Raw genomic sequence first — 51,216 nt, forward strand, 5'->3', positions numbered from 1 at the left:
ATCTGCATCACCGCCGATGGATGTGCATTATAGACCATCTCATCCCCTTTGCAAGGGGTATTTCAGCCTTTTTCACTTGAGTGCCGTTTTTTTCTACTATTTTGCGAAAAAAGTGATATATATGGCTTTTTTTTAGGCGTTTTCACTGCCTTTTATTAGTTTTATATTTAAGAATTTGGGACATTTTTAATTTCCTATGTCTTTAATAGAGTTTATAGACATATATAGTCCCTTAAGTCCAAAGATTCCAAAGATTCCAAAGATTCCAAAGATTCCAAAGATTCCAAAGATTCCAAAGACAGACTAGAGCAAATACTCTATTTATTGATTAATACTTTCTATTCTTTACTTATTCTATTTTTCTACTTATTAAGTTAACTACAAACTGTTCCACGTGGAACGCTTAATTGATTTTATGATCAGAAATAAAAAAGCAGGATTACTCCTGCTTTTTACTCTATAACTTTATTCTATTAGTCAGTGAAAATTACACGTGCAATTGCTTTTTTACCTGATTGAATAATAAAGCTTCCGTTTTCTTTTACAGAGAAGCTTGCATCAACAGCATTCCAGTCAACTTTTACCGCACCACGAGCTACCGCATCTTTTGCCGCAGCTGCATTCGGATTTAGGCCTGCTACACGTAAAATCGTAGCAATAAAGATTTCTCCTCCAAACTCACCAAGTGAAATAGTCACTTCTGGTGTGTCTTCAGGTACTTCACCTTCTGTAATACGGTTACCAGCACTCTTATGGGCATTAGCAGCAGCTTCTGCATCATGGAAGCGTTCAACTAGCTCAAGCGCAAGAATACGTTTTACTTCTTGCGGATTACGACCAGCAGCAATTTCATCTAATAGAGCTTTGATCTCATCAAGAGATTTGAAGCTTAATAAATCGAAATAGCGTTCAATTAAAGAGTCTGGCATTGATAAAACTTTTTGGTACATTGCACCTGGTGTATCAAATACACCAATATAGTTACCTAAAGATTTAGACATTTTATTTACGCCATCTAGACCTTCTAGAATCGGCACGGTGATACACACTTGAGATTCTTGGCCATAACGGCTTTGTAAAGTACGACCCATAAGTAAGTTAAAGGTCTGGTCTGTACCGCCTAACTCAACGTCAGCTTCAAGCGCAATTGAGTCATAACCTTGAACTAAAGGATATAAAAACTCATGAATTGCAATCGGCTGATGGTTGCTATAACGCTTAGTAAAGTCATCACGCTCTAACATACGTGATACGGTTTGTTGACTTGCTAATTGGATAAGGTCAGCAGCAGACTTTTGATTAAACCATTCTGAGTTAAAACGTACTTTTGTTTTATTTGGGTCTAATATCTTGAATACTTGTTCTTGATAAGTTTTAGCGTTAGCTTCTACTTGTTCACGTGACAACGGCGGACGAGTTGCACTTTTGCCAGTTGGGTCACCAATCATCGCTGTATAGTCACCAATTAAGAAGGTAACTTCATGGCCCAAGTCTTGGAAAGTTTTTAGTTTATTAATAAGAACCGTATGTCCTAAATGTAAATCTGGTGCTGTAGGGTCAAAACCAGCTTTAATTTTAAGAGGACGATTCTCTTTAAGCTTTTTCAGTAAATCTTCTTCTGAAATAATTTCGTGCGTGCCTCGTTGGATGAGGGCAAGCTGTTCTTCGGCGGGCAAGAAATTTGACATCACAAAACCTAAACACATCAGTTATTCAATTTGTGCGATATACTAACATTTTTTCAGCGTCTTGCAGGGGAAGTTGCATATGAGCGCAATCTATATCGGCGTAATGACTGGCACTAGTATGGATGGTGTGGATATTGTAGCGGCTTCATTTGAGCCACTACAGCTTCATGCCACTCTTACAGTTCCATTCGAACCCGAGTTACGTGATGAGCTTATGGCATTAACTTTACCCGATGACAATGAAATTGACCGCATGGGTAAAGCTGATGTTGCTCTAGCCCAAATGATTGGTCATGGGATTAATACTCTGATTGAAAAGCACCAATTAGACCGTAGCCAAATTAAAGCAATTGGGTCGCATGGACAAACCATTCGTCATCGTCCAGAACATGGCTTTACGTTACAAATTGGTGATCCAAACATCATTACTGAAATCACTCAGATTCCGGTTGTTTCAGATTTCCGTCGTAGAGATATGGCAGCAGGTGGTCAAGGCGCGCCATTGGTTCCGGCTTTCCATCAAGCATTATTTCAACATCCAAGTATTCATCGTGTAATTTTGAATTTGGGTGGTATTGCTAATGTGAGTATGCTGCCTGCCAATAACAGTGACGGCGTATTTGGTTTTGATACAGGTCCTGCAAATATTTTGATGGATGCTTGGTGCCATCGCCATACAGGTCATCCATATGATGAAAATGGTGATTGGGCTGCTTATGGTCATCCTATCCGCTCTTTACTCGACCGTCTCCATGCCCACGAGTATTTTTCTAAAGAACCGCCTAAGAGCACAGGACGTGAAGACTTTAATATTGATTGGTTAGATGATCAGTTAATCGATTGGCGAAATGATTTAACTTATGACGAGTTAGAAGATACACCTGAAAACATCCAAGCTACCCTATTAAAACTTACTGTGCGTGCCATTCAAAAAGCAATTTATCGTTCTGAGATGGAAACAGGTGAAGTATATGTCTGTGGTGGTGGTGCTTATAACTCTTATTTGTTAGAACAATTACGTTGGCGTTTACGTAAACATAATTGGTCTGTTCAACCTACCGATGTGTTAGGACTTTCCCCTACTTGGGTCGAGGCTACAGCATTTGCATGGTTAGCAATGCGCTTTGTAGATGGTTTAAGTGGTAATTTACCAGCAGTAACAGGTGCTTCGGATTTCAGAATCCTAGGCACGATCACGGCGGTATAAAACTATTTGTTGATTGATTGGCTAGATTCGACCTCATAGCACATTTACTGACCCGAAATGCTGTTATTTAAATGAGCATAAAAACTCATGATAAATGCCGATAAAAATAATTTAAGGCATGTTTGTATGGATCTGACCAAACGTATTCATCAATATATACGCGGGGCTTGGACATTCGATGTGATTGATTCAGGCCCTATAGATGGTCCTCTCGTTGTTTTATTGCATGGTTTTCCAGAAACTGCCCATAGTTGGGAGCAGACTTCGGAATTATTGCATGAGTATCAATTTAGAACACTTGCGATTCATCAACGTGGTTATAGTTTAAATGCTAGGCCTCAAAGCCGATTTAAATATTCATTAAGTGAACTTGTAGAAGATGTGGCAAGTTTAATTGAGCAGCTTGGTCAGCCAGTTTATTTAATTGGGCACGACTGGGGCTCGGCAATTGCGTCAGGCGTTGCTATGAAATATCCACAATATATTCAGCATCTCACTTTAGTTTCTGTGCCTCACCAAGCTGCATTTTTAAAAGCTTGTTTAAGCAGTAGACAACTTTTTAAATCTTATTATTTTGCAATTTTTCAGTTACCAATTCTGCCCGAACTTTTATTTAAAAAGATACCTAAATTGGGTCGTAAGTTTCTAAAGTCATCAGGCATGACTGAACAGCAAATTGCGATATTTGAGGCTGAGTTTATAAAGGAAAATAGATTAACTACGGCGTTGAATTGGTATCGTGGCTTTTTTTGGGACAAACCTCAAAATCCGTTTAAAGCCATAGATGTCCCCACTCTTTTTATTTGGGGTAAACATGATATTGCCGTTACAGAAAAAAGCGCCGAGCTAAACTCACATTATTTTAAAAATAGTTATGAAGCAGTTTTTATGGATGCGTCGCATTGGATTCCCTATCAGAATGCGCCTGAACTGGTGCAATACTTTTTAGAATCTGTCCGTAAAAAATAATGATTTGATCAATAAAAAAACCTCTCAAAATAGAGAGGTTTTTTAAATTTTAAAATTCTATTAAATCGAGAATGAAGAACCACAACCACATGTTGTTGTTGCATTCGGGTTTTGTACGATAAAACGCGAACCTTCAAGACCTTCTACATAGTCAACTACTGAACCAATGAGGTATTGGTAGCTAAGTGAGTCAACCAGCATTTTTACATCGCCATTTACAAATTCTGCATCATCTTCATTTACGCTTTCAGCAAAATTAAAGCCATACGAAAACCCTGAACACCCGCCTCCTGTTACATATACACGTAACATGAGATCGTCATTCCCTTCACTATCACGGAGTTGGCGTACCTTATTGGCAGCATTATCTGTCAAAACTAGAGCTTGGGCATTCATGATGATTGTTCCTCGGATTTTGCTGTGCCTTTCAAAATAAAAAAGACCCTATATTGAGTATAGCATAATCAATATAGGGTCTGTCTTCGAAGTTTAAAGCGAATCTTGAGTATTTTTATCAAGATTATTTGTAATTCTCATCCTGTAAGCCACATTCGAAGTTTTTAGCATCTTGCTTGCAACGGAATTGCCATAATAGTTTCATCATGCGTTTATCATACACACCGCGTTGTGTAAGGTTAATTCGTGATTCACGCATGAGCTTTTGGTAACCTGGTTTATCGGCTGCTGGGACATCCATCCAGTATTTTTGTGGAATATCAGCTTTCATTTTACCCAAGATGGTAAAAGCACGTGGTAGCTGACCCGAAACCCACTCCCTAGATTTCTGGCCAAAACCAGCTGGGAACTTATCAGGTCGGATAATAATATTTCCTGTGACCTGTAAGATTGGATAATTCACGATCGCACCTTTTGTGCCTAAACCTTTTTGTAGTTCCAAAGGTTTAAATGCTGCTGCTGGCGCACCAATAATATCAACTTGATGGTTATTAAATTTCGCACCGAAATTTGTTACGTCAGCACTCACAGCCTGTGCCCCGACCTGCTGAACCATAATTTTTTGTGCTTCATCATAGTCAAGAACAGCAATTTTCTTTCCTGCAGCTTTCGCTACTGTATTGATGCTACGGTCATTTACTAAAAGGTAAGCATCACCAACCGGAATAACACCGACGACCTCATAGCGACCATTAACCATATATTTACTAAAAGTCGGACTCGCTAAACCTTGCATCACTTTTACAGCAAGCTTGAGGTCAGGAATCGCTCCAATTGCGTCTAATGAACCAGTAAATGAGTTAAATTGACGCCCGCGCATCCCTGACACGCTAATACCATCACATTTACCTGCTTTAAAATCTTCGGCAATCACGGCTTCATTCTGGTTTACTTTAAGCTCGATATCAGCTCCCCAGTTTTTTGCGGCAAGTTGATAATCCTTCATCAGCGCATAAACGTCTCCATTTTTTCCAACGAAGTCAAAAACACATACTGTTTGTTTAGCCTCGGCTGCAAAAGAAACTGTGGTAAGTCCCATCGCAAGTAATAGCGTTTTGGAAAATTGCATATTCTTTTTCCTTTCCTTGTGGAGTTTTTGTTTTTCGATACCAAAAAATTTCACACCGATTAGGTATGAATCGGATACGCTTCACATAAAAATCATGTTGGAATATTTTTATAGACCGTTTTTGCTTTTATGATTTTATTTCCATGAAAAATAGATAGCGATTAACCTACCTATTAGCAATTATTTTAATCACTCAAGTCCTTGATCCATTTTTATACCTTCATGTTTCCTGATGAAGTTTTTATCTAAATTTAGCTTAACGTCTTTCTATTTATCCACAATGGCAGAACTGACAGCGCATATAAAACAAAAAGCCTAGAACTCAGTCTAGGCTTTCTGAGAGAAATTAGGATTATTCACCAGGCATTGAACATTCAAAGTTAGCCTTGTCTACAGAACAACGTGCTTTTTTGAGTACAGACATCATTCCAGCATCGTAAACACCGCGTTTAGTTAAGTCCATACGGCCATCACGCAACATTTTTTGATACTTAAGTTTGTCTTCTGCACTTAAGTTCATTTTGTATTTACCAGGAATTTGCGCTTCTAAACGGTTGATCATTGCAAAGCTCTTCGGTAACTGTTTAACAAACCAGTCACGAGATTTTTGACCAAAACCAGCTGGGAATTTATCAGAACGTAATACTAGATCTGCTGTAACGTGTAATACAGGGAAGTTCCACATTACACCGTTTGCGCCTAAACCTTTATTTAACTCTAATGGTTTGTAAGCATAAGCAGGTGCACCTACCATATCTACCTGACCATTGTTAAATTTAGCAGCAAAGTTTGAGATATCAGAAAGAACTGCTTGAGCTCCTACACGTTGCACCATAATTTTTTGTGCATCGTCATAGCCAAGTACAGCGAATTTTTTACCCGCAGCTTTTTCAACAGAGTTGATGTTTTTGTCGCGTACGAAAATGAATGCTGAACCTAGCGGAGAAATACCAGCAACTTCGTATTTTTTACCACCCATATTCGTGGTCATTTTTGCTGCATTACGCGCATCTAATACATAAGTAATTGCACGTTGAGCGATTTGGTTATTTGGAACACCACCAAGTGAGTCGATAGATCCTGCGAATTTGTTATATTGGCGTGCACGCATTGCTGTCATTGCTACAGCATCACATTTACCCGCTTTAAAATCATTATCGGCAACAGCCTCGTCCTGACGAGGAACTAAGTTAATTTCAGTACCCCAGCCTTTTGCAGCAAGAGCCCATTCTTCCATCATTTTATATGAGTCGCCTGCTTTTCCTAAGAGGTCGAATACACATACGGTACTCGCTGCTTGCGCTGAAGCAGAAAAACCAACAACAGAAGCGGCAGCCATAGCAAGTACGATTTTTTTCATTTTCTTCATCCTTCCACGGAACAGATTTTTTGTTTGAAGTTTCCTTTCAAACACAGATATTAATCATGTTTTTTAGAAAAAAATAGAGCTTTTACTCAAATATTTTTATCTCATTGAACCATTGTTTGTTGGTTTTAAATTATTTATTAAAAGGAAAAATCGCTAATTTTCCGTAAGTTACTTTTTATATTCACAATTTTCATACCCATATTCAGCTTTGAAATATATGTAGCGTTTTTGTGTTTAAAAAATAAACTACTCTCCATTAAGCGTACATTCAAAATTTGTCCGTTCAACTGTACAGCGGGCGCGCTTTAGCACACTCATCATTGTTGCATCATATACACCTTGTTTTGTTAAGCTGAGGCGACCTTCACGTAAAATTTTTTGATATTTAGTTTTGTCTTCTGCTGAAAAATTAATTTTAATTTTTGAGGGTACGCTCATTTCTAGCCGTTTTATCATGGCAAAATTCTGAGGTAATTTTTGTATAAACCAAGCACGTGACTTTATACCGAAATCTGTGGGGAACTTATCACTTCGGGCAATTAAATCACCCGTAACGTTAACTACGGGGAAAGTAAACATTGCCCCTTTCACGCCGACCCCTTTACCAATCTCTAAAGGTTTATAAGCATAGGCTGGTGCCGCAATTGCATCGACTTGGCCACTATTAAACTTTTTCACAAAATCGGTAATTTCTGAAGGAATGGGCTGAGCGCCAACGCTTTCCACCATAATTTTTTGTGCTGCGTCATATTGCAAAATAGCAAACTTAGTCCCACGTACTTTTTCAATTGAGTTGAGGTTTTTATCTCTTACAAATAAATAAGCCAATCCAATCTGAACAATACCAACGACCTCGTAATTGGTTCCAGTTTGTGTAGTCACCATGCGATGTTTATTACGCTTATCTAAAACATAACTAATAGCTTTTTGGGCGATTGCATTACTGGTTACCCCTCCAATCGCATCAATTGAACCTGCAAATTTATTATAATTTCGCGCCCGCATGGAGGTCATATAAGCGGCGTCACATTTTCCTTCACGCAGTCTACGGTCAACTAAGCCTTCATCTTGAAATGGAATTAAAGTGATATCTGCTTGCCATTCTTTCGCTGCAAGCGCCCACTCTTCCATCATTTTATAGGATTCACCTGACTTTCCTAATAAATCAAACACACAGACACTTTGCCCAGCATGTACTGTCCCCACAGCACAGCAAAATACTGCACCAATTATCCCCAATCTTTTTTTCATTTGACTTTCCTTAGTCTAGTTTTATTAGTAGCTCATTAATCAACCAAATTTCAAACTGTTTTTATTTTAGCCATATTTTTTTAAAAGTATTCTATCTTGTTCAATATTTTGAAAATTTCGGATGAATAGCGAAATTTAGAATGTCTGGATATATCTAATTATTAATACCTGCTCACTAAAATCCGGAAAGTTTTGTTTTCATCGGCAGTTCTCTTTAAAATACAGCATCCCTAACTCACCTCGATACAATAAGATGATTCAATTTGACCAAGTTTCTTTACGCCGCGGTGGACGTGTTCTATTTCAAAAAGCGTCTATGCAATTACACCCAGGTTGGAAGATTGGTCTAACTGGTGTAAATGGCGCAGGTAAATCGACCTTATTTGCTGCATTACTTGGAAGTTTAGGTGCAGATGAAGGTTCACTTACTCGTCCGACAGGCTGGACCGTGGCGCATATGGCGCAAGAAGTAAAAGCCCTAGATATGCCTGCAATTGATTTTGTTCTTTCAGGTGATGAAGAGTTTTGGGATATACAAAATAAGCTTGCTCAACCAGATCAACTGACTGATTTTGAATTGGCTAAATTGCATGGCCGTTTTGATGAAATCCATGGTTATTCAGCGCCCTCTAAAGCTGCGCAGCTCATGGCAGGCCTTGGTTTTCTAGAAAATCAATTACGTTTGAACGTTGAGAGCTTCTCGGGTGGATGGCGTATGCGCTTAAATTTAGCGCGTACCCTCATGAGTCGTTCTGATCTACTCTTACTGGATGAGCCAACAAACCACTTAGATTTGGATGCAATTCTGTGGTTAGAAGATTGGCTTAAAGCCTATGAAGGTACACTCATTCTAATTTCGCATGACCGCGACTTTTTAGATGCGATTACAGATCATATTCTTCACATTGAAAATCAAGAACTCACGCTTTACACCGGAAACTACTCTACATTTGAAACCACACGTAGTGAACGTCTTGCCCAGCAACAACAAGCTTTTGAAAAGCAGCAAGAAACACGTGCTCACTTACAAAAGTTTATTGACCGTTTTAAGGCAAAAGCAACTAAAGCTCGTCAAGCACAAAGTCGTATTAAACAACTTGAGCGCATGCAGCAACTTGCACCAGCCCATGTAGATACGCCGTTTACATTTAGTTTCCGTGAACCGACTAAAATGAGTTCACCGTTGCTGACTTTAGATAATGCCAGTATTGGTTATGGTGATAAGCAAATAGCCGAAAAAATTAGATTACAAATTACACCGAACTCACGTATTGGTTTGCTTGGGATGAACGGCGCAGGTAAGTCAACATTGATTAAGAGCTTGGTTGGTGATTTACCACTCTTGGCAGGTGAACGTAAAGCTTCCGAGCTGCTTAATATTGGTTACTTTGCACAGCACCAGATGGATGCTTTAGATGGTCATGCTAGCCCAATGCTACAGCTTGCTCGTATAGCAGATAAACAAATTAGTGAAGCCATTCTACGTTCGTTCTTAGGTAGTTTTGGCTTTAGTGGTGAACGCATGGATACGCCATGTGAAAGCTTTTCTGGTGGAGAACGCGCTCGTTTAGCCCTAGCACTGATTGTATGGCAGCGTCCAAATGTTTTAATTCTCGATGAACCGACGAACCATTTAGATCTTGATATGCGTCATGCACTGAGCATGGCATTACAAGATTTTGAAGGTGCCGTTGTTCTGGTTTCCCACGAACGTCAACTTATTGCAAGTGTATGTGATGAGCTTCTTTTAGTACACGGCGGTAAATGTACTGAGTTCGAGGGTGATTTACAGGACTATGCTAAATGGCTACGTGAAGCACGTCAGCAGCAAATTAATGCTCAGACTGCCGTCGCACAGAACAACTCTTCCTCTGCCGCTCCAGCGCCTGCTAAAGTTGATAAAGAAGCACAGCGTAAAGAAGCAGCTCGCCGTCGTGAACAGACTCGCCCTATTCGTAAAAATATTGAAAAGGTTGAATCACAAATTGAAAAGCTACAACCACAGCTCGCCAAAATTGAAGAATCCTTAGCAGACACATCTTTATATGAGGCTGCACGTAAGGATGATCTACTCAAACTTATGAATGAGCAGACAGAGGTGAAAGCTAAACTTGAGCAACATGAAGAGCAGCTTTTGGAACTCATGATGGAATTAGAAGAAATGGAAGCTTCTTTTGATTAATCCATTTTCTAAAATAAAAAAGCCGATTTCTTAATCGGCTTTTTTATTGATTAGTAAGGCGTATAAAAAGCCCCTAATTCATTTAAATTGGTATTGATCGGTAAAGGCCAAACACTGCTTGATAAGCTGTCAGCGATATATAAATCATAACCACCTCGACTCCCTGTTTGTCCTGCAAGAGATACCACCATGTAACGCTGATCTAAAGGAGCTGGATCGGAAGTATCATAATTGGTGTTGTTAAATGGCAAACGTGTAGTTTGTTTATTAGCCATATCATAAATATAGATCTGGTCATGAGGATTTGTTGGGCTATACCAGCGCACATATAAGAACCGACTTCCTTGCCACCATACTGGATAATATGAAGCGATATTGGTCAGTTGTGTATCATAAGCACCCGACTGATCAATACTAAAAATTCTAGAATTATTTCCAGCACCTTTTGCATACAAAATTTGAGTGGTATTCACCATCGGATAAGGCATCGATTCTTCTATATCCCAACCATTTTGAGTCACAGAAGTCATCGTACGATCCATCATTTTAATGATTTTTAGATCGCCATTTTGTTTAAAAATAATACGCTGGTTATCTATAAATTTAGGGTCTTCATCGCGCTTATTATTGCCCTGAGTTAGGTTAATGGGTAACTCAGTGCTTCCGACTTTCCAAACATACACATCCCATGCATCGCCATAATGCTGTCCAGAATTCACTCCCATAAACGTTAACCATTTTCCATCTGGAGAGAAATGGCCATTCATCATATGGTCAATTTTCCAATTTGCGCCGAGTAATGTGGTCTGCTGTGTTGTGAAGTTATAAAGATAAAGCTTACTGTCCCATGCCTCATAATCACTATAACGATGAAATACTAATTTTCCATAAAAGGTGGGGGCTATCGCAGCATGCAGTTGAAATAAACAATTAAAAAATATGATTCCAATGCATAAGAGTTTTTGTATTTTTTTCATAATTATATTTCCTATTGTTATTAGTAAGTACCGCATAGAGAATATAACTTCGAATAGTTTACTTGTTAAACAAAATACTTTTTTCGGATACAAAAAAGGGCTAATGATGATTAGCCCTTTACCATAAAAAATCAATTATCTAAATTTTTTATGATTTTCATTTCGTATTTTGACTAAATTAATTGCTTCAGTTTTGGCTAGATCTAATTGTCCTTGCTCAACTAAAACAGTTACTTTATCAATCTCGGCAACAAGCTGATCTAAACCAGCTTGATACTCTTTTACCTTTACATTTTCTGATGGCAAACCTTCGAGTTTATGCGGCAAATATTGCTTAGAAGAAACTGCTGCTTCACGCATTACAACAAGTTGTTGTTTCGCATTAGCAGCATCTTTCGCTTCAGCAAATGCTTTAGTGCTCTTAGCTAAAGTTTTCATATTCGTTTCTAAATCAGCTGCCCAAACAGCAGAGCTTCCTAAAAACGCACATGAGATTAACAAACTAGCTAATACTTTCTGACCCATCATCTTCTCTCCCTAGACTGATTTAGAATCGTGTTAACAATTAAGCATCAATATCCGCATTTAAAGCATTTTCTTCAATGAATGCACGACGTGGTTCCACATCATCACCCATCAAGCAAGAGAACATACGATCTGCTTCAATCGCATCGTCAATAGTTACCTGCAACATATTACGGTTTTCAGGGTCCATTGTTGTTTCCCACAACTGTTCAGCATTCATCTCTCCAAGACCTTTATAGCGTTGGATCATCATACCGCGGCGTGAATCTTGTAAAATATGTTGCCAAACTTGATGGAAGTTAGCCACTTGAATACGGCGATCACCTTTTTGTAAAAAAGCACCGTCTTCAAGTAAAGTGAACCAACTCTTCGAGTTTTTCAATAAACGTGCATATTCAGCAGAATTCAGTAAAGCTGCATCAAGCAAATACGCATGCGGCAGATTATGAACATAGACAGTAATACGCGGCCAATAATGCGCAGATTTTTCACCTTGAGCATTTTCACGCTCAAATGCCTCTAAAGAGATTTCTGGACGTAAACTTGGCTGTAATCTGGTAATGATATCGCGTACCTGATCTGCCCATTGTTGTACATAAGCTTCATCATGGTTTTGATCACTCTTGAATGCTTCTACTTCAAGTAAAGCATCAAGTAAGCTAGCTGGATAACGTAAAGTTAAGCGCTGTAAGCTCTTTTGTGAAACCTGATAGTCCTGAATCACTTTCGCAAGTGCTTCACCTGTAATTGCAGGTGCTTCAGCATTGGTATGCAAAGATAGCTCATCAATCGCATTTGAGATGAGATAAGTTTCTAACGCATCATTATCTTTGATGTATTGTTCTTGCTTACCTTTCTTCAATTTATACAAAGGTGGCTGAGCAATATAAATATGCCCACGCTCAACCAATTCTGGCATTTGACGGAAGAAGAACGTTAACAACAAGGTACGGATGTGCGAACCATCGACGTCGGCATCGGTCATGATAATGATTTTATGATAGCGGAGCTTATCAGGGTTATATTCTTCACGACCAATACCACAGCCAAGTGCAGTGATTAAAGTACCGACTTCCTGACTAGAAATCATTTTGTCAAAGCGTGCACGTTCAACGTTCAGGATTTTACCTTTCAACGGTAAAATAGCCTGCATTTTACGATTACGACCTTGCTTAGCACTACCACCAGCAGAGTCACCCTCGACTAGATATAATTCAGAAAGTGCCGGGTCTTTTTCCTGACAATCTGCCAATTTACCTGGTAAACCTGCAATATCAAGTGCACTCTTACGACGTGTCATTTCACGCGCCTTACGTGCAGCATCACGTGCACGCGCAGCATCAATAATTTTACCAGCAATCGATTTTGCAGCTTGCGGATTTTCAAGTAAGTAAGCAGAGAACTCTTTGTTCATTGCTTGCTCAACCGCTGGTTTTACTTCACTCGATACTAGTTTTTCTTTAGTTTGAGAAGAGAACTTCGGATCAGGTACTTTGACCGAAATAATCGCGGTTAAACCTTCACGGGCATCATCACCTGTCACATTGACTTTTTCTTTCTTGAGAATGTTTTCATTTTCAAGATATTGGTTAAGACCACGTGTTAAAGCCGCACGGAAACCTGCTAAATGAGTACCGCCATCCTTTTGAGGAATATTGTTGGTAAAACAACGCACGTTTTCTTGATAACTTTCATTCCACTGCAATGCAACTTCTACACCAATACCGTTTTCTGTATCCGCAGTGAAATGGAAAATCTCGTTTAGATGAGTTTTACCTTCGTTAATGTATTTTACAAACTCAGATAAACCACCTTCGTAGTCATATACGTGCTCAAGGTTAATACGTTCATCACGTAAAACAATACGCACGCCCGCGTTTAAAAATGAAAGCTCTCTTAAACGACGCGCTAAAATTTCAACGTTAAAAATAGTTTGACTAAAAGTTAGTTCACTTGGCCAAAAACGTACAGTTGTACCACTGCTATCCGTTTCACCAATCACACGTAATGGATATTGCGGATCACCGTGGTGATACTCTTGTTCGTGCACTTGGCCAGCGCGATTAATAATTAAATGCAATTTACTTGAAAGCGCATTTACAACTGAAACGCCTACGCCGTGCAAACCACCTGAAACTTTATAGCTGTTGTCGTCAAACTTACCGCCTGCGTGCAAGATCGTAAGAATTACTTCCGCTGCAGACACCCCTTCTTCAGGGTGGATATCTGTTGGAATACCACGGCCATTATCAGAAACACTTACCGATTCATCTTCGTGAATCGTGACAATAATTTCGTCACAATGCCCAGCTAAAGCTTCATCGATTGCGTTATCGACAACCTCGAATACCATATGGTGTAAACCGGTACCGTCGTCTGTATCCCCAATATACATACCCGGACGTTTACGAACTGCATCTAATCCACGTAATACTTTAATACTAGAGGAATCATAAGCCTTTTCATTGGTTTGTTCTGTTTGAGAGGCTGATTGAGACTCTGAACTCATGGTTTCTCCCTAGCAAATATAGGTTTATTCAAAGATGGGTAACATCAAAAAATTATGGTGAAGCAAGACTAACTTGACCGGATTCAACATTGAATAATTGATATGAAATAGACAGATCATGTAAGTGTTTTTTTACCGATGCATGATCTAAAGTTGTCATAAAAACCTGGCTACCAAGTTGGCTTAATCGTTCAATTAAACGTTGTTGTGCGGTTAAGTCTAATTCTGCTGTCAGATCATCTAATAATACCACAGTTTCCTTATTACTCGCATGTAACATTGCAATTTGTGACAGTTTTAAGGCAATAATCAAGAGTTTTTTCTGACCTCTTGATAAAACTACATCAGCATGTCCAAACGGGGTTTTTAAGCGCAAATCTGCACGATGTGGGCCATATTCGGTATAGCGTCGTTCGATGTCTTTTTGGTGTTGATTCAGCAAGTCTTGCATGAGTCCCTGCTCTGTATGAAAACCGGGACTATATTCCAGTTCAATCTCTAGATCAGGTAGCAATTGACTTAAATCATTTTGAAAAAAGACATTCCATTGTTCCACAATACTTAAACGCTGAGAGTGTAAAATTTCACCATAATCACTCAACATTTTATTCCACGGCTCTAAATCCGCTAGAGAAATATTCCGTCTGGTTTTAAGTAAAGTATTACGCTGCTTTAATGCACGAGAATAATATTGCCAAGCAAAATAAAACTCAGGTTCCACGTGGAACATCAGCCAATCTAAAAGCTGGCGCCGAGGTTTCGCCCCATGGTCAATAATATCTGTACTTTGTGGATCAATATGCTGCAAAGGAAGCAGTTTAGCGAGTTGTCCTTGTGTAGCCACTGTATCGCCATTGACCTTCATCAACTGCTCACCAGAGGCCAACTTTTGCATGCCAATTTTTTCAGTTGCAGATTGCGCGAAAACAATCGCATCTTCAGCAGAGTATTGAATATAATTTTTAGGTATATGGGTACGGAACGACCGCCCTGTTGCAAGCAAATGGATTGCTTCCAGTATTGAAGTTTTTCCTGAACCGTTAGCGCCATAAAATACATTAAACGGTTGCAACCCTTGGAGTGCAACCGTTTTTAAATTACGCACACGTTCAATATTTAAACGCGTAAGATGCATATTAGATAGCCAGATTATACACGCATCGGCATAACGACATAGGTTTGATCAGGATGTGCCGGATCTTGAACCAATACAGATTGATTTGCCTCAGTCATGCTCATATTTACATCATCACCATCAAGCACACCTAAAACATCCAGCAAATATTGCGCATTAAATGACATTTCAAGCGGTATGTTTTGATACTGAATCGCTAAATCTTCAATCGCTTCGTCTTGTTCAGGGTTATTTGCACGTAGCTGTAAAGAATCTTGATTAAAATTCAAGAAAACACCACGTAACTTCTCATTACTCAAAATTGCGACGCGTTGTAATGATTGTTTAAACACATCATGGCTAATTAATACATGTTTATCGCCACCACGTGGAATTACACGACGATAATCAGGGAATTTTCCATCAATCAACTTTGTAGTAAAGCGAACAGTGATATCGCCCTGCTCTTTGTCACGGCTTGGCGTATTAATTGTGACATTTAACAATTCACGACCAATCAGCAACGTTAATTGTTCATCTTCAATGCTAAGTAAACGCTGTAATTCACCAACAGCTTTACGAGGCACAATTGCTTGGACCAATTGAGATGATGTAGAAGAAGCAGTAATTTCACAAAGTGCTAAACGGTGACCATCTGTTGTTACTGCACGTAATTGATTTTCATCAATTTCTAATAAAGTACCCGTTAAATAGAAACGTACATCTTGTACAGCCATAGCAAAAGCCGTTTTTTCAAATAAACGCTTTAACTCACGTTGAGTGACCTGTACTTGTGTACCTTGACTATTTTCAGTGGTCAATAATGGATAATCTTCTGCCGGTAAAGTACCTAATACAAAACGGCTATTACCAGATTTTAAAATACATCTTTGATCTTCAGTAATTTGTAAGTCAATCAATGCAGCTGTAGGCAATGATTTACAAATTTCCATCAACTTACGAGCAGGAACAGTTGTTTCACCTGCTTCAATGCATGCCCCTTCTGTTAAAACAGTACTGGCAACCAGCTCAACTTCTAAATCAGAACCGGTAATGGTGAGTGCCTGAGCATTAGTCTGAATTTTGACGTTTGAAAGAATATTCAATGTATGACGACGTTCTACCGCACCGACAACATGCGATAAAACATTGAGTAAGCTTTCTTTAGCGATTTTCAAACGCACGATTCATTCCTCTAGCAACTTGGAGCAAATATTTCATTTTTTAGCTGTGTACTATGCTGCACTTACGTAGACTTTGCAACAACGTCTTATCATTTCATTAACTCTGGAGTAGACGTAATAGATTTTTATAATCTTCGTCAAAAATCGGATCTTCTTCACGTAGACTTACTACTTTTTCGCAAGCATGCATGACTGTACTGTGGTCACGTCCACCAAAAGCCATTCCAATTTCGGGAAAACTATCACCAGTCAACTCACGAGCAAGTCCCATTGCTAACTGACGTGGTCGCGCATAGATTCGAGTCCGCTTTGGTCCTACCAATTCTTTTAAAGGAATACGGAAATATTCACTCACCACACGTTGGATATTTTCTACACTAATTGTACGTGCACGGATTGCCAACACATCTTTTAAAGACTCGCGGACAACATCAAGATCAATTGGTGCACCTTTAAACCGAGAAATTGCGACGACTTTATTGAGTGCACCTTCAAGTTCACGTACGTTAGCAACTACTTGTTGTGCAATAAATAATGCACAGTTTCGAGGTAAATCAACGCCGCTATTTTCGGCTTTTTTCAATAGAATTTCGATACGAGTTTCAATATCTGGCGGTTCAACGCCTACAGAAAGTCCCCAAGAAAAGCGTGAAACCAAACGTGGATCCAACTCGGTCAATTCTTTTGGATAACGATCTGAAGTTAAAATAATCTGTTTAGATTCATCAAGTAATGCATTGAATGTATAGAAAAATTCAACCAAGCTTGCTTCTTTACCGGCTAAAAGATGAATATCATCGACCAACAATAAATCTAAAGAACGGCAATTTTTCTTAAATTCTTCAACTTTGCCTTTTTGCAAAGAACTTACAAAATCCTGAACGAAGCTCTCAGAGGTCATATACATCACCCGTGCATTAGGCTTGGCTTGCAATAAAGCATTACCAACTGCCTGCATCAAGTGAGTCTTACCCAATCCTGTCGGACCATATAAGAATAAAGGGTTATGCTGTGAAGCACCTAATTGTGTTAATACCTTTCTACATGTTTCAGCAGCCATCTGGTTCGAACGGCCTTCAACAAATAAAGAAAAAGTAAATTGGGGGTTTAATAGTTTCTTTTTCGGTGTTTTTGGGTTCACTACACTATTAGTAGTAGGTGAACTGGAAATAGAATCTGGTTCTTTTTTTACTTTAATACTTTGTTGGGGCGCAGTTTGCAAAGCAGCAGTTGTAGTTGCTGGCTGCTCACCTGATGACAAAATACTACCAGGACGAGAATCAACTAAAATCTCAACCTGACGTACTCGCCCTTCTGATAACTGTTCGGCCAATATAGAAATTAATTCTAAATGGTTCTCTTGAATGTAACGCGTCCAATAAGGATTAGGTGCATAAAGACGCAGTGTCCCTTCTACTTCTTCAGCAACTAATGGGCGAATCCACATCGCAAAGACGTTATCAGAGAGCTCTTGTCGCAAGCGAGTTAAGCAGTCTGTCCAAAGCATGTGTATCCCCTATTTCTGCGTTTTTAAATTCAAATAATCTAAAGATTAACCCTTCCTGATGAGAAGGGGTCGCCATTCTAACCAAGTTATCCACATCTGTCATGACGATTTCAGTTGATTTTGTCTAAAAAGAAATCTCTTGTGAATAAATTTAAATTCAAAATGGCTTGTGTATAACTTTTTGCACAACCTGTGGATAAATTAACACATAAACTTATCCACAATCCATAAATATAGTAAAAACAGAGTTATCAACAACCCAAATATATGTTTTTTAAATTTAAAAGTGCGAAATCCACAGAAAAAGTTATCCCTAATAAGAATAAATTTAAATTTCTAAATTTGAATTTATTTAATAGGATGCAGATCTTTTGTGGATAACTGCAAAATATGAATTTAAATTCAAATACAGCAAATCCAAACCAAGATGGTATCTTGTTTTGTTGATAAATATGTATATAAGGTGTGTATATATTAAAAGTTCTAATAAAAATAGACAATTACTTTGTGTATAACTTTTAAAGCTATATATTGCACTGAATTATGACCGTGATAAAAAGAAGAGAAGAGATTAAAAATTTGGGTTAAATACAAAACTTTCTTGGTTTTTCATTGACAGCGTAAACATTGCACAATAAAATCGCGGACCTTTATAGAAAGATCATTTTTGGGAGTTTCAATATGAAACGTACTTTCCAACCATCTGAATTAAAGCGTAAACGCGTTCATGGTTTCCGTGCTCGTATGGCAACTAAAGCTGGTCGTCAAGTATTAGCTCGTCGTCGTGCAAAAGGTCGTCATAGCTTAACTGTTTAATACTGTTACGCTGACCAGACTTGGGTGTGATGACACTTTACAGTTTTAGCACAGACGTGCGAATACGCTGTGCTGCAGATTATAAAAGTGTATTTGATGGTGCGCTTTTTAAAGTGCATCAACCCCATTTTTTATTTCTTGCAAAATTAACCGAACAGCCTAAAAGCCGTTTGGGTATTGTTGTTGCTAAGAAAAAAGTGCGCCGAGCGCATGAAAGAAATCGAATAAAACGTCTTGCTCGTGAGAGCTTTCGTCTACATCAGCCGAATTTTGGATCAGACATAGATGTTGTAGTGATGCCGAAAGTTGGTATAGAAACGATTACGAATGCTGAGCTATATCAACAATTAGACTTTGCTTGGCAAAAATTACAGCGCTTAGCAAAAAAACATTCTAAAGTTGGCACAACCTCGCAGAATTAAGAGATAGCCAATGGTCCGTTTTCTACGTTGGTTGATTCGACTGTATCAAATTGCGATTAGTCCGCTTCTTGGACCCCGTTGTCGTTATATCCCGACTTGTTCCCAATATGCGATAGAAGCATTGCAAACTCATGGTGCGATAAAAGGCGTTTGGTTATCTTCTAAACGGGTATGTCGTTGTCATCCGTGGGGAGGATCTGGATATGATCCGGTACCGCCAAAAGCAATTCGTTTTATTTCGTTTCATCAAATAGATTCTCAAACGCATCATGTTGCTGTACCCTTTCGTGATCGTTTACTGAAGCAAAATCTCTCTAACCATTTGGGGTAATAGATATGCAACAATGGGCCAGGTTTGCAATTCTCGGGGCCATGTTTGTCACCGCATATTTGCTCATTTTGGCTTGGCAAAAAGATTATGGAAATGCTGCAACTGCTCCGCAACAACAAGCGGCAGCTGTAAGTTCGCATGAAGTATCTGCTGATTTGCCAAATGCTAAAAATGCAACAGTGGCTTCCGATGTGCCACAAGCAAATATTGCGCAGTCACAAACCACAGATGCAACTGCACCTGTGAATCAACAGCTTATTTCAGTACAAACTGACCTTTACCATATTTGGATCAATCCAAAAGGTGGTGATATTGTTCGTATTGAATTACTCTCACACGACAAAAGCAAAGACAGCGATCAACCTTTTGTTATGCTTGAAAATGATGCCAAGCGTACATATGTTGCTCAATCTGGCTTAATTGGTTTGAATGGACCAGATAGTAGTCGTGGTGGTCGTCCATTATATGCTGTTGAAAAGACATCATATACTTTGGCTGATGCTAAAGGTGTACAGGACCAAAAGGGTCAATCTGAAAAAGTTTTAAACGTTCCGATGGTATTTAAAACACCTGAAGGCGTTGAAATTATTAAAACTTTTACCTTTACTCAAGGTCAATATCCAATTGTTGTAAAACATCAAGTCATTAACCGTAGCCAACAAAGCTGGCAAGGTCAGATGTTTGGACAATTAAAGCGCGATAATTCTGAAGATCCAGGTAAATCTTCTCAAGGTATTTTCACTCTAGGAACTTTCTTAGGTGGAGCTTGGGGAACGCCTGATGCACATTACAACAAGCTTAAATTTGCTAATTTCTCAGAAGAAAAAGTAAATACTGAAGCGAAAGGTGGATGGGTTGCGATTGTTCAGCATTATTTTGTAAGTGCTTGGATTCCTGGAAACCTTAAGCTGACTCAAGCGAATGGTCAGCCTTATGTAGCTAAGCTTGAATCTCGTCAATCTGCTGATCACATGAATATCATTGGTTTTACCTCACCAGTGATTAATGTTCCGGCAGGCACTTCAATGGAAGTGGATGCAAAACTTTATTCAGGTCCGAAAGTACAATCTGAATTAAAAGATTTAGCTGTTGGTTTAAATCAGACTGTTGATTATGGTTGGTTATGGCCGATTGCTAAACTCTTGTTCTTAGGTCTTCAATTCTTCCATAGCATTGTGGGCAACTGGGGATGGTCAATCATCTTGCTTACCATTATGGTGAAGATGATCTTGTGGCCTTTATCTTCAAAAAGTTATCGTTCTATGGCGAAAATGCGTGTGATTGCACCAGAAATGCAACGCATGAAAGAAGAGTTCGGTGAAGACCGTATGCGCTTCTCGCAAGAAATGATGGCTTTATACAAGCGTGAACAAGTAAATCCACTTTCAGGTTGTTTACCATTGTTGCTACAAATGCCAATTTTCCTTGCTTTGTACTGGGTACTCATGGAAAGTGTGGAATTACGTCACGCACCATGGTTAGGTTGGATTCAAGACTTGTCAGCAATGGATCCTTGGTTCATCTTGCCGTTAATCATGGGTGCTACCATGTTTGCGCAGCAAATGTTGAACCCGCAACCGGCTGATCCAATGCAGGCAAAAGTGTTCCGCATTATGCCGATTATGTTCACGGTATTTATGTTGTTCTTCCCTGCCGGTCTCGTACTGTACTGGATTGTGAACAACAGTATTACTATTTTACAGCAGTCGTTTATTAATAAGAGCGTTGAGAAAAGTCGTATCAATAAGACTGAATCAGCTTCTTAATCGTTGAACTTTTGCTGAATAAATCCGCTTAAGGTGGTAATCTTAGGCGGATTTTTCTTTGGCTGGATTTTAGGTTTTTAGGTGAATAATATGCAAAGTCAAACCACGATTGCCGCAATTGCAACGCCACCTGGGCGTGGTGGTGTGGGCGTGATTCGCCTATCTGGACCTAAGGCTTATGAAATTGCTCAAAACCTGACACAAAAAAACTTGCCAGAAGCGCGTATGGCGGGCTTCCGTAAATTTTATGATGCTGATGGCAGTATTATGGATGAAGGGATTGTTCTATGCTTTCCCAATCCTCACTCGTTTACAGGTGAAGATGTTGTAGAGCTACAAGGTCACGGCGGTCCAGTCATCCAAAATGCCTTGCTTGGACGTCTATTTGAGCTTGGTGCAATTGCTGCAAAAGCCGGCGAATTTTCCATGCGTGCTTTTGAAAATGGCAAGATGGACTTGGTACAAGCGGAAGCGATTGCCGACTTGATTGATGCGACTTCGCAAGCTGCGGCACGCTCTGCGGTTCGCTCTTTACAAGGCGCATTTTCAACAAAAATTAATACCGTTTTAGAAAAACTGATTCATTTACGCTTGCATGTTGAAGCAGCAATTGATTTTCCTGAAGAAGAAATCGATTTCTTGGCAGATGGCAAAATTTTAGCTTTACTTGAAGATGTTCAGCAGTCGGTACATGCCGTTCAAACCTCTGCACGACAAGGGCAATTACTCCGTGAAGGTTTGCAAGTCGTTATTGCGGGTAAACCAAATGCGGGTAAGTCGAGTTTGTTAAATGCACTTGCTGGTGTTGAGCGTGCAATTGTGACCGATATTGCAGGTACAACTCGAGATGTTTTACATGAAAAAATTAGCTTAAATGGTTTACCAATCACCTTAACAGATACTGCGGGTCTTCGTGAAACAGGTGACATCGTTGAAAAAGAAGGGATTCGTCGTGCAATCAAAGAAATTGAACAAGCTGATTTGTTATTGCTGGTTTATGATTTAAACCAAGGTGATGACCCATTAAAACTCGCTCAAGAGTATTTTGCGGAACATATTGAACCGCGTCGTTTAATGTTAATTGGTAATAAATGCGATTTAACTGGTCAATTAGCTGAAATAAGTGATTTTCAAGGTTTCCGTCATATAACCGTTTCTGCAAAACAAGAAATGGGCGTACAAGGCCTCGTAGACGCGATTACAGCGCATGCAGGCTTCCATCCTGAGGAAGACACCTTTATTGCAAGAACACGTCATTTAGACGCAATGAAGCGCACGCAGCTCTATCTTTCAGAAGCACGTGAGCAACTTGTTGTGTTTAACGCAGGTGAACTGGTTGCTGAGTCACTACGTCTTGCCCAAAATGCTTTAGGTGAAATTACTGGTGACTTTAGTGCCGATGACTTATTAGGCAAGATTTTTGGTTCATTCTGTATTGGAAAATAATTACAAAATTCTGAATGATGCACATGGCTGTGTCATTCAGTCACCTCGTTAACCGTATCTTTTTAGAACCTTTAAAAACTCATCTAGCTCATTCTGATCAACTTGTGCGTCTTTGAGCACGTGGTGATGTAAATGCTGTTCCATTAATTCACTCATCAAACCGTTTATTGCCCCTTTAATTGCAGCAACTTGTTGTAGTATTTCTATACATGAAATATCTGGCTGTTCAACAGCATGCTCAATGCTGTTGATTTGTCCTTTTAGTCGTTTTACACGATTAACTATTTTTTTATCCTGACCAATGTGACTCATCTGTGTTCTCTTGTATAATTCAATATACTGGTAGGGAGTATATTGGGTTTAAATATTATGCAGGATCATAGTGTATCACGTCATCATCAACATCAGTTTGATGAAGGAAATCCACTTGCACAAAAACGTATTTTGATTGCAACGATTTTAACGGCATCCATGATGGTGTTAGAAATATTCGGTGGGTGGTTTTTCAATTCAATGGCACTACTGGCTGATGGTTGGCATATGAGTTCCCATATGTTGGCTCTCGGTTTAGCTTATTTTGCCTATCGCGCGGCTCGTCATTACTCCAAAGATCATCGGTTTAGTTTCGGAACGTGGAAAATCGAGATTTTAGCGGGTTATAGCAGTGCAATTTTGTTGATGGTTGTCGCCATTTTTATGGCGTTTCAGTCGATACAACGTTTATTTAGTCCAGTTGAAATTTTTTATAATGAAGCGATTCCGATTGCAATTTTAGGTTTGGTCATTAACTTGATTTGCGCATGGTTACTTCACGATGATGGGCACCATCACCATCACCATCACCATCACCATCACCATCACCATCACCATCACGAGCATGACCATGGGCATCATCACCACGATTTAAACCAAAAAGCTGCATTTTTACATGTAGTTGCAGATGCAGTAACTTCTGTTTTTGCAATTATTGCGCTTTTCGCAGGTAAGTATTTCGGATGGGATTTTTTAGATGCACTTTTAGGAATTTTAGGTGCTATTTTGGTTGCAAAATGGTCTCTGGGATTAATGAAAGAGACAGGAAAAACCCTTTTAGATGCAGAAATGGATCATCCGGTAGTTGAAGAGATCCGTGAAGTCATTGCTGAGTTTCCTAAATATATTGAAATTACGGATATTCATGTCTGGAAAGTCGCGAAAGGTAAGTTTTCTTGTATTTTGGCACTCGAAACTGATGATATTTCTTTAACCGCAGATCAGATACGTCATGCTTTGTCCATTCATGATGAAATCGTGCATATATCTGTAGAAATTAATACTCTAAAACCTATTTATGTTCCACGTGAAACATTGGCATAAATGAGTGGAAGTTTGGTTATAACTCGGTAATCAGTTCTGTTTTAAAAAGCTGAACTGATTAAAATGATCTCCTCTCCTACCTATGAGTCAGTTTTATGCTTAAAAAATTAGGAATATTGGCGTTATTTAGCCTAACTACAAGTGTGAGTTTCGCTAATGTAGATACTGTTAGGGAAAATATTAAAAAACAATATCCTAATTTGAAAATTAGCAATATTCAGAAAACTGAAATGCCTGGGCTATATAGCGCTAATCTTGATCAGCAAATCATTTATGTTGGTGAAGATGGGCAACATATGTTTGTAGGCTCTATGATTCGGTTAAAAGACCAGAAGAACTTAACCAAAGATCTAGTTTTAGGACAGAACTCAATTGATTGGAAACAACTGCCTTTAAAAGATGCGATTAAAACAGTCAAAGGTAATGGCCAGCATGTTTTAGCAGTATTTTCTGATCCAAATTGTCCTTATTGTAAGCAGCTTGAACCTGAACTCGATAAGCTTAAAGATGTGACTATTTATACGTTCATCTATCCTTTAAAACCTCAGTCTATTGTGGTTTCTAGACAAGTTTGGTGTGCACCAAATCAATCTTACTCATGGAAAAAACTGATTCAGCAAGGTGTTAAACCAATAGTTACGAGCTGTGCAAACCCAATTGACCGTAATTTGGAATTAGGAAAAAAACTCGGCTTTAACGGCACTCCTACTTTAATTTTTGCAAATGGTTTCAAACTGGTTGGCGCACGCTCTGCTGAAGAAATTCAGGCCGTATGGAAAGAGTTAGGTCTTTAAAATAAATTAAAAAAAGCACCATAAGGTGCTTTTTTTATAAATGAATTAAAGTTTAGCTTTTTCGTGCAATCAAGTTGTAGATAAAAAGAATAACGATGGCACCAATCACGGATGCGATAAAGCCTGCAGCTGAGTTTTCGCCGTAAAGTCCAAGTAAACGACCACCATAAGTAGCTAGAAGTGAACCTGCAATACCAATCAAGGTCGTTACGATGAAACCTGCTTTATCATCCCCAGGATGCAAAGCACGAGCGATTAAGCCAGCAAAGAAACCAACTACAATAGCAACAATAAGTGACCACATATTTGTTCTCCAGTTGTTTTTTTGATGAAGTTAATGATTTTGCTTCATATTCTATCGTGCGGTAGAGCTGTCTATTTTGTCTGTAGCAGATTGCGACTTTTTGTGTCTTTTTTGTTCAAAGCTAAGGCTTTATATAAAAAAATAGCACCTTGCGGTGCTATTTCTCTGAAATTTATAAACCAATTTCACCAATAAATGGCAAGTGGCGATATTTCTGGTCGTAGTCTAAGCCGTAACCCACAATGAATCTGTCTTCAACTTCAAAACCTAAAAATTTCACTTCAAGATCAATTTCACGGCGAGATGGTTTACTCACTAATGTGCAGAGTTGAATTGAATTTGGCTCGCGAGTTTGCAACATTTCAACGACTTTGCTTAAGGTATTGCCTGAGTCGATAATGTCTTCAACAACCAATACATCTTTACCGCGAATTTCACCGTCAAGATCTTTTAAGATTTTGACATCTCGACTTGAAGTCGTACCGCCGCCGTAGCTAGACACTGTCATGAAGTCGAGTTCATGCGGTTTAGTAATTGTACGGCACAAGTCTGCCATGAAAATAACAGAACCACGAAGTAGTCCAATAAGAACTAATTCTTTATCACTATTTGCATAGTGAGCGTTAATTTGCTCGCCGAGCTCTTTGACTTTTGCTTGAATTTCTTCGGTTGAAATCATGATGCTCATTGCAACAGTCATGGCAGATTCCTACAAGATATAAAAGAAAAATAAAAAAGGTGTTGACCTGCAACACCTCGAAAATCTGAGTTAATGGTAAAATTTTAAAGCAAAATGACGTTTCATGCACCCTTTGATGGCTGTGAAATTTTATCATTTTGCGGATTATGTCGATCACGCTTTAATGCAAGAGCACATATTCCAAATAATAACAAAAACTTAACAATGCCTTTTTTATTTGGCTGTTTCTTTTTGATAAGCACGGTTTCCATAAATATAAGTCGCCTCAATATTACGGTCATCACCTAAAGTGAATAATGCAAACAGTGAATCTTCAACAGATTTGGATTTAGACTGGCGAAGTTCCTGTAATGCTGTTGGCTTGAGATTCAGTACCACAAAGTCTGCTTCTTTACCGACGTTGAAGTTGCCTAACTGATCTTGCAAATCAAGCGCTTTTGCTCCGCCTAGGGTTGCATGATAAAGCGCTTCATAAGCTGAAAGTTTATCACCTTGTAACTGCTGAACCTTATAAGCCTCGTTAACGGTTTGCAGTAAACTAAATGATGTACCAGCACCGATATCTGTACCCAAGCCCACTTTCACTTGTTTTTCCCATGTTTTTTTCAATGGGAATAAACCACTGCCTAAGAACAGGTTTGATGTTGGACAAAATGCGATAGCCGATTGCGTATCATGCATACATTGCCATTCTTGATCTTCTAAGTGAACGCAATGCGCAAATACAGAACGTTTACCAGTCAAGCCATAATGTTGATAAACATCTAAATAACCAGCTTGTTCTGGAAATAAAGATTTCACCCAAGCGATTTCATCTTTGTTTTCACTTAAATGGGTATGGACATACACATCTGGAAATTCTTGTTTTAACTGCCCTGCTCTTTCTAGCTGTTCAGGTGTAGACGTTGGTGCAAAACGTGGAGTAATCGCATAGAGCGCACGGCCTTTACCATGCCATTTTTCAATGAGTGCTTTGGTGTCGCTGTAAGCCGTTTCTGGCGTGTCACAAAGCGCTTCAGGGGCATTGCGGTCCATGAGTACCTTACCAGCAATTAAACGCATCTGAACGTGTTCTGCGGCTTCAAATAAGGCATCAACAGACTCGGGGTGAACTGTACAGAAAACCAGTGCTGTGGTTGTACCGTGTTTCAGTAGTTCTTGAACAAAGAACTGGGCAATTTCACTTGCATATGCTTTGTCCTGAAATTGGATTTCAGTTGGGAAAGTATAAGTATTGAGCCAGCTTAAAAGTTGTTCGCCGTATGCTCCAACCATTTCGGTTTGCGGGAAATGAATATGGGTATCAATAAAGCCAGGTACAATCAATTGTTCTGGATAATGTTGAATCTCAACCCCAGCAGGTAGATACGCCTGAGCGTCTTCCCATGCACCAAACCATTTGATTTTTCCATGTTCACTAACCAATACACCATCTTCCAAATAACGCACTTGATTTGGAATATCAGTTGGCTCAGAGACGGTTTGCTGGATATCTAAAAAACGACCACGCACAACGGTGGTATTTGCGATCAATGACATGGAAAGCCTTTATATTTTCACTTTTTTCGATTGATTGTACCCCAGTTAGCCAATATTTAAACGGTATAACGTTTACTTAGTCCCCATTCAGCCAAAATCCGTCGATAAGTTGTTGATGAACGGTCTGCTTCAAAATGTGCTTCCATCATTAAATCAAGCGGCAGTTCTTCTGGCTTTTGTGATTCGACCATATCTTGGTCTTCGGCAAAAATTTGGGCATTAAATGCATATACCTTTTCTAAATCACCTGTCTGATCAAAGTTACGGGTGAGTGGAACAAATAAACGGGTTTTATTGCTTGAAATAGGACAGCACGCATTCAAGATTTTTAAGACCCCACCTTCTGGAAAATCGACTGTAAGGACGGCTGAAAAAGGTGGATAGACATCAAAGGTGCGCTTCCACAAAAAGCCTTCTGGCTCGAGATGTTTTAGTTCATGTGGATAATTACTGACATTACTGATATAGACCGTTTTTAAGCCATAGTCGGTACGTTCAGTGTGATATTTAGGGACGATGGGATTATCGCGATTCGCAAAGGCATTGTGATGTACCCACGCAAAATGAGCGACATCAATAAACCCTTCAAGTTGACGTCCACTAGAACCACCAATATCGACGAAAGGCGGTAAAATCGCTTGATGCTCTGCGTGGTCCCAAGTATCTAATATAGGAATATTGGCTTTAGCAATATCACGACCATGAATACTGGTCCAAATGAGACCATATCTTTGTACAACTGGAAATTTGGTTAGAGAAAAACGATCAGAAATTTTAGTTAGTTCGGGCTGAGCTGGTATTTGGGTACATTTCCCTTCGGTGTTATAGCGTAGACCATGATAAGGACAGACAATCTCCTCACCATCCACCCAACCTTTGGTTAATGGCACCCCACGATGTGGGCAAATATCTCGAACCAGATGAATTTCCCCACTTTCTGTTTTATATAACGCCATATTGACGTCTAGTAGCGTGACTCGTTGAGGTGCAGTAGAGACATCTTGAGTACGTGCGACGGGATACCAGTGAGTAGATAAAATTTCCCAATCTTTTGCTTCAAAACTGCTGTTACACGGCATGGCAAGGGGCGTTAAAGTTGGAATCGCATTCATGGCATCACTCCTTAAAAAAATCAGGGCTCTCACGAGCCCTTAAAATCTAGGCTTTTTTCTTTTTAGGAGATGCAAAGAGCTTGCCAATATTGATTTTTAATTGAAGAAATAAGAATAAAATTATTAAATTACATAATATTAAGTAATTATATTTTTGAATTTTTGTTCTAATTTGGCTTTAAAAATAAATATTCATTATCGCTATATACGTAAAATGCACTGATTGACCGCGTGGAAGGCACAATAAAAAGGCACCTAAACAGTGCTTTTTAAAATACCTCTAGGCATTTATTACTCGACAAAATAATGTGCTGCAAAGTGAGCATCATTACCAATAATGTCATAGCAATCTTCACGAATAGACATGCCTGAACATTGATGTCCAACCATCCATAAACCGAGTGTAGGTAGTTGCCCTGAAAATAATGGGGTATCTACCCATTTCTGTACGACATAACCATATTTGTCATAGTCATCAAAATAAAAGCTACCAGAAGCTGCACCTTGGTCATGGCCGTCTTGTAAAACTCGAATATTGGCCCCTTCTCTTGCCAAAATCGGCTTTTTCACCCATTTGCCAGACAAAGCTTGTTGCGGGTCATAGGTATGGGTTTCGACCAATAATGGATGATTGGGATAACACTTCCAAAGCTCAACCAGAATCGCTTTATTTGAAAGTAACATTTTCCAGCAGGGTTCAATCCACTGTGTTTGTGGGTGGATATATTGAGAAAATGCTTCTTCCCAGATCCATTCCCAAGGGTAGAGCTTAAATATGTTTTGAATAGGCTGATTATGGAGATCAACAAAATCTTGCCCGTTCCAGCCTATGTTCTCCATAGAAAGCTCGGAAACTTGTAGATGAGCTTGATAAGCGGTATCCATTAAGTACTCTAAATTACCCCAGTCTTCCCTTCCAGCCTCCTGACAAGCAGCAAAATGCACATGGCTACCACGCGGTAAAATTGTTTTCCAGCGTTTAATCAGGTCTTCATGAATACTATTGAATTGATCTCGGTTTGCAATGCCTGAGACTTGTTCTATCCACAGCCACTGCGCGACAGAGGCTTCGAGTAAGCCAGTCGGCGTGTCGGCGTTATATTCCAGCATTTTGATATTTCGCCCATCGTAAGCGAAATCAAAGCGGCCATACAGCATAGGGGCATTTTGTTTCCATGAATGTTCAATATGGTTTATGGCAACTTCAGGAATTTGAAAACAAGCAGGATAGTTTCCCCGTTGAATGAGGTCTCCTACTGCTGCTAAACACATCTGATGCAGTTCATTTGCCGCATCTTCAAGTTGTTCAATCTGTTTAAGGGTAAACTCATAAGCAACTCCTTCAGACCAGTAAATTGAGCCATCAAGAGAAGGTAAATTAAAATAATCAAAACCAATATTTTGATGCTCCACTTGCCAGTCTGGTCGTGGAGTAAATATTTTTCTTTTCATATTAAGTGAATGCCTAAAGACTTAGCCGCCGAAAGAAAAACCGCTACGGCCAAAACCACCACGAATTGGGGATGAAAAAGACGAACTTTTTGCTGTGCTTGAAATAATTGGTCGGCCTACACTCAAATTGCTGTAAGGATGTAAGGTATTGCCGTGGTAAGAAACTTCCCGATTATTTCGATAATACGCAGGACCTAAATAGCGACTACCAACATAACTAGACCCATGTCCACTTGAACTATTTTCTTCTTCACAGGTTTGGGTATTCCAGTCGCGAGCACAGTCATATTGGTTGTTATATACGTCTTGTACTAAAGGACTATCATTATGGCTACATGCCGTGAGTAATAGAGGGACCACGACAAGATTAATTTTTTTAGAACGCATGAGACTCCACACATTTTAATAAGTATGTTCGGCATAAAATACCGAATAGCTATTATCTATTATGTTTCTGATTAGGAAAGATAAATTTTAAGTTGGCATATAATATTAATCTGTTTTTTTAAAGTACAGTCTATTTTGAAAATTTAGATAACAAGGCATCTCACGTGTAGATGCCTTGTTGTGATGAATTAAGACTGCAATTGCTTTTTGTTGTGTCGTAGAGAAAGGTAAGCAGTGATTGCTAACACTATTACGATAAAGCTTAACGAGATCCAGATTGGCATGTGGAATACATCAAGCAACAACATTTTCGCACCAATGAACAATAAGATGATGCCTAAGCCGTATGGTAAGTAATGCAATTTAGTCGCAGCGCCAGCAAGCAAAAAGAACATTGCGCGTAAACCTAAAATTGCCATTAAGTTCGCTGTTAAAACAATAAACGGGTCGCTAGTTACCGCGAAAATAGCAGGAATAGAATCTACTGCGAAAATCACGTCTGAAGCTTCAACCAAAATCAAAACTAGAAATAACGGCGTTGCCCACAATAAACCGTTTTGACGTACAAAGAATTTGTCACCTTCAAGCTGTGGTGTAATACGCATATGGTTACGTAACCACTTTAAGAGCTTGATATCTTCAATATTGGTTTCTTCATCTTGGCCTTTTAAGAACTTAAAGCCTGTATATACCAAGAACGCACCGAAGATATAAAGTACCCAAGAAAACTCTTGAACGAACCATGCACCAATAAAAATAAAGAGGGTACGCAGTACGATGGCACCTAATACGCCGTAGAGCAAAATTTTACGTTGTAGTGCAGCTGGAATAGCAAACGCTGCGAAAATCATTAACCAGACGAAAACGTTGTCAATTGCGAGGGATTTTTCGAGTAAGTAACCTGCAAAGTATTCCATTGTTTTTTGGTTGGCTAAGGTCACCCCAACTGTTTGTTGTAGGTAAAGCCATAAACCACCACCAAATAAAGCTGCGACGCTTACCCACGCTACACTCCAGTAAGCAGCTTGCTTGATTGAGACATCCTGACCTTGCTTTTGTTTAAAGCCTAAAAAGTCAATCAGGAGCATCACAATGACTATGCCAAAGAATGCTATGTACAGCCATAAATTGCCGATCGATTCCATAAATCCTCCATACATCCGGCAATTGGGCATAAAAAAACCTCGACCAGTTGCCAGATGAATTAAACATCTGTATCAACATGATCAAGGTCTTGCCTACACCATGAATTTCACGATGCTCAGATACCGACTTTTTAATAAAAGCGTATTGACGATATCTGACACATAACATTGCTGTTATGTTTGGAGGAGGCTACTCCCCTTGTCAAACTAAATTCTTTTTTGGATAAAACATATCCAAGTCCACATAGAATGGCAGATTTTTTTGTATTACGCAACTGAACTTAATGTCGTGGTTTGAATGCAAAAAAGATCTATAGGTTATTTAATCAAACCGCGGTCTAAAAGTGGTTTGCATATAATTTGATAAAGGTGAATACAGAATGCCGTCAAACTTGTACCGTAAGCATTCCAGAAGTAATAACCTGCTGTATTGACTAGTAGTGCGACAATAAAAGCCCCTAACATGTCTAAAGGGAAATGCACACCTAAATAAATACGTGACCACGCCACTACAAATGATAAAAATAAAAGGATAACTCCAATTATTTTGCGCTGAGCAAACAAATAAGATAAAGCAATGGTGCTAAAAATCAGCATATGATTACTTGGAAAAGATGCTGTTGGCGCATGTTCAATAAACGTAGTACCCACACCCATGACAAACGGTCTTGAGTGATGGTAAAACAGAGAAATAACGTAACCGACTAAAAGTGATACGCAGGTTAAAAAGACAGATTTAATGACCCTATTTTTTAAATCTTGATCGCCATAAAACCATAAAAATGTAAGGATGAATAAGAGAATATAGAGGAGATCATTAGCAAAAAAGATAGCAAGACGAATGATAAATTGACTCGCATCCTGAGCCCCATTAATCATATGGAATAAGCTAAGGTTGAGTGTTTCTAAAGACATTCATATTCCAAACAAGAACAAAAACGTGAGCTATGATAAAGAATTAAGCTTAAGGTCTTGATAAAGAATTGTCACAAAAATGAAATATAGTTTGTTTGTGAGTAAAGATTAAACAGCAGGTCTAGATAATTTTTAATGCGTGTTCTGGACGTTAATATTAAAGTGTTAACGTGTTGGCACTTTATTCGAGAACGTTATTTTATGACTACTCAAGAAAAACAGAAAAAATTAAGCTTGAGGCCCCTATCCCCAAGAGATCCTGATCAGCAGCATAGAGCAGCGACTCCACTCGAATTATTGTTCGATTTAATTTTTGTGGTGGCGATTGCAACAGCGGGTCAGCAGTTACATCATGCAATTATTGAAAATCACCTCTGGCATGCATTACCAAGCTACTTGATGGTATTTTTTGCGCTGTGGTGGGCATGGATGAATTTTTCATGGTTTGCTTCTGCTTACGATAACGATGATGCATTGTATCGATGCCTTACCTTTGTACAGATTGTAGGGTCATTGGTGATGGCGGCGGGGATCCCTGATGTATTTCGTAGTCAGGATTTTGATGTAATCATTATCGGTTATGTGATCATGCGCATGGCCTTGGTGACTCAGTGGCTCAGAGCAGCAAAACATGATCCTGAAAGGCGTGTTACGGCTTATCGCTATGCAATAGGTATAGTCTTAGTACAAATTGGCTGGCTTGTGGCTAACTTTGCTCATGTACTTTCAATACCTCTATTTTTATTTCTGGTTGTCGTGGAATTATTTGTTCCAATTTATGCAGAAAAATATTCTCCAACGCCGTGGCATCCTCATCATATTGTAGAACGTTATGCCCTACTCACAATTATTGTGTTGGGTGAGTCGATTGTCGGTAGTTTTAATGCCATACGTGATGCTTTAGCCGCTCAGTCAATGAATATCCCTGCTATTTTCTTAATGGTCGGTGGATTGATGTTAATGTTTGCGATGTGGTGGGCTTATTTTGACCGTAGCGAACAACACCATCATGTAAAAGGTGTACGCCCATTTGTTTGGGGATATGGTCATTATTTTGTTTTTGTCAGTATTGCTGCGGTAGGTGCTGCGCTTGCTGCTGCCGTGGATGTTACAACCCATCATGCGCATATTTCTGATTTATATATGGGAATAGTTGTTGCGGTGAGTGTAGTGCTTTATACCACCTGTATTTGGGTACTTTATGAGTTCCAATGCTTATCTGGAATCACGAAATGGTTTTACCCAATCACAGCGCTCATTATTTTATGTATTCCCTTTATTTGTAATAACGTGGGATATAGCGTTTTTGCGATGGGCATTGTCTATAGTTTACGTTTAATGGTTTCTAATAAATTTATGGCCAATATAGAGCCAGAAAAGCTTTAAAAGTCACTGATAAAAAAAATGGGTTTCAATTTGAAACCCATTTTTTATTGAATCATCTAAAGCGAAATTTAAGCAGCTTTTGCTTTTAATGCGCTCATTAATTTTTGATGTAAGCCACCGAAGCCACCATTAGACATAATCACAACGGCATCGCCCTCACCTGCTTCATTGACAATACGCTCAATAATTTCATCAAGTGAACGGCTCACTTGAGCATGGTTAGAAGCAGCTTCAATCACAGGTTGTAAATCCCAATCTAAGCCTTCTGGCTGATACCAGATCACTTCGTCTGCTAAGCGTGCTGAATGTGCCAAGCCATCTTTGTGACTGCCCATACGCATCGTGTTTGAACGTGGTTCAATAATGGCCCATAAACGGCGTTCACCTAAGCGTTTGCGTGCGCCATCTAAAGTTGTGTCAATTGCTGTTGGATGGTGCGCGAAGTCGTCATAAACCTCAATGCCATTGACTGTGCCGAGTAACTCCATACGACGTTTCACACCGCCAAAGTTAGATAAAGCTTCACAAGCCGTTTCAAGCGTAACACCCACATGCTGAGCGGCTGCAATGGTTGCCAAAGCATTCGCCACACTATGTTGCCCTGTCATGCTCCATTTCACTTCGCCAACGACATTGCCATTTTCGAGTACTTTAAAATGGCTGCCATCAATTGAAATGAGTTCGGCAGAGAGAGCAGCTTTTTCATTCGCTTCTAGACTTGTACGAATCACTGGTGTCCAGCAACCCATTTCAAGCACTTCATCAATATGCGTTTCAGTAATTGGCGCAATAATACGGCCTTCACTTGGAATGGTACGCACAAGATGATGGAACTGTTTTTGAATTGCTGCTAGGTCATCAAAAATATCGGCATGGTCAAATTCAAGGTTATTTAAAATCGCCGTTTTTGGGTGATAGTGAACAAACTTAGAACGTTTATCAAAGAAAGCAGAGTCATATTCATCGGCTTCAACACAGAAGTATTTACCACCGCCTAAACGAGCACTTTCACTAAAACCAAGTGGAACACCACCAATTAAAAAGCCCGGATTTAAACCAGCTTGATCAAGTACCCAAGCCAACATGGTCGTAGTTGTTGTTTTCCCGTGAGTACCTGCTACACCAAGTACATGTTTACCTTGTAAAACATGATCGGCAAGGAATTGTGGACCAGAAATATATGGTAGGCCTTCGTTCAGCATATATTCGACTGCATCAATACCACGTTTCATGGCATTGCCGACAATAACCAAGTCCGGATGAGGCTGTAAATGACTACGGTCATAGCCTTGCATGAGTGTAATGCCTGCATTTTCTAACTGGGTAGACATTGGTGGGTAAACGTTTAAATCGGAACCAGTTACCTTATGTCCTAAATCACGAGCCAAAAGTGCTAAAGAGCCCATAAAAGTGCCACAAATACCCAAGATATGCAGATGCATTGCTCGCCTTCTCCACTGCTTTTGTACACAACATTAAAATGAATTGCTGTGTGTGCATTATTGATAAATTTGCCAGCAACGATAGCAAGGCTAAACTCGAAAAGATAGTCAAAAATCGTTGTTGTTCTATGTGTTTGAGACCCTAATAAAACTACAGCTTTATTTTTTAGATTTAAGCTGAATTACAGTTTTATCTTTTATAATGTTTTGTATCGTTAAAATACTTAAATCATCGTGATGATGAAGGATGTGCCTTTGAGCCCAACGGTTTTAGCTTTTACGCTATTAATTATTTCTAATTGCTTTATGACACTTGCATGGTATGGGCATCTTAAATTTTTGCACCACGCTCCACTTTGGCAAGCGATTCTATTCGGTTGGATTATTGCCTTACTTGAATACAGTTTTATGATTCCAGCCACTCGTATGTTAAGCGCGCAAGGCTGGTTACTCGGTGAAATGAAGATCACTCAGGAAGTGGTTACATTGGTCGTGTTTGTACCTTTTATGATTTTCTTGTTTAAGCAACCCTTTAAACTCGATTACTTATGGGCGATGTTATGCCTATTTGGTTGTGTTTATTTCGTATTTAGAAGCCAGTAAGCTCCTATGGCTTGTGAATTAAATGATTTATTCTATTTAATAACAAGCCATAGTTAGTAGACATAACTATTTATTTAGCTGAATACTTACATGCTTTTTTTAGAATTTTAGAAAATTGCTGATCTCTTGGCGTTGGGTCTTCATAGTCAAAAGCATAATTACTGTCTGTTGTAGTTAAACTTAAGGCGCCATCAGGCTCAAAATTAGACATGGCAAAACCATAGGTCTGATCGTCACAGTAAATGCGATATTCAGTAATTGAATATAAATTTCCTACCTCAGTTGCTCCAAGATAATAACCAGTCATCAGAACTGGTTCTCTCTCATCAGTAGCAGATGTTCCAGTAACAATAAATTTCTCTTGGACTTTACCAGTTAATGCTCCACTTTTGATTTCTCCGTTATAACCTTTTTCTTTATTTAAAGTTTTAATGGTTTTTTGAAATTCATCGATGTTTAAATTTACTAAAGCCGCGTAACCCGTTTTTGTGCAAAGTGTGAGTGTTAGGACTCCAAGAAATTTTTTCATTATTAAGCTCTTATTGATTTGATTAAGCGCGTTATATTAATAAAAATTGAGAATGTATCACTGTTAAACCATGACATTTTTCTATCAAATTAAAAATATTCACAGAGCTGGTCAGTTAAATTTTCGTGAGATGAAAAATCAGTCTATAATAATCGGCTTCCGAACCATTTAAAACTTGGCTCTCGTCGAGATTTATCTTCTTTTACTTTTGTCTCTGGAACATTAGCAATGAATGCGGCCGCAGCACAAGACGCTCAACCTCTCGTTGGAATTATTATGGGTTCTCAATCTGATTGGGCAACTCTCGAAAACACAGCCAATATGCTTAAACAGCTTGGTGTCCCATTTGAAGCGGAAGTGGTATCTGCTCATCGTACTCCAGATCGTTTATTTGAATATGCAGAAACTGCACGTGATCGCGGTATTCAAGTGATTATTGCTGGTGCAGGCGGTGCAGCGCATTTACCTGGAATGTGTGCCGCAAAAACTGATTTACCTGTTTTAGGTGTGCCAGTTAAATCATCAATTTTAAATGGCGTAGACTCTTTGCTTTCAATTGTACAAATGCCAGCAGGTATTGCAGTTGGTACTTTAGCGATTGGTCCAGCTGGTGCAACGAATGCGGCAATTATGGCTGCACAAATCTTAGGTTTAACTCGTCCTGAAATCGCAAAAAATGTTGCTGATTTCCGTGCTGCGCAAACTGATAAAGTTGCAAGCAAAAATATTCCGGGTCAGGTGTAAGAGGCTGAGATGGATAAAACTATCGGTATTTTTGGTGGTGGGCAACTGGGCCGTATGATGGCTCAAGCAGCGTTACCATTAAATATTCAATGTACTTTTTTTGAAGCAAATACAGATTGTCCAGCAGGTGTTTTAGGCCAGGTTTTTTCTAGCCAAGATAAGCAAGGTTTAAAGCAGTTTATTGAAAGTGCTGATGTTTTCAGTCTTGAATTTGAAAATACGCCAGTTGAAGATGTTGATGTTTTGACACAAACCAAAGCATTGCACCCTCCCCGTGTTGCTTTAGCAACTGCGCAAAATCGTTTGTCAGAAAAAGCATTGTTTGATGAGCTTACTATTCCTGTTGCGCCGTATCGTGCTGTAGATAGCTTAGAAAGTTTGAAAAAGGCTGTGGCTGAGCTTGGTTTACCGATCGTGCTTAAGACTGCAACTGGTGGATATGACGGCAAAGGTCAGTTCGTACTTCGTTCAGAAGACCAGATTGATACTGCTTGGGCTGAACTTGGTCCTGCAAAAAGTCTAGTTGCCGAAAGCTTTGTTAAATTCTCTCGCGAAGTTTCAATTATTGCGGTGCGTGGCCAAAATGGTGAAGTAAGAACTTGGCCATTGGCTGAAAACCATCATCATAATGGTATTTTATCGCATTCAATTGTTCCTGCACCGAATAGTGAAGCTTTGCAACCCGTTGCTCAAGACTACATTACTCGTTTGTTGAATCACCTTAACTATGTTGGTGTGCTGACTCTCGAGCTATTTGTAACAGAACAAGGTTTGTGTGCAAATGAGATGGCACCGCGTGTGCATAACTCAGGCCACTGGTCAATTGAAGGCGCGGTTTGTTCTCAGTTTGAAAACCATATTCGAGCCGTTGCAGGATTACCATTAGGCTCAACAGAAGTTATTCGCCCAACAGTTATGATCAATATTATTGGTCAACATCCTAAAACTGAGGACGTACTTGCCTTAAATGGTGCTCATCTGCATCTTTATAACAAGTCAGAACGTGCTGGCCGCAAATTAGGCCATATCACTTTAATGCCTGTGGATAGTAATGAATTGACGAATTTATGCCGTCAATTGGCAGAAATTTTGCCAGAACCACTTGCTTTAACAGCAGATATGACCCTCTAAAAGTATTTTTAATTCTCTAAAAAGCGATCTTCGGATCGCTTTTTTTATCTTTTAAATTTAAAAAATAATAGAACATACATATTTTAGGGTTGTGGATAACTTTAATTGGAACTTTTGAATTTAAAAAAGCTACTGTAATTTGAATTTAAAACCGCAAAAGGCAGCCTTGGTTGTTTTTGAATTTAAAATTAGTTATCCACAAAAGTATTTTTAAATTTAAATGAGAGAGTTGGATGTACTTTTTAAATTCAAAAATAGAAGTCTATTGGTATGGGGTTTGAATTTAAAAATTTTGGCTGATCTTTAAATTTAAAAAAATACGGATTTCTGTGGTAGTAGACTCTAGCCTGTAATAAATAATAAGGAGATATAGAATAGGGTTAAGAAATAGAAGTGTTTTTTGCTGTGCTGTGGATAAAGTTATCCACAACAAAGAGAGGTTTATAGTTTAAATTTAAAGAAGTACTTTTGAATTTAAACTTGGGTATTGGTTTTGAATTCAAAAACAATAATTTTGATCTAGAGAATTTTAAATTCAAAAATAAAGTAGAAAATTTGAATTTAAAACATGGGAAATGAATTTAAAGTAGAGATTATGAATTCAAATTTACGTTTTCTCTCTGAAATTTTGGACTCATAATGGTATGGTACTTACAAATTTAAATTTAAAAATCGAACTAGGATAATATGCGACGTTTTTCTTGTATTGTTGGCTCTGTATTTTTAGCGATGACTCAGGCTCAAGCAGAGCTCGTAATTAATGGTTCTACAATATCTAGCAGTGCTACTGTTCCAGTAGTGACGAGTGAAGATTATACGCCTAATAATAATTTCCAAAGCTGTTTGGCAAATTTACGTTCTCAAGCAATTGCTGCTGGAGTATCTGGTACAACTTATGATCGTTATACCCAAAACTTGACCCCAGATTATTCAGTTATTGATAAATTAAACTATCAACCAGAATTTTCGACACCAATTTGGGATTATCTTTCTGGTCTAGTTGATGAAGAGCGCGTTGAGCTTGGTAAACAAAAACTGGCGCAACATCGAGATGTTTTAAACCGTGCTTCTCAAACCTACGGTGTGCCGCCGGAAACAATTGTAGCAGTGTGGGGTGTTGAAAGTAATTTTGGTGATATTTCTGGAAAATATCCTTTATTACAAGCACTCGGGACTTTAAGTTGTGAAGGGCGTCGACAAAGTTATTTCCGCACTGAGTTTTTTGCCACTATGCGTATTTTACAACGTGGTGATTTAACCGAAGGCCAACTGAAAGGTTCATGGGCTGGGGCATTTGGTCATACTCAATTTATGCCATCTACTTATGAACGTTTAGCTGTTGATTTTGATGGTGATGGCCGTCGAGATTTAGTGTCGAGTACAGCTGATGCACTGGCTTCAACGGCTAATTTCTTAAATAAAGCAGGTTGGCAAACCGGAATGCCATGGGGTTTTGAAGTAAAAGTGCCTCAAGGTATGTCAATTGAGGGAGAAGGGCGACGTTCAAAGAAATCTTTAAATAGTTGGAGTGCACGAGGCGTTACTCGAATTGATGGTTCTCCACTTGTTCGAGGAGCTTTATCTGGTAATACTTCAGCGGGTTTAATGGCACCTGCAGGTGTAAATGGTCCAGTATTTTTAGTATTTAAGAATTTTGATGCTATCTATAGTTATAACGCTGCGGAAAGCTATGGACTTGCGATTGCACATTTATCTGATCGTTTAAAAGGTGCTGGCCCATTTGTTGCGTCTTGGCCAACTGATGATCCGGGAACTTCACGTGCAGAACGTCGTGAAATCCAACAGTTTTTGATTAATCGTGGCTATGATATTGGTGCAGTTGACGGTCTTATTGGAGATAAAACCCGCGTAGCTATTCGTCAGGAGCAGACTCGTTTAGGTTTAAATCCAACAGGACGGGCAGGGCAGCAAATTTTACGTGCATTCCGTCAAGAACAAGCTCAGAAAATGATGCAATAAACTAGAAATAATAAAAAGGTCTGCTCATGCAGACCTTTTTTATAGGTACTTATATAAGATGATTACTCTAATTTAACTGCTTCCAAAATATCAAAAATAACTGACGTAACATCTTGGCTTAAATCACGATCATTAAAGATTTCATACGCAGTGATCGTGACATCAGTATCACTTGGTAATTGCTTTTGCTCTTCTTCAATTAAATGTTCAATCGGTAACAGAGTCTGTTTTACTTCAAGATGGAGAATATCTTTATATTCGATATTTTCATCCTCAAGCTCGATTTCATGCTCATTGAAAAAGGGGATTAAAATAGAATGGAGGTATGGTTTAATTTCAATAATATCAAACAGTTCAATATCTCGTGTCTGTTCAATTGTGCTGATATGATCATTTACTTCAATCAGGATATGATAATAACTCATCTTGATCTCCATTCTATTTTCGTTAGCTCTTATGACCACAATAACATGACTTTGATATCAATTTCGATGTATCTACATAGAAATAGATACATCATTTTATATCAAGCTTTTAATTATTGAGGTAAAGCACTCAATAGATCGCGGTCAGCATCCGTAAGTCCAGTGATTTTTTTGTCACCATCTTTACGTACTGAGTACATCAATGCATTTGGTTGATCACTATGTTTTAAACCAAGTGCATGTCCTAACTCATGAGCAATTGTTAAGCGTAAATCATCAATAGACTTAAACTCATAAATCACAATTTGTTTGCCGTTGTAGATACCTTTTTTAAAGACATCCGCTTGAGCATTTTGCTTAAATTGGTTCAATGAATTATTAAACTCATTGTTAATCTGATTAAAATGAGTCACTTTGACATTTAAATCTTTAGCTTGCTCATTATATGCAGCAATTTCTTTCTTTAAAGCAACAGTTTGTTTTTGCAAATCTTTCTGAGTTTTAGCCAAAGATTTAGCGCTGTATTCAGGTGCTAATTTGCCTTGGTTAAGTTGCATCATTAGTTGGTCAAGATTTTTCAATTTGCCATTCAAAATCTGCTTCTTATTTTCAAGCTCAGACTGAGTTTGACCAAGGGTTTGCTTCAATTGCTTAATTTGTTGCTGTTCATCAATTACACGTTGCTGTTCTTGTTGGAACTGAGCTGCAATTTTTTGACGCTGTTCAGAACGGCTTTGACTATTATCGTAAACTAAACGAATTTCTAACTTTGCATTTGGATCATAAGTAAAATAATCCTGTCCAGTACCTTGCTTCCAAATGTCCGCAGCTTGTTGACTAATTTGAATTAATTGGTCTTGGCTTAAACCAAAACGTGGATCAATATCAGCAATTTTGTAAGTCAAATGTTGACCTGCTTTTTGCTGAATTTGAGTATGAGTTGGAGTGGCAAGATTAGCATTAGCCTGAAAATTAGAAAAAGCAAATGCTACGCCTAATAACAAAGATGTTAAACGCATAATCGAAGGGGGGAGATTTTAAAAAAAACGTATTATAAGAATATAAAATGAAAAATCAATCAAAAAACGTACAAAATAGGAAAATAAATGAGACTTTAGTCTCATTATTTTTTACCAAATGCCAAATTATTTTTTAGGAAAAATTTAATATATTGGGTTTTATTTAGTTTTTTTTAATCAGTTAACTTTAACGATTTTTCCTTAATTTGGTCTATAAATTGAACCTAATAAATCTAAATCTGAATCTGTCAATTTAAAGTTATGAATATCTTGCTCTTTTAAATAGGGATACATTAAAGATTTAGGATCAGTCGTATGTTTTAGCCCTAAAGCATGCCCAAGTTCATGAGCAAGGGTCAAGCGTAAGTCATTTAAAGAAGCATAACCGTAAATCTGAATTTGGTTTTGACTGAATAAACCTTTATGGAAGGGTTGAATACTCGTTTTCTGCTTTAGTTTGAATTGTGTTTTTAAAGCGCTTAAATCACTTTGCTCTCGATTTAGCTCTTTAATTTTTAAGTTAAGTGATTGAATTTTAAAATTTAGACTATTGGATTCATTTTGTAACTCTTCCGATTTTTGCTCTAGTTGTTTTTGCCATTCTTTTAAATTATTGGCATTAGAGTATTGATGTTCTCCTTGATTAAAGCGCGTTACATCTTGTTGATATTGTTCAAACTCAACTTTTAGACTGACCTTTTTCTTGTTTAAATCACTTGATAGTTGAGTAACTTGCTGTTTGTTTAGAACAATTTCTTCATTTTTAATGCGCCAAGCTTCCTGCTTTTGTAAAAGTGCATCCAAATTGTTTTGTTGTTCATCCTTAAGCATTTGATGATCATCATAGATTAAGTTAATTGACAATTGAGCCTGTGAATCATAAATAAAATAGGTCTTTCCAGTTTCTTTTTGCCAGATTTCAGCAGCTTGCCGACTTACCTCAACTAGTTGTTCTTTAGTAAGTTGAAACCGCGGATCAATAAAAGCAATTCGGTATTTTAAAGGCTGATGAGATGAATGAATTGGCAGATTGCTTTGAGCAAAAAGTGTTGTTTGTAAGCCCATGCATAAGCATAAGCTCAATCCCCACCATAGAAATTTTTTCATGGCAAAATAAAAAATATAAATAAATCTTATTGTTAGCTACTTAATTTAATTCGTCAAAACGATAAAAATCTCAATAGATTAGGTGAGGTTTGTGATATTGGTCGAAAAATTAAAAAAGATGTTCTCAGACTTGGCAATAATCAAATAATTAATGTAGTAAATAACAGTGGTTTTTTAACAAAAAAATATTATTTAAAATTAAATATTTAGTTTTTATCATTGATCTTTCTGACAGAAATTTTTGAATAATATTATTAAAAAACTTATTGTTACTTTTTGTAAACAATAAAAAACCGCGCCTAAGCGCGGGTTTTTATTAAAGAAACAAATTATTTTTTGTCATCTTTAACTTCAGTGAACTCAGCGTCTACAACACCATCATCTGCTTTTTGTTGACCCGCATCACCACCTTGGAATGCATTTGGATCAAAGCCTTCAGCACCACCAGCTTGTTGCGCTTGTTCATAAGCACGTTGAGTGATAGGCATCAAGATGTTTTGTAAAGCTTCAGTTTTCGCTTTGATATCTTCTACATCATTTTCTTTTGTTGCTGCTTCAAGTTCAGAAACGGCAGTGCTTACAGCTGTTTTTTCATCTTCAGTAATTTTATCACCAAGATCTTTAACAGCTTTGTTCGAGCTTGAAATTAATGCATCAGCTTCGTTACGAGCTTTTGCAAGTTCTTCAAACTTACGATCTTCTTCAGCATTCGCTTCAGCATCTTTAATCATTGCTTCGATTTCAGCATCAGACAAACCTGAGTTCGCTTTAATCTGGATCGATTGCTCTTTACCAGTGCTCTTATCTTTAGCAGATACTTTCAAGATACCATCAGCATTGATGTCGAAAGATACTTCAATTTGTGGCACACCACGTGGAGCAGGTGGAATATCGCCTAATTGGAAGTTACCCAACAATTTGTTTTGTTGAGCCATCTTACGTTCACCTTGGTAAACTGAAATGTCTACAGCAGGCTGGTTGTCAGCAGCAGTAGAGAACACTTGTGATTTCTTCGCAGGAATCGTCGTGTTTTTCTCAATGATTGGTGTTAATACACCACCCATTGTTTCAATACCTAAAGTTAATGGTGTTACGTCTAATAAAAGAACGTCAGTTTTGTCACCAGACAATACAGCACCTTGAATCGCAGCACCGATTGCAACAGCTTCGTCAGGGTTCACGTCTTTACGTGGCTCTTTGCCAAAGAATTCTTGTACTTTTTGTTGTACAAGTGGCATACGAGACTGACCACCAACCAAGATCACGTCAGAGATGTCTGAAGTCGAAAGACCAGCATCTTTAAGTGCGATTTTACAAGGCTCAATAGTGCGAGCAACTAAATCAGCAACTAAACCTTCAAGTTTCGCACGTGTTACATTGATCACTAAGTGTTTAGGACCAGTTGCATCAGCAGTGATGTATGGAAGGTTGATTTCAGTTGCATTTGATGAAGAAAGCTCGATTTTTGCTTTTTCAGCAGCTTCTTTCAAACGTTGTAACGCAAGTGGATCATTTTTCAAGTTCACACTTTGTTCTTTCTTAAATTCTTCAACTAAGAATTCAATTAAGGCATTATCAAAGTCTTCACCACCAAGGAAAGTATCACCGTTTGTTGATAACACTTCGATTTGTTGGTCGCCATCAAGGTCTGCGATTTCAATGATTGATACGTCAAAAGTACCACCACCTAAGTCGTAAACTGCAACTTTACGATCGCCTTCTTTTTTGTCCATACCGAACGCAAGTGCAGCAGCAGTTGGTTCGTTAATGATACGTTTAACGTCTAAACCAGCGATTTTACCCGCATCTTTAGTTGCTTGACGTTGAGCATCGTTAAAGTAAGCAGGAACAGTAATAACTGCTTCAGTAACTGTTTCACCTAAATAGTCTTCTGCAGTTTTCTTCATCTTTTTCAAGATTTCAGCAGAAACCTGTTGAGGCGCTAATTTTTTATCGTTTACTTCAACCCAAGCATCGCCATTGTCTGCTTTGATGATTTTATAAGGTACAAGACCGATATCTTTTTGTACCGCTTGATCTTCATAACGACGACCGATTAAACGCTTAATAGCGAATAATGTATTTTTCGGGTTAGTTACTGCCTGACGCTTAGCACTTTGACCTACTAAGATCTCGCCATCTTTATAAGCAATGATCGATGGAGTTGTACGTGCGCCTTCAGCGTTTTCGATTACTTTTACTTTATCGCCTTCAAGTACAGCAACGCATGAGTTGGTAGTACCTAAGTCAATACCAATAATTTTTGCCATGTGACGTTTTCCTCAAAAATTCTTTTGCAATGTTTTTGCTTGTTATCCGATATGAGAGTGAATCTATTTTTTTCAAGCGTTTTAGCGAAAAAAAATCTAAAAACTCTCAAAAAATTATTTATTGACCAACCATAACCATAGCAGGGCGCAATAAGCGACCATTTAATGTATAGCCCTTTTGTAAAACGCTACCGATTTCATTTGCTTTAGCATTTGGGTCAATACCGACAGCTTGATGTAAATCCGCATTGAAGCCATTTTTCGTATCAGCTTCTACAACACCAAATTTTTCAAGTGTGGTTAACAGCGACTTCAAGGTCAGTTTAATACCTTCAAGTACTGGCGTTTCTTCATCACCAGCCGCTTGAATTGCACGCTCTAAATTATCAACAGAATCTAGTAATTCTTTTGCAAATTTTTCAAGCACAGTCTCTTTATGCTTGTCAGACTCACGTTGAATACGCTCTACACTTTTTTGTGCTTCGTAAACTGCATTTGCAGTACGTGCTTTTTCAAGTTTTAGGCTTTCTTCTAATTTGGTGATTTGCGCTTGTAAAGATTCAACGGTAACGTCGTTTGCTTGCTCTACACCTTCAGCCTGAGTTTGCTCATTAGATTGCTCTGCTTGCTCGTGTTGAATGTCTTGAGCTTGCTCATTTTGCTCATTAGCCATTGATGATCTCCGTTTAAATGGGTTTTTAAACATGTACAGTCCTTTTGGCATCAGCATTTACTGGGTAAAACCTGAACTGCCATGCATATGCTGTAATTCATTAATAGGGATGAAGTATGGGCATTGCCTAAAAATTCAAGCGTACACGGCAATTTAAAACTTTTAATTTTGCGGTTTTAAGTAAAAATCTAAATTTTCGATCATAAAAGCAATAAATTCTTGGGTTATTTTGGGCAAATGTTGTCTTGAAGCATATACCACCGACAAACTTAATTCGGGAGCCGAAAAGTTTTTAAATAAAGGCACCAATCGTTTTTCTTTTAAATCTTTATTAACTAATAAAGTAGGTAACATTGCCACACCTTGAGCATGTACACACATGTCATAAACAGCATTTACATCATTACTTTTAAAGGTGACGTTTAAAGGATAATTCTGCGGTTGCTGTTCAGTATCAAAAAGTGTCCAAAATTGATGTTGGCTATGGTGAGCTAAACATTCATGTTGAATAAGTTGCCTTGGATGGGAGAGGGGGCTGTGTTGTTTTAAATAATCAGGATGAGCGCAGAAAACGGACTCGATTTGACAAACAGGTCGTGCAATTAATCCATCTGCAACTTTTTGCGTTATACGTAAGGCTAAATCGACCTGAGCATCAATTAAGTCCATCGTATTTTCAGTCAGATATACATCAAATTGAATATGTGGATGTTGCTGTTTAAATTGGCGAATACATTCCCCAACCCCTAATTGAAATAAAAATAAACCACAGGTAAAGCGAATCGTACCGTTATGTTGTTCGGGTGCGGCTAACTCTTGTAAAAGTTGCTGTTGTTGTAAAATATTCTCGCAGTAGAGTAGGGCTTTTTCACCTGCTGGAGTGAGAGATATTTTTCGGGTATTTCTTTGAAATAGTCGAGTTGAGAAGGTGTGCTCTAGGTGCTCAAGATAGCGAGAAACCATCGCACGGGAATAATTTAGATGTTCGGCGGCTTTAGTTAAATTGCCATGCTGAGCAATAGAAACAAAGACGTGTATGGCTTTTAATGTGTCCATATGTTTTATCATTATTACAATATATGCAACAGTTTATCTTAATTTAGTGCATTTACCTCACAAGAATTGCAATTTAAAGTATTTCTCATGAAATTGGAGATACATAATGAAATTTTTTAATTTAACTGCTTCAGCCCTAGCAACTGCGACTGCTTTAACGGTAGCTTCCTCAGCTTTTGCGCAAGATCTAAAAATCCAAAGTTTTCTGGCTAAACCTGAACATTTCGGCGTGACTTCTACTTTAATTGAAGGCGATAAAGAAGTTCTGTTGGTGAATGCACAATTCTCAAAATCTGAAGCATTACGTATTGCTGCCGATATTCTCGATAGCGGTAAAACACTAAAGACAATTTTCGTAAGTTATGGCGATCCGGACTACTACTTTGGCTTAGATGTATTTAAACAATACTTCCCAAATGTACAAATCATTGCAACACCAGAAACTGTTAAACATATCCAAGATACTCAAGCGCTTAAAGTGAAATACTGGGGCCCACAAATGGGTGCAAATGCGCCTAGCCAAATTATTGTGCCTCAAGCTTATACTGCTAAAACTTTAAAGTTAGAAAATGAGTCGATCGAGATTAAAGGTAAGAAAGAACTTACTTATTTATGGATTCCTTCTTCAAAAGCAGTTGTAGGCGGTATTCCTGTCTCTTCAGGTATTCATTTATGGATGGCAGATACACCAAAAGTTAAAGATCGCAATGAAGTGATTCAAGCTTTAGAAACTATTAAATCACTCCAACCTCAAACAGTTGTTCCAGCTCATATGGTTGAGGGAGCTCCACAAGGTTTGGATGCGGTTAACTTCTCTATCGACTATCTCAAGAGCTATGAGAAAGCGGTCAAAGTAAGTAAAAATGCGAGTGAGCTAAGTCAGCTCATGCAGAAACAATATCCAACATTGAAGAGTGTAGATAGCCTAGAACTAGGTGCAAAAGTTGTAAAAGGTGAGATGCAATGGCCATAATTAAAATCGAAACACCATAAATTTTCTAAAAAGCCGTGGTCTATCCCCGGCTTTTTTTATGAAATAAGGCATTTTCAAGTAAAAAGTCTCTGTAACATTCTACGTGCCTTATATAGCGTTTCTATGAAGAGAAAATTTTTAACGAGAGTAAAAGGCTAAGACAAAAATTAGAAATTGATAAAAATAAACAAAAGCTTAAGTTATAGCTTCTATATAAAAGGTAGAGGTGAGGCTAAGGAAGAGGTTTTAATAAAAAATTGCACAATTTGTACTTCTATTACTACAAAAGACAACCAATGATACGCACGCCAGAAAAAAAAATTGTGAATTATAGGCAGCGCGAAGATGAACTTTGCATTTAAATGTTTGTCGTAATGAAAGGAAAGTGATTATGAAAAAATTAGGTCTTATCTCTGTAGTACTTGCTGGTGTTGCTTTTACAGCTGTTGGTTGTGCATCTGAAGCTGGCTTAAATGCATCAGGTTCAGCTCAAACTAGCGCTAGCCCATCTGGCGTACAAGCTGGTGTTGGTGTAGATGCAGGTGTTTCTGGTCAAGCACAACCAGGTCAAGTTGATGCTGGTGCTTCTGGTTCTGTTTCAGGTTCTGCAACTGCTCAGTAATTCTTAGCGATAAGAACAGTTAAAAGATTATAGAGTACATATATTCAAGATGCCGATTTATATATGAAATGAGCTGCTACTCATTATTCTATAGTCAAGAGAATGTGGATTTCTCAACAAAAAAGCCCCAAGAGATTTTTTCTTTGGGGCTTCCATATTCCAATAGATTTTAGTCATCATCATGATAATCTCTATGATTGTGATCACGATCTTCTAATCTTTTCTTCTCCCATTCACGGTGTCTTTTTTCCCACTCACGACGATTTCTATCCTGTTCGCGAGCATCCTTACGTTGTTGTTCGTATATTCTCTTACGCTCTTCCCAACGTTTTCGTTCCCAGTCACTATAGCGGCGTCCATCATTGCTGTCATAGCGATCATCATCATGATCATGGTAACCATAACCACCGCGGTAATAAGGATCATCTGTATAAGCAACACAACCTACAGTTAAAAGACTGGTTGCTAATAAAGTAACCACTAGTTTTGCTGACATAGCACAATCTCCTTTTGTCTGTTAACAATAATTGGCAAAAAAGTCCTGTTTTAAACGACAGATTTGTTAATGACATTTGCTATAAATCAGATTAGCGTAGATTGGTTTTTACCTTTGTATCTTGATTACATGAGTTGTATGCGAATATAGTCAAACAACAAAGAATTCTGTAGAAAATATGAAGGATAAGAGGAATTCATGGAGATAGGCATGACAGCATTTAATCAAAAAATTCAAACATTGCTAGATAAGGGCCAAGGGCCTGCTGCTCGAGCTCTTGATAAGTTACCTCGATTAGCTCAAGAATCACTTGCCAAAATCCTTGGATATGCCTACCAATACCCGGAGCTCGATTCGTTTACTAAATGTATGATGGCCGTACAAATTAAACAGGGACGTATTGGTTTCATTGGTTCAGATCCTATTGAGTCTAGACGGCAGTTTGATACACAAATGTTGGCTATACGCCAGAAATCAACTGAAATTGATTCAGTAGAAGACATTCGTTTGCCGCTTCAAAGTGGAACTGTTTTCGCAAGACACTATCATCCTTCACTGAATAAAAAATTACCTCTGATTGTTTTCTATCACGGGGGAGGGTTCGTTGTAGGTGGTTTAGATACTCATGATGAGGTTTGTCGTATATTGGCAAAATATGCAAAAGTACAAGTACTCAGTATTGATTATCCACTTGCACCTGAGGTCTCACCTCAACATTTAATCCAATCATGTGAAGATGCATTAGCTTGGGTATATCAAAATCGCAGACAACTAAAAATATTAAAAAATCGTATTGCTGTAGCAGGGGATAGTGCAGGCGGCAATATCAGTACGGTTGTGGCTCAACGATCAGTAAACAAACCTTATGCTCCACAAGCACAGCTTCTCATTTACCCTACAGTTGATTTTAAAAGCCGACATCCTTCTTTTTATGCTTATAACGAAGGATTAGTTTTGACGGATAGCGATATTAATTATGTCACTCAATATTATGCAACTCAGCATAATGTAGAATTAGACGATCCGATTATTTCTCCAACCTATGGTAATTTGAAAAAGAACCCGCCAGCTTTCGTGATTACGGCTGGTCATGACGTATTGCATGATGAAGCGAAAATTTATAGCTATAAGCTAAGACAAAATGGTGTCAAAATGCATTATGAAGAATATCCAGATCAAACCCATGGTTTTATAAATTTGACACCTATTTCTAAAAAGGCAAAAAGATATACTATCGAGATCAGTAAGAACTTCAGAAAGTTCTGGGATAAAAATAGTTAAATAAAAGTTTAGTCCATGTTTCACGTGGAACGTGGACTAATACTCAAATCTAAAATATAAAGTACTAAATAAAAGATAATAAATACTCACTAGAATTCTTTTATATAGATGATTAAATTTATCCTTCATTAAGTTTTGCATTTTATTGTAGGAAGATATGAAAAAATTATTAATGTTATGTTGTTTGGGTATAAGCAGCCATTCAGTCTGGGCTGACACTTTAGTTGAAATGCAAACAAATTTAGGCAACATTGAAATACAACTTTATGATGATAAAGCACCAAACAGTGTGAAGAATTTTAAAGACTATATAAAGTCAGGTTTTTATAAAGATACGATATTTCACCGCGTAATTCCTGGTTTTATGGTGCAGGGTGGTGGACTTACTGCAAATATGCAGGAAAAGACTACGCGAGCACCTATCAAAAATGAAGCTGGAAATGGAATTGCTAACACACGCGGAACGTTGGCGATGGCTCGTACTGCAAATCCTGACTCAGCTACTAGTCAGTTTTTCATAAACGTTGCAGATAATAATTTTTTAAATCGTTCTGCGGGTAATGCGGGTTACGCAGTTTTTGGAAAAGTAATTAAAGGAATGGATGTGGTCGACCGTATTGTTCAGGTCCCTACATCAAACTATGGCATGCATCAAAACGTACCAAAACAGTCTATAAAGATAGTAGATATAAAGTTTAAAACTCTTCAAAAATAAATTAACTATATAAATCATATATTTGTTTGTTTTTTTAGATTTTTTTTGGCTGAAAAAGAACCGGTCGAACGTGCATATTTATAAAAGTGCTTGCGTACCAGTTTTTTTTCCCTATAATGCACTCATCCCGACGCGATACACGAGAATATCTTAGCTCACAGGGTTAAGATGAAAGCTTAGTATTGCGTTGAATTCTGTCTCTGACGAAGAGCAGAAAAATCATTAAGAGAATTGAAGAACAACTTGTGTGGATTTTTACTGATTGATTAATC

47 protein-coding genes and 1 pseudogene are annotated in these 51,216 nt (G+C 38.3%); 19 read left to right on the forward strand and 29 right to left on the reverse strand.

Going from position 1 to position 51,216, the window contains the following annotated elements:
* Window positions 1-473: 473 nt before the first annotated feature.
* Window positions 474-1,706, reverse strand: a complete 1,233-nt coding sequence (gene tyrS / locus B806_RS0104415; RefSeq protein WP_002115433.1) for a tyrosine--tRNA ligase — start codon at window positions 1,704-1,706, stop codon at window positions 474-476.
* 61 nt (window positions 1,707-1,767) lie between these two features.
* On the opposite strand from tyrS, the gene B806_RS0104420 reads away from it, so the two are divergent.
* Complete coding sequence (locus tag B806_RS0104420) at window positions 1,768-2,895, forward strand: anhydro-N-acetylmuramic acid kinase (RefSeq protein ID WP_017386211.1); 1,128 nt, start codon at window positions 1,768-1,770, stop codon at window positions 2,893-2,895.
* A gap of 126 nt (window positions 2,896-3,021) precedes the next feature.
* A complete protein-coding gene (locus B806_RS0104425) occupies window positions 3,022-3,864 on the forward strand; it encodes an alpha/beta hydrolase (RefSeq protein ID WP_017386212.1) in 843 nt (280 codons plus the stop codon).
* Between the two features lie 60 nt (window positions 3,865-3,924).
* Here B806_RS0104425 and erpA read toward each other — a convergent pair whose 3' ends face one another.
* The 4 genes from erpA to B806_RS0104445 all read right to left on the reverse strand — a co-directional run bounded on the left by erpA (window position 3,925) and on the right by B806_RS0104445 (window position 8,009).
* Window positions 3,925-4,260, reverse strand: coding sequence for an iron-sulfur cluster insertion protein ErpA (erpA, locus tag B806_RS0104430; protein ID WP_002115421.1), 336 nt, complete (start codon window positions 4,258-4,260; stop codon window positions 3,925-3,927).
* 124 nt (window positions 4,261-4,384) lie between these two features.
* Window positions 4,385-5,389, reverse strand: coding sequence for a putative solute-binding protein (locus tag B806_RS0104435; RefSeq protein WP_005804873.1), 1,005 nt, complete (start codon window positions 5,387-5,389; stop codon window positions 4,385-4,387).
* Window positions 5,390-5,741: 352 nt separating this feature from the next.
* The gene (locus B806_RS19725; RefSeq protein WP_002115480.1) at window positions 5,742-6,749 is read right to left on the reverse strand and encodes a putative solute-binding protein; all 1,008 of its coding nucleotides are present in this window, start codon (window positions 6,747-6,749) and stop codon (window positions 5,742-5,744) included.
* Between the two features lie 255 nt (window positions 6,750-7,004).
* A complete protein-coding gene (locus tag B806_RS0104445; protein WP_017402665.1) occupies window positions 7,005-8,009 on the reverse strand; it encodes a putative solute-binding protein in 1,005 nt (334 codons plus the stop codon).
* Between the two features lie 253 nt (window positions 8,010-8,262).
* Between B806_RS0104445 and B806_RS0104450 the strand changes: the two genes are divergently transcribed.
* The gene (locus B806_RS0104450; protein ID WP_017402666.1) at window positions 8,263-10,191 is read left to right on the forward strand and encodes an ATP-binding cassette domain-containing protein; all 1,929 of its coding nucleotides are present in this window, start codon (window positions 8,263-8,265) and stop codon (window positions 10,189-10,191) included.
* A gap of 50 nt (window positions 10,192-10,241) precedes the next feature.
* Here B806_RS0104450 and B806_RS0104455 read toward each other — a convergent pair whose 3' ends face one another.
* From B806_RS0104455 to dnaA, 6 genes are all read right to left on the reverse strand, one after another.
* Window positions 10,242-11,168, reverse strand: coding sequence for a hypothetical protein (locus B806_RS0104455; protein WP_017402667.1), 927 nt, complete (start codon window positions 11,166-11,168; stop codon window positions 10,242-10,244).
* A 135-nt stretch (window positions 11,169-11,303) separates the two neighbouring features.
* Window positions 11,304-11,696, reverse strand: a complete 393-nt coding sequence (cybC, locus tag B806_RS0104460) for a cytochrome b562 (protein WP_017402668.1) — start codon at window positions 11,694-11,696, stop codon at window positions 11,304-11,306.
* Between the two features lie 37 nt (window positions 11,697-11,733).
* The gene (gene gyrB / locus B806_RS0104465; protein ID WP_002115497.1) at window positions 11,734-14,202 is read right to left on the reverse strand and encodes a DNA topoisomerase (ATP-hydrolyzing) subunit B; all 2,469 of its coding nucleotides are present in this window, start codon (window positions 14,200-14,202) and stop codon (window positions 11,734-11,736) included.
* 52 nt (window positions 14,203-14,254) lie between these two features.
* Entirely contained in the window at window positions 14,255-15,337 is a 1,083-nt protein-coding gene (gene recF, locus B806_RS0104470; protein ID WP_002115479.1) for a DNA replication/repair protein RecF, read from the reverse strand.
* A gap of 14 nt (window positions 15,338-15,351) precedes the next feature.
* Complete coding sequence (gene dnaN / locus B806_RS19995) at window positions 15,352-16,500, reverse strand: DNA polymerase III subunit beta (RefSeq protein ID WP_002115478.1); 1,149 nt, start codon at window positions 16,498-16,500, stop codon at window positions 15,352-15,354.
* 97 nt (window positions 16,501-16,597) lie between these two features.
* Window positions 16,598-18,007 carry a chromosomal replication initiator protein DnaA gene (gene dnaA / locus B806_RS0104480; RefSeq protein ID WP_002115442.1) on the reverse strand — a complete coding sequence of 470 codons (1,410 nt, stop codon included), beginning with the start codon at window positions 18,005-18,007 and terminating at the stop codon, window positions 16,598-16,600.
* Between the two features lie 681 nt (window positions 18,008-18,688).
* Between dnaA and rpmH the strand changes: the two genes are divergently transcribed.
* The 5 genes from rpmH (at window position 18,689) to mnmE (ending at window position 22,788) form a co-directional block, all read left to right on the forward strand.
* Window positions 18,689-18,823: a 50S ribosomal protein L34 gene (rpmH, locus tag B806_RS0104485; RefSeq protein ID WP_000831329.1), complete on the forward strand. Its 135-nt coding sequence runs from the start codon at window positions 18,689-18,691 to the stop codon at window positions 18,821-18,823.
* Between the two features lie 29 nt (window positions 18,824-18,852).
* Window positions 18,853-19,245 (forward strand): ribonuclease P protein component, encoded by a 393-nt coding sequence (rnpA, locus tag B806_RS0104490; protein ID WP_005063921.1) that lies wholly within the window; start codon window positions 18,853-18,855, stop codon window positions 19,243-19,245.
* 10 nt (window positions 19,246-19,255) lie between these two features.
* Window positions 19,256-19,576, forward strand: coding sequence for a membrane protein insertion efficiency factor YidD (gene yidD, locus B806_RS0104495; protein ID WP_017402669.1), 321 nt, complete (start codon window positions 19,256-19,258; stop codon window positions 19,574-19,576).
* 5 nt (window positions 19,577-19,581) lie between these two features.
* Window positions 19,582-21,342, forward strand: coding sequence for a membrane protein insertase YidC (gene yidC / locus B806_RS0104500; RefSeq protein ID WP_002115440.1), 1,761 nt, complete (start codon window positions 19,582-19,584; stop codon window positions 21,340-21,342).
* Window positions 21,343-21,432: 90 nt separating this feature from the next.
* Window positions 21,433-22,788: a tRNA uridine-5-carboxymethylaminomethyl(34) synthesis GTPase MnmE gene (mnmE, locus tag B806_RS0104505; RefSeq protein WP_009392881.1), complete on the forward strand. Its 1,356-nt coding sequence runs from the start codon at window positions 21,433-21,435 to the stop codon at window positions 22,786-22,788.
* 48 nt (window positions 22,789-22,836) lie between these two features.
* Here mnmE and B806_RS0104510 read toward each other — a convergent pair whose 3' ends face one another.
* Entirely contained in the window at window positions 22,837-23,100 is a 264-nt protein-coding gene (locus B806_RS0104510) for a metal/formaldehyde-sensitive transcriptional repressor (protein WP_009392876.1), read from the reverse strand.
* Between the two features lie 57 nt (window positions 23,101-23,157).
* On the opposite strand from B806_RS0104510, the gene dmeF reads away from it, so the two are divergent.
* Both dmeF and B806_RS0104520 read left to right on the forward strand, forming a co-directional pair.
* Complete coding sequence (gene dmeF, locus B806_RS0104515) at window positions 23,158-24,144, forward strand: CDF family Co(II)/Ni(II) efflux transporter DmeF (protein WP_025466666.1); 987 nt, start codon at window positions 23,158-23,160, stop codon at window positions 24,142-24,144.
* A 95-nt stretch (window positions 24,145-24,239) separates the two neighbouring features.
* On the forward strand, window positions 24,240-24,938 hold the full coding sequence (locus B806_RS0104520; protein WP_017386219.1) for a DsbC family protein: 699 nt from the start codon (window positions 24,240-24,242) through the stop codon (window positions 24,936-24,938).
* 52 nt (window positions 24,939-24,990) lie between these two features.
* Here the strand turns inward: B806_RS0104520 and B806_RS0104525 are convergent, their stop codons facing one another.
* From B806_RS0104525 to B806_RS0104565, 8 genes are all read right to left on the reverse strand, one after another.
* The gene (locus B806_RS0104525; RefSeq protein WP_002115476.1) at window positions 24,991-25,242 is read right to left on the reverse strand and encodes a GlsB/YeaQ/YmgE family stress response membrane protein; all 252 of its coding nucleotides are present in this window, start codon (window positions 25,240-25,242) and stop codon (window positions 24,991-24,993) included.
* A gap of 172 nt (window positions 25,243-25,414) precedes the next feature.
* Window positions 25,415-25,942, reverse strand: coding sequence for a hypoxanthine phosphoribosyltransferase (gene hpt / locus B806_RS0104530; protein WP_002115408.1), 528 nt, complete (start codon window positions 25,940-25,942; stop codon window positions 25,415-25,417).
* 213 nt (window positions 25,943-26,155) lie between these two features.
* Window positions 26,156-27,481: a guanine deaminase gene (gene guaD, locus B806_RS0104540; RefSeq protein ID WP_017386220.1), complete on the reverse strand. Its 1,326-nt coding sequence runs from the start codon at window positions 27,479-27,481 to the stop codon at window positions 26,156-26,158.
* Between the two features lie 56 nt (window positions 27,482-27,537).
* Entirely contained in the window at window positions 27,538-28,593 is a 1,056-nt protein-coding gene (locus B806_RS0104545; RefSeq protein WP_017386221.1) for an aromatic ring-hydroxylating dioxygenase subunit alpha, read from the reverse strand.
* Between the two features lie 291 nt (window positions 28,594-28,884).
* Entirely contained in the window at window positions 28,885-30,045 is a 1,161-nt protein-coding gene (locus B806_RS0104550) for a glutathionylspermidine synthase family protein (RefSeq protein ID WP_017386222.1), read from the reverse strand.
* A gap of 21 nt (window positions 30,046-30,066) precedes the next feature.
* A complete protein-coding gene (locus B806_RS0104555; protein ID WP_017386223.1) occupies window positions 30,067-30,432 on the reverse strand; it encodes a hypothetical protein in 366 nt (121 codons plus the stop codon).
* Between the two features lie 188 nt (window positions 30,433-30,620).
* Window positions 30,621-31,577, reverse strand: coding sequence for a TerC family protein (locus tag B806_RS0104560; RefSeq protein WP_017386224.1), 957 nt, complete (start codon window positions 31,575-31,577; stop codon window positions 30,621-30,623).
* Window positions 31,578-31,895: 318 nt separating this feature from the next.
* Window positions 31,896-32,492 carry an undecaprenyl-diphosphatase gene (locus B806_RS0104565; protein ID WP_017386225.1) on the reverse strand — a complete coding sequence of 199 codons (597 nt, stop codon included), beginning with the start codon at window positions 32,490-32,492 and terminating at the stop codon, window positions 31,896-31,898.
* 135 nt (window positions 32,493-32,627) lie between these two features.
* Between B806_RS0104565 and B806_RS0104570 the strand changes: the two genes are divergently transcribed.
* Complete coding sequence (locus tag B806_RS0104570; RefSeq protein WP_017386226.1) at window positions 32,628-33,878, forward strand: low temperature requirement protein A; 1,251 nt, start codon at window positions 32,628-32,630, stop codon at window positions 33,876-33,878.
* A 68-nt stretch (window positions 33,879-33,946) separates the two neighbouring features.
* Here B806_RS0104570 and mpl read toward each other — a convergent pair whose 3' ends face one another.
* Window positions 33,947-35,320 (reverse strand): UDP-N-acetylmuramate:L-alanyl-gamma-D-glutamyl-meso-diaminopimelate ligase, encoded by a 1,374-nt coding sequence (gene mpl, locus B806_RS0104575; protein WP_002115499.1) that lies wholly within the window; start codon window positions 35,318-35,320, stop codon window positions 33,947-33,949.
* A 240-nt stretch (window positions 35,321-35,560) separates the two neighbouring features.
* Here mpl and B806_RS0104580 point away from each other — a divergent pair, with 240 nt between their 5' ends.
* A complete protein-coding gene (locus B806_RS0104580) occupies window positions 35,561-35,923 on the forward strand; it encodes a DMT family protein (RefSeq protein WP_075384089.1) in 363 nt (120 codons plus the stop codon).
* A 70-nt stretch (window positions 35,924-35,993) separates the two neighbouring features.
* On the opposite strand, the gene B806_RS0104585 is transcribed toward B806_RS0104580, so the two are convergent.
* The gene (locus B806_RS0104585) at window positions 35,994-36,452 is read right to left on the reverse strand and encodes a hypothetical protein (protein WP_017386227.1); all 459 of its coding nucleotides are present in this window, start codon (window positions 36,450-36,452) and stop codon (window positions 35,994-35,996) included.
* Window positions 36,453-36,680: 228 nt separating this feature from the next.
* Between B806_RS0104585 and purE the strand changes: the two genes are divergently transcribed.
* The 3 genes from purE (at window position 36,681) to B806_RS0104600 (ending at window position 40,307) form a co-directional block, all read left to right on the forward strand.
* Window positions 36,681-37,196 (forward strand): 5-(carboxyamino)imidazole ribonucleotide mutase, encoded by a 516-nt coding sequence (gene purE / locus B806_RS0104590; protein WP_002115451.1) that lies wholly within the window; start codon window positions 36,681-36,683, stop codon window positions 37,194-37,196.
* A 9-nt stretch (window positions 37,197-37,205) separates the two neighbouring features.
* Window positions 37,206-38,327, forward strand: a complete 1,122-nt coding sequence (locus tag B806_RS0104595) for a 5-(carboxyamino)imidazole ribonucleotide synthase (protein ID WP_017386228.1) — start codon at window positions 37,206-37,208, stop codon at window positions 38,325-38,327.
* Between the two features lie 687 nt (window positions 38,328-39,014).
* Window positions 39,015-40,307 carry a lytic murein transglycosylase gene (locus B806_RS0104600; protein WP_017402671.1) on the forward strand — a complete coding sequence of 431 codons (1,293 nt, stop codon included), beginning with the start codon at window positions 39,015-39,017 and terminating at the stop codon, window positions 40,305-40,307.
* A 62-nt stretch (window positions 40,308-40,369) separates the two neighbouring features.
* Here the strand turns inward: B806_RS0104600 and B806_RS0104605 are convergent, their stop codons facing one another.
* The 6 genes and pseudogenes from B806_RS0104605 to B806_RS0104630 form a co-directional block, all read right to left on the reverse strand.
* Window positions 40,370-40,744, reverse strand: coding sequence for a hypothetical protein (locus B806_RS0104605; RefSeq protein ID WP_014207668.1), 375 nt, complete (start codon window positions 40,742-40,744; stop codon window positions 40,370-40,372).
* A 101-nt stretch (window positions 40,745-40,845) separates the two neighbouring features.
* A pseudogene (locus tag B806_RS0104610) lies at window positions 40,846-41,856 on the reverse strand (M57 family metalloprotease).
* Between the two features lie 96 nt (window positions 41,857-41,952).
* Window positions 41,953-42,858, reverse strand: coding sequence for a matrixin family metalloprotease (locus B806_RS0104615; RefSeq protein WP_005072548.1), 906 nt, complete (start codon window positions 42,856-42,858; stop codon window positions 41,953-41,955).
* A gap of 329 nt (window positions 42,859-43,187) precedes the next feature.
* On the reverse strand, window positions 43,188-45,128 hold the full coding sequence (gene dnaK, locus B806_RS0104620) for a molecular chaperone DnaK (RefSeq protein WP_017386231.1): 1,941 nt from the start codon (window positions 45,126-45,128) through the stop codon (window positions 43,188-43,190).
* Window positions 45,129-45,246: 118 nt separating this feature from the next.
* Window positions 45,247-45,801: a nucleotide exchange factor GrpE gene (gene grpE / locus B806_RS0104625; RefSeq protein WP_002115470.1), complete on the reverse strand. Its 555-nt coding sequence runs from the start codon at window positions 45,799-45,801 to the stop codon at window positions 45,247-45,249.
* 162 nt (window positions 45,802-45,963) lie between these two features.
* Window positions 45,964-46,857, reverse strand: a complete 894-nt coding sequence (locus tag B806_RS0104630; RefSeq protein WP_017386232.1) for a LysR family transcriptional regulator — start codon at window positions 46,855-46,857, stop codon at window positions 45,964-45,966.
* A gap of 106 nt (window positions 46,858-46,963) precedes the next feature.
* Here B806_RS0104630 and B806_RS0104635 point away from each other — a divergent pair, with 106 nt between their 5' ends.
* Both B806_RS0104635 and B806_RS0104640 read left to right on the forward strand, forming a co-directional pair.
* The gene (locus tag B806_RS0104635) at window positions 46,964-47,830 is read left to right on the forward strand and encodes an MBL fold metallo-hydrolase (protein WP_017386233.1); all 867 of its coding nucleotides are present in this window, start codon (window positions 46,964-46,966) and stop codon (window positions 47,828-47,830) included.
* A 391-nt stretch (window positions 47,831-48,221) separates the two neighbouring features.
* A complete protein-coding gene (locus tag B806_RS0104640) occupies window positions 48,222-48,452 on the forward strand; it encodes a hypothetical protein (RefSeq protein ID WP_000733015.1) in 231 nt (76 codons plus the stop codon).
* Window positions 48,453-48,621: 169 nt separating this feature from the next.
* On the opposite strand, the gene B806_RS0104645 is transcribed toward B806_RS0104640, so the two are convergent.
* Entirely contained in the window at window positions 48,622-48,948 is a 327-nt protein-coding gene (locus B806_RS0104645; RefSeq protein ID WP_017386627.1) for a hypothetical protein, read from the reverse strand.
* Between the two features lie 210 nt (window positions 48,949-49,158).
* Here B806_RS0104645 and B806_RS0104650 point away from each other — a divergent pair, with 210 nt between their 5' ends.
* Window positions 49,159-50,229 (forward strand): alpha/beta hydrolase, encoded by a 1,071-nt coding sequence (locus B806_RS0104650; RefSeq protein WP_017386628.1) that lies wholly within the window; start codon window positions 49,159-49,161, stop codon window positions 50,227-50,229.
* 157 nt (window positions 50,230-50,386) lie between these two features.
* Window positions 50,387-50,944: a peptidylprolyl isomerase gene (locus B806_RS0104655; protein ID WP_017386629.1), complete on the forward strand. Its 558-nt coding sequence runs from the start codon at window positions 50,387-50,389 to the stop codon at window positions 50,942-50,944.
* The last annotated feature ends 272 nt before the right edge of the window (window positions 50,945-51,216 follow it).

The sequence above is a fragment of the Acinetobacter sp. TG2027 genome (assembly GCF_000302435.1).
In the GTDB taxonomy this organism is placed as follows: domain Bacteria; phylum Pseudomonadota; class Gammaproteobacteria; order Pseudomonadales; family Moraxellaceae; genus Acinetobacter; species Acinetobacter pittii.

Bases quoted from the DNA above. Each gene is read 5' to 3' on its own strand.
- tyrS (WP_002115433.1), bottom strand. From the start codon at position 1,706: ATGTGTTTAGGTTTTGTGATGTCAAATTTCTTGCCCGCCGAAGAACAG.
- B806_RS0104420 (WP_017386211.1), top strand. From the start codon at position 1,768: ATGAGCGCAATCTATATCGGCGTAATGACTGGCACTAGTATGGATGGT.
- B806_RS0104425 (WP_017386212.1), top strand. From the start codon at position 3,022: ATGGATCTGACCAAACGTATTCATCAATATATACGCGGGGCTTGGACA.
- erpA (WP_002115421.1), bottom strand. From the start codon at position 4,260: ATGAATGCCCAAGCTCTAGTTTTGACAGATAATGCTGCCAATAAGGTA.
- B806_RS0104435 (WP_005804873.1), bottom strand. From the start codon at position 5,389: ATGCAATTTTCCAAAACGCTATTACTTGCGATGGGACTTACCACAGTT.
- B806_RS19725 (WP_002115480.1), bottom strand. From the start codon at position 6,749: ATGAAAAAAATCGTACTTGCTATGGCTGCCGCTTCTGTTGTTGGTTTT.
- B806_RS0104445 (WP_017402665.1), bottom strand. From the start codon at position 8,009: ATGAAAAAAAGATTGGGGATAATTGGTGCAGTATTTTGCTGTGCTGTG.
- B806_RS0104450 (WP_017402666.1), top strand. From the start codon at position 8,263: ATGATTCAATTTGACCAAGTTTCTTTACGCCGCGGTGGACGTGTTCTA.
- B806_RS0104455 (WP_017402667.1), bottom strand. From the start codon at position 11,168: ATGAAAAAAATACAAAAACTCTTATGCATTGGAATCATATTTTTTAAT.
- cybC (WP_017402668.1), bottom strand. From the start codon at position 11,696: ATGATGGGTCAGAAAGTATTAGCTAGTTTGTTAATCTCATGTGCGTTT.
- gyrB (WP_002115497.1), bottom strand. From the start codon at position 14,202: ATGAGTTCAGAGTCTCAATCAGCCTCTCAAACAGAACAAACCAATGAA.
- recF (WP_002115479.1), bottom strand. From the start codon at position 15,337: ATGCATCTTACGCGTTTAAATATTGAACGTGTGCGTAATTTAAAAACG.
- dnaA (WP_002115442.1), bottom strand. From the start codon at position 18,007: ATGCTTTGGACAGACTGCTTAACTCGCTTGCGACAAGAGCTCTCTGAT.
- rpmH (WP_000831329.1), top strand. From the start codon at position 18,689: ATGAAACGTACTTTCCAACCATCTGAATTAAAGCGTAAACGCGTTCAT.
- rnpA (WP_005063921.1), top strand. From the start codon at position 18,853: ATGACACTTTACAGTTTTAGCACAGACGTGCGAATACGCTGTGCTGCA.
- yidD (WP_017402669.1), top strand. From the start codon at position 19,256: ATGGTCCGTTTTCTACGTTGGTTGATTCGACTGTATCAAATTGCGATT.
- yidC (WP_002115440.1), top strand. From the start codon at position 19,582: ATGCAACAATGGGCCAGGTTTGCAATTCTCGGGGCCATGTTTGTCACC.
- mnmE (WP_009392881.1), top strand. From the start codon at position 21,433: ATGCAAAGTCAAACCACGATTGCCGCAATTGCAACGCCACCTGGGCGT.
- B806_RS0104510 (WP_009392876.1), bottom strand. From the start codon at position 23,100: ATGAGTCACATTGGTCAGGATAAAAAAATAGTTAATCGTGTAAAACGA.
- dmeF (WP_025466666.1), top strand. From the start codon at position 23,158: ATGCAGGATCATAGTGTATCACGTCATCATCAACATCAGTTTGATGAA.
- B806_RS0104520 (WP_017386219.1), top strand. From the start codon at position 24,240: ATGCTTAAAAAATTAGGAATATTGGCGTTATTTAGCCTAACTACAAGT.
- B806_RS0104525 (WP_002115476.1), bottom strand. From the start codon at position 25,242: ATGTGGTCACTTATTGTTGCTATTGTAGTTGGTTTCTTTGCTGGCTTA.
- hpt (WP_002115408.1), bottom strand. From the start codon at position 25,942: ATGACTGTTGCAATGAGCATCATGATTTCAACCGAAGAAATTCAAGCA.
- guaD (WP_017386220.1), bottom strand. From the start codon at position 27,481: ATGTCATTGATCGCAAATACCACCGTTGTGCGTGGTCGTTTTTTAGAT.
- B806_RS0104545 (WP_017386221.1), bottom strand. From the start codon at position 28,593: ATGAATGCGATTCCAACTTTAACGCCCCTTGCCATGCCGTGTAACAGC.
- B806_RS0104550 (WP_017386222.1), bottom strand. From the start codon at position 30,045: ATGAAAAGAAAAATATTTACTCCACGACCAGACTGGCAAGTGGAGCAT.
- B806_RS0104555 (WP_017386223.1), bottom strand. From the start codon at position 30,432: ATGCGTTCTAAAAAAATTAATCTTGTCGTGGTCCCTCTATTACTCACG.
- B806_RS0104560 (WP_017386224.1), bottom strand. From the start codon at position 31,577: ATGGAATCGATCGGCAATTTATGGCTGTACATAGCATTCTTTGGCATA.
- B806_RS0104565 (WP_017386225.1), bottom strand. From the start codon at position 32,492: ATGTCTTTAGAAACACTCAACCTTAGCTTATTCCATATGATTAATGGG.
- B806_RS0104570 (WP_017386226.1), top strand. From the start codon at position 32,628: ATGCGTGTTCTGGACGTTAATATTAAAGTGTTAACGTGTTGGCACTTT.
- mpl (WP_002115499.1), bottom strand. From the start codon at position 35,320: ATGCATCTGCATATCTTGGGTATTTGTGGCACTTTTATGGGCTCTTTA.
- B806_RS0104580 (WP_075384089.1), top strand. From the start codon at position 35,561: ATGAAGGATGTGCCTTTGAGCCCAACGGTTTTAGCTTTTACGCTATTA.
- B806_RS0104585 (WP_017386227.1), bottom strand. From the start codon at position 36,452: ATGAAAAAATTTCTTGGAGTCCTAACACTCACACTTTGCACAAAAACG.
- purE (WP_002115451.1), top strand. From the start codon at position 36,681: ATGAATGCGGCCGCAGCACAAGACGCTCAACCTCTCGTTGGAATTATT.
- B806_RS0104595 (WP_017386228.1), top strand. From the start codon at position 37,206: ATGGATAAAACTATCGGTATTTTTGGTGGTGGGCAACTGGGCCGTATG.
- B806_RS0104600 (WP_017402671.1), top strand. From the start codon at position 39,015: ATGCGACGTTTTTCTTGTATTGTTGGCTCTGTATTTTTAGCGATGACT.
- B806_RS0104605 (WP_014207668.1), bottom strand. From the start codon at position 40,744: ATGGAGATCAAGATGAGTTATTATCATATCCTGATTGAAGTAAATGAT.
- B806_RS0104615 (WP_005072548.1), bottom strand. From the start codon at position 42,858: ATGAAAAAATTTCTATGGTGGGGATTGAGCTTATGCTTATGCATGGGC.
- dnaK (WP_017386231.1), bottom strand. From the start codon at position 45,128: ATGGCAAAAATTATTGGTATTGACTTAGGTACTACCAACTCATGCGTT.
- grpE (WP_002115470.1), bottom strand. From the start codon at position 45,801: ATGGCTAATGAGCAAAATGAGCAAGCTCAAGACATTCAACACGAGCAA.
- B806_RS0104630 (WP_017386232.1), bottom strand. From the start codon at position 46,857: ATGGACACATTAAAAGCCATACACGTCTTTGTTTCTATTGCTCAGCAT.
- B806_RS0104635 (WP_017386233.1), top strand. From the start codon at position 46,964: ATGAAATTTTTTAATTTAACTGCTTCAGCCCTAGCAACTGCGACTGCT.
- B806_RS0104640 (WP_000733015.1), top strand. From the start codon at position 48,222: ATGAAAAAATTAGGTCTTATCTCTGTAGTACTTGCTGGTGTTGCTTTT.
- B806_RS0104645 (WP_017386627.1), bottom strand. From the start codon at position 48,948: ATGTCAGCAAAACTAGTGGTTACTTTATTAGCAACCAGTCTTTTAACT.
- B806_RS0104650 (WP_017386628.1), top strand. From the start codon at position 49,159: ATGACAGCATTTAATCAAAAAATTCAAACATTGCTAGATAAGGGCCAA.
- B806_RS0104655 (WP_017386629.1), top strand. From the start codon at position 50,387: ATGAAAAAATTATTAATGTTATGTTGTTTGGGTATAAGCAGCCATTCA.